Genomic DNA, 57,671 nt, shown 5'->3' with positions numbered 1-57,671 from the left:
GTTTGGAGGTCGATCAGTCGCTTCCGCTTACATGCTTTGGATCAGCCTTTCGAAGCGACTATTTGTCAGCAGTAAGGCATGCTGAGGAAGAGTATATCATGCTGAAAACCGATATGTCTGATAGTACGAAAATCAGCAACAGGCATAGATGTCTTGTTGATGAAAGCTATTGCAGATCAATATATGAAAAACTCCTCACTAAGTTTTCATTTGACCATGAGTTTAATGAAACTCCAATTCCGAATTGCTATTATTCATACTTATATTCGGAAGAAGATATAATTCTTGTTCGTGCATTTTCGGATAATGCACTAGATGTAACGCGGAATTTATCGGAGATCAGGAGTCCATTCCTATGAACCTAAGTTCCATTGTATTTCTGTTTAGTGCCTTCTATCCAACATCCATCGGAATGCTGATAACAACGATTATTGGTATCTCGACATTACGGAATGAAAGTCCACTCTTATCTTCCGTAATATTTGCGCTTCCGTTTGTGATAACCATTGTAGTTTCACCAATCGTCGCGAAGTTGTTAAAGGGATTACCAAGAGATAATATCATAAAAATACAGTATTTAACAAGATCGCTATTGATTGTATCGGTTCTGACAACTCTTTATGTTGTCTTGCAGGAAGAAATATACGTGATATTCCCATATGTATTACTCTTGACGACCTTGTGTTTTGATCAAGTTTTGACGAGTGATGCTCCTTTAATTGCCAAGGATATATATGGCACGCAGTTTAGCTCGGCAACTGCATTTGGTAATTTTCTTGGCCGCGGTTTCCAGAGTGTAACGCCTGTCGTTGCGGCGTATCTGGTAGCTTCGAACCATGGGATGTTTTGGGTTTCACTCATTACCCTGACTGCCTTTCTCGGTCTGGTCTATCCCTTTGTCGTTGCATTGGTGCAAGATGAGTTTGAAAAACCAGCACAAAAGAAAAGCGATGCTACTAACACGTCAAACGGAGCATTGTACGACAGTGACGCATGGGGAAAGTGGTATGTCGTTTTTAGTGTTTTGGTGAACCTATCGCAAGGATCTGTGGCTTTCGTGTTGATCGCAATTGACCCAAATTATTATGGACCCATATATTCCAGTATCCTTTATGGTGCATTTTTTATTGTTCAAATAGCTGTGCTGACTGGATTTTTGCGTATGGAAACCATTAGCAGGCTCCCCACCGGAGTAACGTGGTTTCTTTTTTTCAATGCGATAGGGCTACTCATTCTTTCCATACTAGGGAACTCATGGGCCATCGCAATCGTAGTGGCTGTTATTGGACTTGCGTACGGTGTCTCCATTCCGCTTCTGTCTGAGGTCATATTAGGTCGTTTACGGGGCCCACATTTTAGACAGTATTTGGCGAATGCAAAAAGTGGTGGGAGGCTCGCGTCTATTTTCGCCTTGTGGGCAGCGGGTTTGGCACTGTCAACGGGCATCTCGTCGAGCCATCTACTTATGATTTCAAGTATATTTCTGGCAGGAAGTGCTGCGATCCTGGCAGTATTAGCTAAAAATCTTCAAAAAGCTGATGACATATCAACGGCAGCAGTGTCAGGCGACAACGCTATTTCCGGTGGTTAATGGCCGGTTGCGTTGGGGGTGCATTCTATCATAAGCATGCAACATGCCAATGAGTTCATGTGGTTAGCCATGGAGGAAATTGGATATCAAATTGCTATTCACAGATCACTTTGTCCGAACGGTGTCGTCTTTCCGAACTTAAACAGCTTAAAGTCTCTCTCGGCGACATAGCGCGACCAATGGTTCGTCATTGCTCGACGATCTATCGCGAGATCAAGCGCAACAGCTTTCGGGACACGGAGATACCAGACTTTGACGGCTATCACGCCTGATCCCGGTCGATCGGCCGCTTTTACGCCATTGTGCGCGCCACCTTAATCATGACCTGTTTACGCATGAAGTCACAAGAGTTGCGAATGATGAATTTATGGGGTCCATAACAACAGGCTTTATGCGAAACGCTATGCGTAGTGCAGAAACCATGATGCGGGCTTATTCAAACTAAGGCGGGCATTCAACACGCCGGCCAGTGTCCGTTTGAAGTTCAGATCCACTTGTACGGATTATACTCAGATACCCTTGGTGATAGAAGTAGCCCTCGCCTATTTGGCGCAACACCGTCCCCGATGGAAGATTGATTTGATGACGAAATATAACCGCACCTGGAGCCAGCGGGATCATTGGTAGCTGATCCTGGTCATGATGTTAATGGTGGTTGTGTTTGAGCGCATCAATGGCCAGCACCGTGCCACCGATTAATGCGCCGCCAAACAAAAGGTTTCTGGCTATCGTATTGTTGTCGGTGGATTGAGCTAAGGCACTGTTTAGTGCTGACAGGTTCAAAGTAGCGAGGAATGTCAGTTAATCATCAGCCGCCTGTCAAAATCCTCAAAACATCAATTATCACTAGTGGAAACAGGCATTGTCATTACGGGATATACGATATAATATATCTGGATATACACCAATAGATATACATGAGGACCAATGCCCCTCTATATTCGCGACGATGAAGTTGATGCCCTGGCTATCAAGGTCATGAATATGACCAAAGCACCCAATAAAACGGAAGCTGTGCGTCGTGCGCTGATGCACGAGTTGGCACGTAGCAGCAAAACCGTTCCTCTGAAGGACAGAGTAGACCAAATTACTCTGCGCATAAAAGCCAGAATGGGCCAAAATCAAACAGATTTCGACCCCAAGAAATTTGCTGATGATATGTGGGGCTCGTAATGTTTCTGGATGCATCAGCTATTGTTGCCATTCTGACTGGCGAGGAAGACGGCGGATATTTTCTTGCTAAGATCGAAGCCAGTAAGAAGCCGATTTATGTCTCAGCGCTATCGATTTTTGAAGCTGTCATTACGATCGCGCGCAAAGAATCCGTTTCGCACAATGGCGCAAACTCACCGACGCCGCTTGCCATGATTGAACAATCACAAACCGATGTGACAGAGTTTCTGAGTATCATCGGCGCGAAAGAGCTGCCCATCAACGGATCTCTGCAAAAGGTCGCTATTGCTGCGGCTTCTGAATATGGCCGCTTTGTTGCTCACCCAGCACAGCTTAATTTTGGTGATTGTTTTGCCTATGCCTGTGCCACTGCCAATCATTTGCCGCTCCTCTTTAAAGGCAATGATTTCGTGCACACTGACATTGAGCGCGCCTGAAGCATTCTAAGCATAAGTGATCGAAAAAGAGGTGGCACTAAAATAGTCTTATGCTGTTTAACAACAATCACTTCTTTTTAGTTTCTGTTTATATTCAGTTATACCCCAGACTGTAAGGCCTCTTCGAGCCCCAGCGACGGATACATTGCTGTGATAGCACTGATATCATCCATCAATTCTGTGATAAGCCAGTCACGAACCTGCGCCACAATGGGACGAACAGGCTTGCCCCGCAGACGCACCAGATGACATTTGCGATGCGTTGGTAATAGCCGATTTTGAGCTGGGATTAAAGCGTTTGTCCGAAGCCAATGCGCAACGACATTTAACCAGCCAATCGCCACCCCCTGCCCCAGTAATGCGGCCTGCACAACAATGGCATAGTCAGAGAACAGCATTTCATCGTGAGCTGCCCGACCGCGCGCGGGTAGGAAAAAATCCGGCCAGTTAGGCTGCGCCTCACTCAGATTAATAAGCGTTGTCGCGGGCTGATCCAGAACCGAAGTCGCTTCATCATGCTCTCTTTGATAGGTCGGGCTACAAATCGGCACGAGTATTTCGGGCATAACGAAAGTGGCTTCATGATTATCATCACCACCTTCTACAAATCTCATACCGAGATCAACGTCATTCACTGGGCCAGCCAGCGGCCCCATAATTAATTCGAACCGCAGATCAACGCCGGGAAAAGTCTTCTTAAAAGCCGCCATGCGCGGCATCACCCAATGCGTCGTAAAACCGGTTGAAAGCGAGAGCGTAACCGTTTGAACGCCCTGTTTTCGGTCGCTGATTTCTCTTAATGCCTGTTCAATGCCAGCGAAGCCCCGGTCAATCGCATCATGTAGAATCTTACCGTACTCGGTCAGCGTGACACCGCTCGTCGTCCGAATGAAAAGCTGTACATCCATATGCTCTTCAAGTCGCCCGACCATACGACTGATAGCGGCTGGCGTCACGTTCAGCTCCTGAGCCGCTTTGGAAAAATTTCCATGCCGTGCTGCTGCCTCCAATGTGAAAAGGCCATTCATCGAAGGAAGAGCGCGTCGCAAAATCGTCATTACATTTTGTAACATCGTCTCAAGCTTTTTTCAATTGCGCCCGTCGCAGTTATTTGTTCTCCTACTAATCAAGAAAGGAGAAAATCCTTCATTATCGTCAGGGGAACAAAGCATTTGTAAGCGCTCAGTGCCAAAGCAGTTATGCGCAAAACTAATGTTTAGCTCTTCCATTGAATGCAGCAGATCGAGCCTGACCAATATTTGATCAGTCGATAAAATATTTAGTGGAATCAAATGACTGAAACCAAAAAATCGTCAAGTGTTGGAGTTTCCATCCGTTCAGCGACGAAGACCTATGGAGCTTTCTGCGCACTTGATTCAGTCAGTCTTGATGTTGCGCCCGGTGAATTCGTCTCAATTCTGGGGCCATCCGGTTCCGGTAAAACAACATTTCTTGGCATTCTTGGCGGATTTGTTCAGCCCACATCCGGTTCCATTTGGTTGGGTGATCGCGATATTACATTGGAGCCACCGCACAAACGCGACATTGGCATCGTCTTTCAGAACTATGCCCTGTTTCCACACATGAACGTCGCCGACAATATCACATTTCCATTGCGTGCACGCCGGATGCCAAAATCGGATTGGCCAGAAAAACTGCGCGATGCACTGGCAATGGTTGAACTGACAGGACTTGAAGGCCGCAAGATTGACGAATTGTCAGGTGGCCAACGACAGCGTGTCGCTCTTGCCCGCGCAATGATCTTTGAGCCGCGCCTCATTTTGATGGATGAGCCGCTTTCAGCGCTCGACAAGCAGCTGCGTGAAAACATGCAGATTGAGCTCAAACAGCTGCATCGCAAGCTTGGTGCAACGATTGTTTATGTCACGCATGACCAGCGCGAAGCTCTTACCATGAGTGACCGCGTTGCGATCATGAACAAGGGCAAAATCGTGCAGATCGACACGCCGGAAATGCTGCACGACCGGCCAATAAATTCGTTCGTCGCCAGCTTCATCGGTGAAGCTACGCTTCTGCCCGTCACTAGAAATGGTGACAATAGTGTCAGCCTTGCAGGCACGACGCTGCGCTCAGCTTACCCAATTCCGCAAGGTGAGAAGCTCTATCTCGCCCTCCATTCCGAAAAGCTGACTGTCAACGACCAGCCCGGAAGCGACCATGTAAATCGTCTGCGTGGCACCGTTATTGACGCACTTTATCAGGGCGAAAGCATCCGCGTTTTCATGCAGCTACCCTCTGGCGAAAAATTAAGTTTCCGTCTCCCGACCAATCACGCAGGTCGTGCGCAACTGCGTGCCCCCGGCGAAGAAATCGAAATTGCACTTCACCCGGAAGACACGGTGATTGTGCCACAAACCAACTAACGATCACGCATAAGTATTACGAGGAAAACAGCAATGAAGATCACAGATTTTAAAGTGATGACCTTTGACGTCGTGGGCACTTTGATCGACTTTGAAAGTGGCGTTTTGAATGCAACCCGCAAAGTCGGCGGCGAAAAGGCTGCCAAGCTGAGCGACGATGAAATCTTCGGCCCTTACATTCGTGGTCGCGATAAATTCTACGGTCGTTCCTCGTCGGCAATGAAGGATGTCTACCTTCATATGGCGACCGAACTTGGCATCAACAACGATCAGGCTTCCGCAGACTTGTTCCAGTTCGCCATTCTGCATCACCCCGCTTTCGAGGATTCCATTGAGGCGCTCAAGCGTCTGCGCAAAAACTTCCGTCTCGTCGCCATGACCAATGCCGACCGCACCACATTCTCAGCCTATTCGGAGACGCTCGAAAACCCATTCCATGACAGCGTGACCTGCGATGAAACCGGATATGCAAAACCAAATCCGAATTTCTTTGCTTACAACAAAGGCCGTCAATCAGCGTTTGGCTTCAAACCATCAGAAATCCTGCACGTAGCTCAGAGCCAATACCACGATATCGGCATAGCAAAAGAGCTGGGCTACACAACCTGCTGGATCGAGCGCCGTCAGGGACAAAACGGCTTTGGCGGTACGCCGACACCCAAGGGCGTAACAAAGCCTGACTTCCACTTTTCGACATTGAAGCAGCTTGCAGACGCAATTGACGCTGAACTCCTTTCAGCTTCAGTCGCAAACGCAGCATAGATCGGAGCGTCACCCCACCATGACGACACGCCCACCCTTCGATGACATCAAATCCCTATGGCAAGCAACAGCCGTTGAGCGCCCGCAATTTTCAGCGATTGCAGGCGGAAGCCAATATGATGTCGCGATCATCGGAGGTGGCTATACCGGCCTTTCAACAGCACGATACTTGGCACGCAAAGGCCTGTCAGTGATCGTGCTGGAAGCAAGCCGTATCGGATGGGGCGCGAGTGGACGCAATGGTGGCGTCGTCTCTGCTAAATTCCGGCTGGCATATCGCGATATTGCCAGCCGCTTCGGCATCGATGTCGCCCGGCTTATGCACGATATCAGCATTGAAGCGGTAGAACATGTCGGCGAACTGGTCCGCGATTACGCTATCAAAGATGCAAATTATCACGCCACAGGCTCTCTCCGGTGCGCCCATAATCAGGTCTCGCTTGATGCAATCAAAGCGGAATGCGCCTGGCTGAATGAAGCACTCGGCGACACGGCTTGTTCGATACAATCTGCTGCGCAAGTTGCAGAAGAAACGGGGTCGAATGACTTCGTCGGCGGCATGCTCAACACCCACGGCGGCATTATTCACCCGCTAAATTTTGCCTTGGGATTGGCTCGCGGTGTGCAGGCCGAAGGCATCACAATCTGCGAAAACGCTCCAGTCGTTGGCATCAAGCGCGATTCAAACGGCGTTGTTGCTGAAACGAAGAACGCAACAATCCGCGCCACGTCAGTTGTCATCGCAACAAACTCTTATTCTGATCTGACCAAAGCAACCGCACCAGTGCGAAAGGCAATCATCCCATTCCGCTCGGCAATGATTGCAACGCAACCACTCACTGGTACAGCAGGCGAAAGCCTTCTTAAAAACGGGAGAAGCTATACCGAAACCCGGCGAATGATGCGCTGGTTTCGCAAGTCCGGCGACCGACTTATTTATGGCGGACGCGGCGCGTTTGGAAAAACGGATTCCGAAGCAGCATTTGCCGCCTTGCACAAAGCGATGGTCAAACAGTTTCCTGAACTTCAATCCGTTCAGGTCACACATCGCTGGTCAGGCCTTGTTGCTATGACACTCGATAGTCTTCCCCATGTCGGACGTATCGATGACCGGATTGTCTACGCGCTAGGTTATAACGGAACGGGTGTCGCCATGTCGTCATATATTGGCAAGCATGTGGCTGAGCTTGTGGCTGGCAACAAGGTTGATCTGGGTCTGCTCACGCAACTCCCGCTCAAACAAATCCCTTTTTATGGTCTGCGCGCACCAGCCGTTCGTGTGGTTGCAGGCTGGTATCAGTTTCTCGACGCCATCGGACGTTGAGGGAGATCGAAGCTGTGCGCCGGAGCAGCTGCTTAATCAAGCCGGTAGACAAGAATGGACCCGGAAGGTCCACACAGAGGAGAACGAACATGCGCATACCAACTCTCGCAGTCCTCCTGTCCTCAGCGGCTTTTGTCACTGGTATCAGTCAAGCATCTGCTGAACAGATCACCTTTGTTTCACAAGGCGGCGCCTATCAGGAAGCACAGACCAAAGCTATTCTGGATCCAGTTGCGGAAAAGCTTGGCATCACGATCAATCAGGATAGTTCACCAGATGCATGGCCTGTGATCAAAACGCAGACTGAAACCGGAAAACCGGTTTGGGATGTTATTGATACGCCAGCAAAAGACTGCATTCGCGGCGGCGAGCAAGGCATGATCGAAAAGCTCGATTTCTCCAAGCTGCCGAACGTCAAGGACATGCCAGCTGAATATAAGTCGCCATATTCGGTCGCTTATGAATTTTATTCCAGCGTACTTGCTTATAATAAAGACAAGTTTGGCGATAATGCACCAAAGACATGGGTAGACTTCTGGGACGTTAAGAAATTCCCCGGCACCCGCGCCTTGCGCAATCACCCGTTGGCAACACTTGAAGCCGCTCTGATTGCAGATGGCGTTCCAATGGATAAGCTTTACCCGCTTGATGTCGATCGCGCTTTTAAAAAGCTTGAGGAAATAAAGCCGTTTGTTACCGTCTGGTGGACGTCCGGCGCACAATCGGCGCAGCTTCTGGCCGATGGCGAAGTGGATATGACAATGGCGTGGAACGGTCGCGTTTCCGCTGTGGTGAAAGAAGGTCTGCCGATTGGTTACACCTTCAATCAGGGTTTTCTGCAATATACGTCGCTTTGCATTCTGAAAGGCGCTCCCAATCTTGAAACTGGCGTGAAGTTCATCAACGCAGCGCTGGACCCTGAAATTCAGGCGAACTTCCCAGCCTATATCGATTATGGCCCGGCAAACCCTGCTGCTTATAAGACAGGTAAGATCTCACCTGAACGCGCAACCGAAATGCCAAGTTCACCAGATAATGCAGCCAAACAGGTTCTCGTTTCCGATGAATGGTGGAGTTCGCCAGCAGGTGAAGAAGCTCAGAAGCGTTGGGCTGAATTTATCCAGAAATAACATCAGCAAGCGCGCATGCAGTTCTGGTGTGCGCGTTTTTCGCAGTTGAGCGATACAGCATGTCACGGTGATCTTAATGAGCAGTCTGGCCCTAAATCCAAGTGAACTTTATCGACGCAAAGAAATGCGGCTGATGCTGTTTCTTCTGGCGCCCGCATTGGCAGTCGTCACCGCTCTGCTGATTGTGCCGCTTGGCTGGCTTGCCTGGCAATCCATCTGGCAAGATGGGGGTTTTACCGCCGTTCACTATCAGCGTTTTCTGACCGACAACGTTTATTGGATGACATTTCTGCAAACCTTCAAGATTGCATTTATCGTCACAATAGCGGCTCTATTGCTCGGTTATCCAATTGCTTATCTCGCAGCGACCGTGCCGCATAAATGGAGCATCGTCATTCTGGCGATGGTCATCCTACCGTTCTGGACCAGCGTGCTCGTGCGTGCTTATGCATGGCTGATCCTGTTGCAACGAACAGGGCTGGTCAACTCGGCACTCAAATCAATGGGCTTGATCGATGCGCCGCTACCATTGGTGAATAATGAGTTCGGTACTGTTATCGCTACAATCCATATTCTGTTGCCGTTCATGGTGTTACCGCTTTACGCAACCATGCAGAAAATCCCGCGTGAGCTTTCAATGGCAGGATCAAGCCTCGGCGGCACACCGTTTTATGTTTTCACGCGTGTTTTTCTGCCTCTATCCCTGCCGGGAATGATTGCGGGCATGGTGCTGGTGTTCGTGCTTACACTGGGTTTTTACATCACACCGGAACTGCTTGGCGGCGGGCGGACCTATATGGTTTCCATGCTCGTTTCGCGCAACATCGAGGTCTATCACGAGTGGGGGGCTGCATCATCAATCAGTGTTGTTCTGCTGATTTGTGTGTTCCTGATCTTCCGTTTGACCAGCATGGTGATCCCGTTTGAACGCATTATGGGGACGAAGTAAGATCATGTCAGTTTCCCGCGCAATCCTCATCACTGTCGTATCGCTCATCCTGATCTGGCTGATCATTCCGATCCTCATCATCGTACCGATGTCTTTTTCCGGCGCACGTTTTTTGACGTTTCCTCCGCCAAGCTGGTCATTCCGCTGGTATGAAGCTTATCTGGCCAGCAGTGCATGGATGCAGGCAACCAAAGTTAGCCTGATCGTTGCAATAGCGAGTGCGATTCTTTCCACGATCATCGGCACTGCCGCCGCTTACGCGCTCAATCTGACATCCTCCCGGCTTGTCCGCAGCATGCAGGTGGTCTTGTTACTGCCGCTTGTTGTGCCCATCGTTATCACTGCTGTCGGCGTGTTCTTTGTATTTGCGAAGGTCGGATTGCTGGCAACACTTTCAGGCCTCATCCTCGCCAATGTGATGCTCGGCCTTCCTTATGTAGTCACGTCAGTTTTGGTCGGCTTGCGCAAATTCGATCCAACACAGGAGATGGTTGCACGTAGCCTCGGTATGAACCGTTTTCGGGCCTTCTTTGCGGTCACGTTGCCACAAATCAAACCGAGCGTTATCTCTGGTCTTTTGTTCGCATTCATTTCCGCAATTGATGAGACAGTAGTATCACTGTTTATTTCCGGTGGACAATATCAGACACTGACAAAGCGCATGTTCACAGCACTTCGTGACGAAATTGATCCAACCATTGCGTCGATCAGTTCTCTCCTGACCGCCGTGTCCTTTATCGTCGTCATGCTCGCGGCCCTGAGTAGCGGTCGACAGCGTAAGGAGCATGCAACAGCATGATTGCCGATCATCTCATACTCGGCGGAGGATCTGCGGGTTGCGTTCTGGCGGCTCGTCTGTCGGAAGACCCCAATCGACGCGTGATACTTGTTGAGGCAGGCCGCGACATCAGCGCATCCGACATGCCCGATGCCATTCGCAGCCGTTATCCAGGGCGAGCCTATCTCGACACAAACAATATCTGGGCAAAACTAAAAGCCCGTATGGGTGGCTTTGGTCATAATGGCGATAAGCGAGCCTCACGCCGCTATGAACAGGCGAAAATTCTCGGCGGTGGTTCAGCCATCAATGCGTTGATGGCCAATCGCGGTGCACCCACCGATTATGACGAATGGGAGACGCTCGGCGCGCAAGGGTGGAAATGGGAAAACTGTCTTCCCTATTTTCGTGAAATTGAAGCAGATCGAGATTTTTCCGGGCCTCTGCATGGGCTTGATGGACCGATTTCGATCCGTCGTATCGACAATAAAAGCATATCGCCATTCGTTGATCGGGTGATGCACACAATAGATAAAAATGGCTGGCCGATTGGTGAGGATCAGAATGGCCAATGGCGCGATGGGACCTATCGCGGGGCTATCGCCGTCAGTGATAAGGGGCAGCGGCTGCCCACTTCTGTCGCCTATCTCACCGACGAGGTTCGCAAGCGCCCCAATCTTAAAATCATGACCGGCTTTACAGCCGTAAAGATCACGTTTGACGGAAAAAAAGCTACCGGCGCTATTATCAGAAGCAATACCCAAAACACTGATGATATTAAACTTTACGCGCATGAAGTCATCGTTTCGTCAGGTGCAATACATTCACCAGCGCTGTTGATGCGCTCTGGTATCGGCCCCGGTCAGCACCTTAAAAGCCTTGAAATTCCTGTTATCCATGCCCTTGCAGGCCTAGGCCAAAATCTGATGGAGCATCCTTCCATCGCGGTCGCAGCTTATTTGCCACCAGCGGCACGCAACCGGGATGCACTTGAACACCATGAGCAAGCGATCTGGCGCTACTCATCTGACCTCCCCGGCGCGCCATCCGGTGATATGCATGCCGCAATTCTTGCACGCTCTGGCTGGCATTCGGTCGGCAATCGTATCGGCAGTTTGTTCTTCTGGGTCAACAAATCCTATTCGCGTGGAGCCGTTTCGCTCTCATCACCTGATGAATACGCAGAACCAGATGTCGATTTCCGTATGTTGAGCGATGAACGCGATCTGACGCGTTTGAAGGATGCTGTCCGAAAAGGTGCCACAGTCCTATCTGATCAAAATATGCGCGAGTTTGCTGGTACGGTTTTCCCCTCAAGCTACACGCCTCGCGTGGCAAAAGTTGCCGCGCCCGGAACATGGAATGCATTTCAACGTGGCACTCTCTCAGCCATGCTTGATGCGGCAGGGCCGTTACGAACAGCACTCATTCATACTGCTATTACATCCGGTGTCAGCATTAAATCGCTCTTGGAAGATGATTCAGAACTCACCAGTTTCGTGCGTCAGCATGTTGGCGGTACATGGCACCCTTCAGGCACATGCCGCATGGGCGCGGCAGATGATTCACTTTCCGTCACCGACGCGAGCGGCAAAGTTCACGGCATTGATGGACTTCGTGTTTGTGATGCGTCCCTCATGCCTGCAATACCTTGTGCCAACACAAACATGCCCACCATCATGATCGCTGAGAAAATAGCCGACATGATAAAAAGTAAAATTCATTAATGGAAAATTTTAGAGGTCGACTGAGCTAAGCTTCATACAAACAAAGCCAGTCAAAACCAAACCCATTATTTGATACCCAGTCGGAGTTTCGCGTATCTCGCTCCCGACCGAATCCGTTGGTTGTTCCTATATCGTGTGCGGGTCGATACGATGTGAGACAGTGACCATACATATAAATACGGCTAATTCGCATACATTCTCTGCTTACGCGTTACATAGAGATATCGGTTGAATGCACATAAATATGCGCATATGACTATAGCTCAAAGGAGCACGTCTTATGCCACAGCCGGAACCTGCCCGGACATTCAAGCGCGCAACCAATCTTTCAATCGATAGTGAGCTTCTTTCAGAAGCGCGCCGACATAAGATAAATATTTCACGTGCAGCCGAAAGTGGAATTGCGCAGGCACTCGCTGCTGCGAAGTCATTACTTTGGAAAGAAGGTAATCGTTCAGCGATACAAAGTTCTAATGCTTACGTCGAAGCAAATGGCTTACCTCTTGAACGCTATCGTCAATTCTAATGGCGAGATATGACGTTTACGCAAATCCGGGTGGCGGCTATGTGCTCGACGTACAGGCTGATTTACTAGATGAACTAAAAACACGTATTGTCATCCCCCTCATTATTAAAGATATGGCGCCCATCCCGGCAAAACGGCTCAATCCGAGCTTGGAGATTGAGGGAGACGAGCATGTGTTGGTTACACAGTTTATGTCCGCAATTCCGGTGTCCATATTAAAGAACTCAGTCACAAACCTTTCTGTTTCACATGACGAGATCGTATCCGCGCTCGATATGGCGTTTCACGGGTTTTGAACTCTATTGTTTAGTTACTCAACTGGGTGAAAACATTGATGACCAGTCAAGATTCCTGGTGCTGATCAAGACTACAAATAACCGAGCTTCGTTGTCTTAAACGCGAATATGCAACTTCACTGAAGATCAAATTCTGTGTGACCCTGAATGGCCGTCTAAAAAGTCATTGGCCATAGACCTCACCCGGTATCTGTTCGTCATTATTACTTATCGATGACGATTTCGACCCGGTCTTTTTGGTTCGATTTAATAGTAATTCACGGTAATACTAACGAGTGTAAATGTGACATTTCAGGCACATCTTTAGGATAAAGATTTGAGATGTCTTTCAGTTTCAAACAAGCGAAGAAGCGATCTTACCCGTCGAAGCCCCTGTTTTGACAAGACAAAGATGAGTAATTTAGACATATTTTATCTGTCAGCCTGGAATTCTTCTAAATCACTGCGATTGCGCGATATTTTTTAAACCTTTAAGGCGTGAGCAGGGTTCTGTCTGTTCGCAGATGCCCAAAGTATCTTATCCGGAGTGCGCTTAAGAATGACTTCCCGTTTGTGGGATCTGACAGAACTCTATGAAAGTGAGCAGATTAATCTGCGAGCTTTTGTGCGCCGTATTGTCGGAAACACCGCCACAGCCGAAGATGTCGTTCAACAAGCGTTCCTGAACCTGCTCTCGAGATATGAAGATACAGAGAAAGCGCCCGGTCCAGCTTATGTAAAGAGAACAGCGCGTAATCTGGCACTTAATCATTTGCGCAATACCCGTCGTAGGTCAGATGTCGAGATTGCTGTCGATGAGCCAGAGCGCCTCGCCGATACCAGTCCATCCCCCGAAATGACTGTGCTTTACCGCAGTGAGCTGCATCGTCTTTTACACTCGATTGCGCAGCTTCCGCCCCGCAGGCGCGAAGCCTTTATTCTCAACCGTATCGAAGGCTTGAGCTACGATGAAGTCGCCGAGCGTATGGGCATTTCCCGAAATACGGTTATAACCCAGATCGTGTCAGCCTTAGCTGAACTCGACAGACAGCTTTCGGAATAGTTATCAGCGGAAACATCAGGACGCGCATGAAGGAGTTTGAAACCGATCCGGTTTACATGAAAGCGCTGGAATGGTTTGTCCTTTTGCAGGATAAAACCGTCAACGCGGATGATCGGCATGCGTTTTCAGTCTGGATCGCGTCTGATCCCGCGCATCGATTGGCCTATGAGCGCGCACAAAAACTGTGGCAACGCTTTGATACTGTTAAACCTGAGTATGATCGCCTTCGCCATCCGAAACGCGTTGATCGGCGTGGCGTTGTGCTGGGCGGCCTCGCAGCACTTGTTCTCCTTCCCGGTGCTTTTATCATGTCGCGCCGTGGCTTGTTTGCGACCTATCGAACAGATGTTGGTGAACGCCAAAGTTTCAAACTTGCCGATGGAAGCACAGTCGAACTCGGCAGCTACTCCGCTTTGTCGGTCGATTTTGCGGATGATCGCCGTAATCTCATGCTTCATGAAGGACAGGCATTCTTTCAGGTCGCCTCTGACCACTCGCGTCCCTTTGTGGTCAGTGCGGGTGGCGGCACTATAACCGCGCTCGGAACTGCTTTTGACGTCAAACTGACAGATCAGGCAGTGACTGTGTCTGTTCTCGAGCATGCTGTTTCAGTAGCTTTCGGCCAGATTGACCCGCTGCGGCTAAATGAGGGCTGGCAAATGACTTATGGGGCTGAGGAAGCACCCCTTCCTCAGCGCGCCGATCGGCAGATAGTGGAAGCGTGGCGCAACGACAGGGTTATCTTTGAAGATGTTCCGCTTGAGCGGGTACTCAAAGAGCTTGAACGCTATCGTCGGGGCAGCATCGTCCTCACTGACACAGAAATCGGCAATATACCTGTAACGGCTATTTTCGATACGCGTGACGCTGAAGCGGCGCTTACAACCATCGCTGAAACCCTGCCTATCAGGGTTCTGAACGCCGCCGGCTGGGTCACGGTGATTACGCGGCGATAATAAGCGAAAAAAATCAAAATTTTTACAATTGCGATCATTAGATCGCCTTTCCGAGGTGTCTGGTTCTGTAAGGGGCTGCGTTGCAGCCAAGAAGTAATCGGAAAATCCTGCATTGGCAGGGCGTCAGACATCGGGAAATCAGCCTATGCACGTCGATATTAGGAGCGGAATGCGGAGCCGTCATCACCAGAGTTCTAAGGCTCGTCTTAGAACCGGGTTCTCTCTGCATTTGCTTGCGGCCAGCGCATTGGTTGGCATTACGGTATTTGCGCCGGACGTCGTGTGGGCGCAAACCACTCCAAATGGTCAGGTCCAGCGCACATCATTTGATATTGCGGCACAGCCATTATCCAAAGCGCTGGTTCAATATTCCAACCAAACCGGTGTTCAACTGTTCTTTGATGCAAGCATTGTACGTGGCAAAAACTCTGGCGGTGCGCAAGGTTCGCTGACACGTCCAGAAGCACTGAACCACATTCTTTCCGGCTCTGGTCTCACATATAGTCTGCGTGGCAATACCGTTACGATATCAGCGCAGCAATCTGCCAATGCGGTCGGAGTTGCACCCGATGGCTCCGTGTTGCTTAATACAATTACGGTTGAAGGAAGCGCGGGGCAAAGTGCATTTGGTCCCATTGATGGCTATCTCGCAGTCGGTTCCTCATCTGCAACAAAGATGGACACACCGCTGATTGAAACACCACAATCAGTCACTGTAGTAACAGCTGACCAGGTACGTGATCAGAAAGCAACATCGATCGCTCAGACGCTGAGCTACACCCCGGGTGTATCCGCCCAATCAGGCTCATTCAGCCGCATGGTGGATGATCTGACTATTCGCGGTTTCAATGTTGCATCTGGTAATAGCGGAACTTTGCGCGACGGTATGAAACTGCAATCAAATGTTTATGACGGTGGACAGGAGCCCTATGGCCTGGAACGTGTGGAAGTTCTGCGCGGCGCGTCTTCCGTGCTTTATGGTCAGCTTTCGCCGGGCGGGGTGGTCAATGGCGTTTCTAAGCGCCCGACTGATAAACCATTGCACGAAGTGAATGTCGAATATGGCAGCTATAACCGCAAGCAGGTCTCTGCTGATTTTGGCGGCCCAGTTACCAGTGATAGCAGTCTGACCTATCGTCTGACGGGACTTTTCCGCGACGCGGACAACTGGGTTGATAATACGCCTGATGATAAGTTTTACATCGCACCAGCTCTTACCTGGAAACCGGATGAGGCAACGTCATTCACTGTGCTCGGAAGCTATCAGCGTATCAAAACGGGTTTCGCTACGCCGCTACGCTATGAAGATGTCAGCCAGGGGACAATCCCGCGTGACCGCTTTTTGGGGATTGAAGGCTTCGATAAATATAATGTCGATATGTATACGGTTGGCGGATTGTTCGAACACCAGTTTGAAAACGGCGTGAAGCTGCGCAGCAACAATCGCTATTTCCACTCTGATGTTGAGTGGAACTACATGTTTGGCAATCTGGCACCATCGAGTAACGGGAAGCTTACACGGCTTGCCAGTGAACGCTATGAAACATCCTATGGTGCCACCTCGGATACTTCACTCGAATATGCTTTCAATACAGGTGCGATTGAACACAGGATTATCGGTGGTTTTGATTATTATCGCAGGTCCTACGATTCAAACCGCTACAGAGGCACTGGTTATAGCGTACTTGATCTTGAAACCGGCCAATATACCGGCAGCCCTTCCGTGAGCTATGCGGTTAATCGTGGTCAGAAAGCGATCGGCAACCAATACGGACTTTATCTGCAGGATCAGATCAAATTCGATGAGCATTGGACCTTGTTGCTTGGCGGCCGTCATGACTGGTCAGAAAGCACAACAACAACATATCAGAATGGCAAGGTTACAGACCAGAAGAACAGCGCGTTCACCGGGCGCGCTGGCCTCGTCTATGTGTTTGACAATGGCATCGCACCTTATGTCAGTGTCAGTCAGTCGTTTGATCCGCAGATTGGTGCGGATGTGAATGGCGATGCGCTGGAGCCAAACAAGGGACTGCAATACGAGGCTGGTGTTCGTTATCAGCCCGATGGAACTGACCTTATGCTAAGCGCGGCAGTGTTCGATCTCACGCAAAAGAATGTCGTGACCTACAATGCATTTGGCGACGCATTTCAGCAGGGTAAAGTCCAATCGCGTGGCCTTGAACTGGAAGCGCGGGGACAGGTTGGCGATCTTGGTCTGATTGCCGCCTATACATTTACCGATGCAACGATCGAACAAAGCGCCAAGCCTTACGAAATCGGCGAACAGGTTGCGCTGGTTCCACGCCATAGTTTCTCGATCTGGGCCGATTACGATCTCGACAAGGTCGGTGTTAAGGGCGTCAATGTCGGAGCGGGTCTTCGTTATGTCGGAAAGACCAACCTGCCAGACATGGAACAGGACATTCCAGCCTACACGATGGTCGATGCGATGCTTCGTTTCGATCTGGGCGCTTTCAAGAACGAGCTTGAGGGAACTTCGCTGACGATCAATGCACGTAATCTTTTTGATAAAAAATATTACACCTGCGTTGCTCAGGATGGATGCCGCTATGGCGAACCTCTTACCGTGACCGCTACCGTCGGATATAAATGGTAACCAACAGAAGCATCACGCGTCGAGGCATACTGGGGGCGGCTCTTGCCGCTCCTTTGGCGTTTACGATCCCGTCCGGGCAAGCTGGTCAAACAGGCGGCATGCCGCCTATGTCACGCATCGTCAGCATGGATCTGCTGCTTACTGAATTACTCGTAACGCTTGGTCTGCAGCCAATCGCGACGGCCAACGTGCCTCTTTATCAGCGCCTCGTCGGTGACCCTGCGCTTGATATCACTGTTGCCGATCTTGGGCCGTTAAATGAGCCTAATATTGAATACATGCTCTCACTTAAACCCGATCATATTTTGATGGCCGACTGGCAGGCCTCATCGCTTGAAGTGCTGAGGAAAATTGCTCCGGTAACAGCCTATCCGGTCTTCGCAGGCAAAACGCCTGCGGTTGAACATGTTCAGATACTTCTCCGCCGTCTCGCCATGCAAACAGATCGCCTCGCTGTTGCAGACACCATGATCAACAATTGCGAACGTGGGATTGAAACAGCGTCGCGCGCGCTTTCGGGTTTTGATCGCGCTGTCTATGTGTGCCGGTTCAATCGCGATGGGCGGAATGTGGCGATGTTCGGTGGCAATGGCCTGATCGGTGACATGTTAAAGCGCCTTTCGTTGCGGAATGCATTTGAGGGTCGTGTGAATGCATCGGGCGTTACATCTGTTGCGCTTAACCGCCTTGCAGAGAACTCTGACGCAGTCATTATCCACTTTGACAGAGGTGCAGAAACCGACGCGGCTTTAGACAGGCTCACTCATAATCCTATCTGGAACGCGTTTCCGGCGGTGCAAGCGGGCCGCATTGTGCGTATGCCGGTCATTTATCCCAATGGAGGCGTGCGTTCCGCTGAACGACTGGCGGAGCAAATGTGCGAAGGGCTTTCCAATGTCTGACGCCACAACACCCGCGATGATCCAAAAAGATCAGCCCCGCAATATAAGCGTTGCCCTTGGAGCTGCTCTGATTGGCCTGGGGCTGTGTCTTTTTATGCTTAACCTACACCAAAGCGATATATGGCCTGCCAGTACCAGAGCGATATTTGCGCCTGATACAACCAGTCTTACGGATATGCTCGTTTATTATAGTTATCTCCCACGCGTGAGCGTAGCAGTTCTGGCAGGAATTTTATTAGGTCTCTGCACAACGCTTTTGCAGCAGGTACTTTCCAACCCGCTTGCCGAGCCCGGCACTTTGGGTATCTTTTCTGCATCACGCGTTGCTGTTGCTGTCACTGTTCTCTGGTTCCCTGCGGCAGCGAATTCCGGCTTTATTCTTCCCTCTCTTATTGGCAGCGGCATTACGCTGACAGTCATTTTATTCCTCACGAAAACCCTGCAATTCGCTCCGCTCAGAATCGTGCTTTACGGCATGGTGCTTTCGCTCTGTTTTGAAGCCGTGACTACGATGCTGTTGATTGCGCATTTTGAAGATCTGGGTGAACTCATCGTCTGGCAATCAGGGTCACTATCTCAGAACAACTGGAACGGAACGCAGTTGCTTCTTATTGCAACTCTGGCGCTTAGTTTAGTCGCATTTATGTTATTGCGACCTCTGACAGCAATGGGCGTCAACGAGACCGTGGCAACCAGTCTCGGCTCAAAACCTGTACTCGTGCGCACTGTGACGCTGGTCGCTGCCGTAACAGGTGCTGCGATTGTCATATCTACCTGCGGCGTCATTGCCTTTATCGGCCTTGGGGGCGCTGCAATAGCCCGCTTTGCCGGAGCAAGGCGATTGAAAGACCAGTTGATTGCAGCTCCGCTGATTGCGGGGGGCTTATTGCTGACAACCGATCAATTGTTACTGTTTCTCCTGCCAGCTTTGGATGTTCCGGCCGGAAGCCTAACGGCTATTCTTGGTGCGCCACTTCTCCTGATTATCCTGCGAAAAGCCCGGTCGCTGGGGACGCAGACCGCCTCGCTAACTGACGGAGCATCCTACAAACGCCAGACGCCGTTCTTTCTCCTCTTGCTCCTGTTTGCATTGATGGCTTTGACGCTCTTTGTCCTTGTGATGACGCGTTCTGAGGGGGGCTGGCATCTTCTTATCGCCAGCGAATGGGCAAGTTATTTTGAATGGCGGGCTCCGCGTATAATAGCTGCCGCGGCGACAGGAGCGATGCTCGCAATAGCGGGATGTCTTATGCAAAGGATGACCGGCAATCCGATGGCAAGCCCAGAATTGCTGGGCATATCATCCGGAGCCGCCCTTCTTATGATCCCAATTGTTCTCTTTCTGCCTCCGCTTGGACGAACGCAGAGCATTTTGATTGCAGCCTTGGGTAGCATTTTTTTCCTCTCTCTCTCATTGCGCTTGACAGCACGGTCAGGCTTTGCGCCGGAAAGACTGTTGATGACTGGTATTGCGGTCACCGCACTATCAGGTTCTTTTATGTCGATTGTCATTTTTCTGGGCGATATGAGGCTAACCCGGCTAATGGGGTGGATGTCCGGGTCGCTTTATTCCGTTCGCATGTCCGATGCTGTAATCGCATCAGTAATCTGTGTCACTGGCCTGTGCGTTGCATTGTTGCTCCAGCGATGGATGGCGATTTTACCATTAGGGCAGCAAGTTTCCCGCTCGCTCGGGTTGAGTTTAAGGCGGGCCCGCCTGCTCGTCATTCTTCTGACCGGGCTACTGACAGGGACTTCCGTTCTCATTGTCGGGCCAGTCAGTTTCATCGGTTTGCTGGCACCTCATCTCGCTCGACTAACCGGAAATCAGCGCCCCATACCATTTCTGATCGGTTCATCGCTGATCGGGGCGTTAATTCTCGTACTCGCTGACTGGATCGGCAGATATATCGCGTTTCCATGGGAAATACCGGCCGGGTTGATCGCTACCTTTATTGGCGGCTTATTTTTCTGCGTGGCGGTAGCGCGGCGATGATCAGAATTTTCGGAGATCACTTTACAGGGCCACTCGAAGAACTGGCTGCCAATTTCTTCCTGATCAGCGAAGCGACAACGGATTTTGAACCCGCACTTCAGATCTTTAATCAGGATCGCTTAGACAAGATTCTGAAAAGTTTCGCTAAACGCTATGAAGAGCCTGAGCCCCGCGCTGTGGCTTCGCAATGGTCTAAACTCTATTTCTCCCGGCTTATTCTGCCAGCAGCTGCGGCCGCCATTTTATTTGACTGGCAACTAAGGCTCGATCTTTCAAATATCTGCATCGCTCTGGATGACGAAGGCGGCAATATGCGCTTTGGTTTGCCGTCTAAGGGCATTCAAAACGCGGCGAATAACTCCAGAGAACGCTTTTCATTTCTTGCCGACGATCATCTGAGACCAGTCATTTCAGTTCTGTCTGATGTCAGTGGGCTGCCACGCAAGGTGCTTTGGAGCAATGCTGGAAACATACTTGAAAATGTGGTTGAGCGCAGCGCTGCGTTGCTGAGACCAGAGCATCAGGGCGTCCGCGACGGACAAAACTATCTTGCAACACGCCGCTTTGAGGACGGTTCGCTCAATCCATTATTTGAACCCGTTCGATACGTTGATAACGATGGTAAAGTACAACGTAGGCGCCGCATCTGCTGCTTACGATATTTCATCCCTTCATTGTCAATCTGCAAAACCTGTCCTTTAGAAAAAGCCTAGAGCGCAACCTAGGCATATTTGTTCGCGAGTCTCTGACCTAGATAGCCGGTCAAGAACCGGCAGTTCTCTCAAGCACCGTCCGTGACACCGGACTGGAGTTCAGCAAATTTCGTAGCCATAGTCGGATTATCACGCGTCAGTCGCTTAACAGTCAGGTCCTCAGATCGCTTCATCAATACGCTTCATTGCTTCTTCAAAACCGTCTGAGGCCAGAAGACAGTTTCTCCCGAACGCTGATTTGAAATCGTCAAGCTTGCTTTCGAAATTGGTAATGTCGACGTTTTGTACTTTCACCAATGCTAGTTCAGTTTTGTACCTCCCTGAGTTCATTGCCGCATTTCGTAAAAGCATAATGATTGGGATAATAAATTGCGGCCCCACCACCTACATCTTTGGGTAACGATGCGAAACGTCTACAATTCTTGTGTTGTAGAGTTCGCTCTCCGGTTCCAGTAGTGAGACGGTATTGCCAAATTGTTTGAGGCAGGCCGCAGGAACGCTTTGAGCTTTCGCTCATGCGGTCATTTCAGCGGTGTAGTTATGTCAAATGCAAATGCATCATTACGTGCATGGCGGTGGGCACGAGCTGTGTGTTTATGGCGACGCGAACGGTAAATCAGGTTAATCGGATCGTGAGCAGCAAGGAACCTTTGTGCATGTCGCGCTGCCTTGGACCGCCCAAATATCTTTTCCCGTTTTCGTGTTGGCCTATGCGAAACTTCGATGGCGTTATTCAGGCCTTTATGGGCCCGGTGATCCGCAACTGGTGAAAGGTTCTGTATCGGCTTAATGTAACTGTGCAGCTTATCCGTCACAACCACACATGGTCGACCGAATTGCTTCACCAGTATGGGGAAAAACCGTTTGGCAGCCTTAGTGTTACGACAAGTTTTGAACCAGAATACCAAGAACATCGCCGTCTGCATCAATTGTCCGCCAAAGCCAGAACTTCTTTCCGCTGATCATGATGACGACCTCATCGATGTGCGCTTTGTCATTTGGCTGTAGTCGGCCCTTGCGGATACAGTCGTCCAAATGGCGGCCGAAGCGATTAATCCATACGCAAACGGTCTCCCGGCTGCCAAGCACACCACGCTCAGCATTAAGATCTTCCACATCGCCCGTGCTTAAAGCAAATCGGTGATAGGTCCAGACAACGTAGGCAATAATTAAACCGGAAAACGAACCTCCTTCGCCCGGGGAATGGACCTGGGTGATTTCATGCGATATCGATACCGGAAACGCCAGGCTCAAACAAACTGGTAATACCTCTCCGCACAGCGTAAAGTCACTTATGCGTCTTTCAACGCTCTCTTCCGGCCTGGAATTGCTCAAACGCAATTTGCAGTTTCGCACCGATCCTCGCGAGGGGGTCTGGTGGGATCCAGTTGGGGCCAGTCATATTCAGTCGATCCGTTAGTAGCTGTGAACCAACGCCTGCAGCAAGATCCGCAAGGAGTTTGCCCTGACTTGTCCCACGAAGCACACCTGCGCCACCGCACCCTACCGATACGAACATCCCTGGATAGGCCTCACCAAAATAGAAGCCGCCATTATGTGTAACTGCAGTAAATCCACCCCATACGAATTCAAATTCATGGTTTTGAATATGCGGGAACCGGTTTCGATATAAAGCTGTCAACATGGCCCGCGCTTTTTCTGGCGCAAGCTCTTGCTCATAAGAATCTCCGCTCCGAATAAGCAGTCTGCGGTTCGTCTTCCGCATCGTTGTGCCCATTCGATGCGCGGGCAATATCCCCCATTTAGCTTGCGCACCCAAACGTGCCAGTTCATTGTCATCAAGTTCAGGCGTAAACGCACCATAGGTTAGAATACCGATCATTCGATTGCGCACAATCCCAAGTTCGCGTGCGTGAAGGTTGTTTGTGATAAACACACGATCGGCAACAAAATCACCCCGGCTCGTCTGAATGTGAAAAGGCGAACTCTTAGATACCGACTGAACAACAATATTCTCAACCAAATGCACCGATAGCGGAAGGTTATCCGCAAGCCCTCTATGCAGGGATGCTGGCTGAACCAAAACTTTGGTCAGTGACCCGAACCCATATCGATAGTAGTCACTTCCGATGATAGCAGACAATTCAGCTTGAGAATATTCCCGTGGATCCATACCCCATTTGCGGTAGGTGGCAACTGTCGCTCTGGCACTTTCCTCAACACGCCGGGTCGCCGCGGCGGTGATCGCCAAGGGGTTTTCATCCCAATCGCATTCAATCGCATAACGGTTGACGTGTGTTTTCAGCTCATCCAAACCGGCCTGAACAATGTTCATCTGCCTTGTGGCCCAGCCGGCTGTAAACTCTTCAGCGTTGGCGCTGGGTTCGCCCGGATTAATTAGCAAATAGCCCGAGTTTCGACCTGATGCCCCCTCCCCGATTGTTGAAGCTTCCAGAAGTAGTACCGGCTCATCGGGATATAATTCAGCCAAACGTCTCGCAGCGGCAAGGCCAGTGTAACCGGCGCCTACAACAATGCTTCTATATCGTCTGGAGGTTGGAAGATCTGTTTTTGTTACTCTTGGCGGCAAGAGTGCATCCCACCCCGATCTTGACTTATATTTAGGGGCCATTTGCATAGCTTTCTCCATCCTCCACCGACAGATAGCGAACATGGGTAACAAAACACCGGGTTCAGTTGGTGTTTCATAGAACTTGGATTGGGTCGCGTGTCACAATTTAGGTGCACAAGCACCAAGTCACCCCCATCCGTCTCCGGTAATTGTTTTTGTGCGCCCCCATCATTTTAACGGGTCTGTAATGAGATGTAACGCTTATTGAAAATACTTTCAATAATAATTTATCGTTCTATTTTTCGATAAGCTGATGCAATGCAAAATGTGAAGAAAGAGAAATTGTCTATTTTAAAACAATTATTTAAACAAATATTTTAAGTGTTCAATTTAGGTCATTCTCAATGAGATAACATTAACGCACAAACGCATGTATGAATCCGTCCATACGATTTTCAGATTTAATCCGCCACATCAGGTTGCTATGGTTTATCCTGGCGACATTGCCCCATAAAGGCGTAATCAGCAGCCAAAGGCGTCGCATAACTTATCAAGATTTTATTCGTCAGCCAGTTTCTTACTCTGACACATTTCCGGGCGTTGGATCAAGGCGGCTAAGGGGGCCAAGCTGAGCCTCGAGAAGAGAATAGCACCCCTCGATAGCATCCTCTCTTGAGACAGCTGTTGGGTCGAGGCACCACTCCAGCCAAAGCCCATCAAATAGCGCAATAAAATTTATGGCCAGCCGTTTCGTGTTAATCTCGTAATTACGTTGTGCAGCGAGTGCAGCTATATCCAACTGAAGCGCTTCGCGATACGCCTGCCAAAGCTTTCTGTGTTGGGTTTTCAGTGCTTCATTCTTATCGATCTCACCCCAAAGCGATAACCATATGTGAAGGTTATCCTTTGAAAAATGCTTCTCTGAAAATTGTGCCTGAATGAGTGTGCTTAACCGCTGCTCTGGACTGCTGGAATCATCGTCACGGCTTTTCTGGGCTTCTATTATCTGATGGTGAACATCATCATAAAGCGAAACTTGGTACACTTCAGAAAGAATTTCATCTTTGCCCGAGAAGTGATGTGAAACGAGACCAATAGATACTTTTGCTTCCTTGCGTATATTATCCGTCGTTAATGCGGTAATCCCGCCGCGAGCAAGGCAACGAGTAGCAGCTTCGACTAACATACGCTTACGTACAGCTGGTAATTCACGAGTAAATCGTGGGCCTTGTTTTCTAATCTGCTCAGCCATTCGTACGCCTCACGTGTTTTAGATTTTGCTGAACGATTCCGTCCGCAAATCGTAATTTACCATCTTATGACAGATAGTTTCGTTCCAGTCAGCGTTGCACTGGCGATGGATCGGGCAGCATTACCACACAGGGTTGGGGGCTTGGTGCGAACGCCACCTGGTATGGCACCTCCGGCTTCTATCTCGACACACAGGCACAAGCCAACTGGTATGACAGTGACCTTGGTGTCGATGCAACCAACCCAACGCTTGCCAATGGCAACAAAGGCTTTGGCTATGCACTCAGCCTTGAAGCAGGGCAGCGCTTTGATCTCGACCCGTATTGGTCGCTGACACCACAAGCACAGCTTACATGGTCATCCGTTGATTTCGATACATTTACCGATACCTATGGTGCGCGTATCTCCAATCGAAACGGTGACAGTCTGAATGCCCGTATCGGCCTTGCTGCCAACTATGCCAATAGCTGGAAAGACAAAGGCGGCCTGATGGTCAATACCTCACTCTATGGCATTGCCAATCTCTATCAGGAACTCATGGGTGACGCCCGCATGAATTACGCAGGAACCCATATGGCAACCAACAGTGATGACACATGGGGCGGTATCGGTGCAGGCGGCACCTATGCATGGGCAAACAACAAATATGCTCTGTGTGGCGAAGGCTCAATCAACACATCGCTCACCCATTTCTCTGACAGCTATGCAATCAAAGGCAATGTCGGATTCAAAGTGAACTGGTGAGGAACAACGCATAAACCAAACAAACAATGCTCCCGGATCAAATTCGGGAGCTATTGCCGTATTTGTTGCAGCCATTTCTCGATGCAGTGAGCTATCAGCAGATTGCAACAAATCATGCCATATGAACCCATCCGCCGTTTTTATTGGATGAACGCACACAGGCATCGATGAACGATACACCTCTTACCCCGTCATCAACGGTTGGATAGATAACCGCGCTATCAACCTTCGCATTGTCACGTCGCGCCTGAATTGCATTTGCAGCTTCTGTATAGATCGTTGCAAAAGCTTCAAGATAACCTTCAGGATGACCACCCGGAATACGGGTTACACGCGTCGCAGCCTCTCCAGCACCTGCACCGCCACGCGTGATCAGGCGCTTTGGCTCACCAAATGGCGTGAACCAGAGACGGTTCGGATCTTCCTGCGCCCATTCAATGCCGCCCTTAGTGCCATAGACCGCTGGCGGCCTTAAGAGGATTTAATGAAAACCGTAACTCATCCAGGCACGGCGCCCTTTGGTGTCGCCATTGCTTTGGGCTTTCTAACGTTACTTGGGCCAACATCAATCGATATGTATCTGCCTTCGTTGCCCGTAATGGCAAACGAGTTAGGCACTGACTATACAACCATGCAATTCACTTTGACCGTGTTCTTATTGGCTATGGGTGGTGGGCAGCTCATATTTGGGCCCATTATAGATGCCCTCGGGCGCAGAGGCCCCCTGCTCACTGCAATCATAATATTTGTTTTCACATCTGTATGGTCTGCTTGGGCATCAACACATGAAAGCTTGATAATCGCGCGCTTTTTTCAGGGGCTGGCTGCATCCTTGGCAATCGTAACGGCCATGAGCAGTGTTCGGGATGTCGCAGAGGGCGCTCGTGCGACACAGATTTTCGCACTTCTAATGACCGTTCAGGGTCTCGGTCCAGTTTTTGCGCCAGCAACTGGTGGACTTATTGGCGAAGCATTTGGCTGGCGCGCTATTTTTCTAACCTTAGCCGCACTTGGCATTCTGGTATTGATCAGTAGTTTGATAATGTTGCCTGAATCGCTTCCAGCTGAAAAACGAACAAAACTAGAGTTCGGCGTGATTTTTCGTACATATACTGAGCTCCTATCCGACCCGAAATTTCTGGTTCCAGCGACTGCATTGACTCTGACTTTCGTCTTTCTGTTTGTATATATTGGAGGCTCTGCGTTTGCGTATCAGGAACACTATGGCTTATCGCCATCTCATTTCGGGTTAGTATTTCGCGGAACTGGTTTCGCTGTTCTGCTCGGTGCCATGCTCAGTGCACGTTTCGCTATTCACATGGCTGTTCAAAAATTGGCGCTAATTGGTTCATTGGCAATTTTCATTGGAACAAGTATGGCCCTCACCTCATCCATGACACCCATGGGTTTTTATGGGATTGTCATTGGAATGTTCGTATCGTTGGCGGGCTTAGGAATAGCCGAGAGCACTTTGATGTCCATGGCCCTCGCTACGCGAAATAAAGCGTTGGGTTCAAGTGCAGCTATATTGGGCGCGCTGCCGCTTATGCTCGGTGCCGCCGCTACGCCACTCGCTGCATATTTGGTTCAGCAAAGCTCGATCTGGTGGCTTCTATGCATGGTTTTAGTAGCGGTAACGTGCCTCTTGTTCTGCATCATGACGGTAAAATTAGCAGGCGCTCCCAATCGGTGATTGGAGGCGCTCTGCATCATTATACTTGTGCTACACCGTCGCGTGACCTTTGCAGCCTCAAAGAGGCGCCTTCAATATAATTCTTTCCTCAGTGTTATGTTGAATTCGTTCCCATGAATATAGAAGTGGTAAAGGCTTAGCATTACGCCAATTCTTTGATAAATCAGCATAATGCTGATTAAGCGGCACACCAGACTGGCCGGGATTATTGACGAAGAGACTATTGTCCCAGTCGCCAACATCGATGACCATTCGGACAGATGGACCTGCAACAACCGAGAAGTCGTGCAATCGGTATGTTGCATAGTTGAGTGTTGAACTACTGCCGCCAAGCGCTACGGGCTTCAGTGACCAATCATTGTCTGTCAACGCCTGCAAGGGATGGCGGAGTTCAAGCTTATGAATGGTACCCCATGCCCATTGCGTAGCATCCGCCCCCATCAACGAGGCGCACTCAGCCCAGGCATCGGTGAGGCTTTGCTGAATGGCCGCGGTATGCTTGGACGATGCTGGCGTATTTTCCAGCCATGACACAATGCTCGGTGAATCAAATGGCATAAGCAGCGGTATCACATCTGCGACAGCGCCCTCGGCTTTTGCAACAAGCGGTCCCAGATACTTGTTCAACCAGATTTCAAAAAGCGCCGCCGGTGCAGATTTTGCCGACAGGTCCGCATCCCAATCGCGAAGAAGCAGTTGAGCCGGATCATCACTATGCGGAAACAGTCGCTTGAGGCTTTTTAGTGCCCGCGCGGCAATGGGTGAAAAAGTGGAGGCTTGCAGGCGCGCGCAGTCTTCAAGCGATATTGGCGCTTTGCGCGACAGCGCTTGATGCAAGGTGTCGTGACGACTGCTATCCAGCCATTCATAACCAATGGCCGGATAGGTGGCTGTCCACGCATCAGGCATATTCATGGCGTTGGCGGTCGCGATAAAGCCGCGTTCTGGATTAATTTCAACAGGGCCAGACTGCGGAGCCAGATAGCCATTCCACTCATAACGCCCATCACCGGGGACAGGTAAAATTCCGTCCCAGTTCTCGCGAACAGGTGTGGCGCCTGAAGGCTTCCATGCAATGGTGTTTGTTGTATCTGCATAGATGTGATTGACCGACGGGCATCCCCAGCCATCCAGCGCGCTGGTATAATCGGCATAGTTTTTAGCCCGCATGACGGCAAGGCTCGCCATATAGGGTGCCATGCCCGCATCCATCCAGACTGTACGCAGACCAAAGGCGCGATTGTTCGCTTCATCCTCATAGAGCACAGGACCATGCCGCGTGAATTTCAGTTCGACGGTTTGATCCGGATGCCCTTTAACAGGGATGTTTTCAGTAATCGTTTTGAACCGCTCCCAATTGCCTTGATAGGCATATTGGTCGTGGTTGTTTTCATCAGTCTGATAAACGTAGATATCTTCCTGATCGGCTCCAAAGATGGTGAGGCCAAAGGCAGTGGTGCCGTTATGCCCCATGGAAATTCCGGGAACCATAGGCTCGCCTGCACCGATCACATCAAGGCCAGGCATGGTCAGATGAACGACGTAGCGGATTGATGGCAAACCATGGGTCCGATGCGGATCGAGTGCCAGTATCGGTCGCCCGGTCGTGGTCTTTTCAGCTGCGATTGCCCAATTATTGGACCCCTCTTCAAAAGAGGCGCGTGCGATGTCACCGGACGTCGAAACAACCGTCCAGAGACCTGCTTCATCAAGTGTTGCAATCAAGCGTTCTTTGGAGAATGTGGCAGGACTGACTGCAAGCTGGAAGTCACGCAAAACTCTGTCAGTCATGATGTCGGGATCAAAGCCATCAACCGGTCTTGGCACCACACCATGCGACAATTCCTTGCGCAACTGATCGAGCTTTGCGCCAAGTTCCACACCTGCTTTCGCCATGACTTTTGAGCGCAAAAGTTCGGATGATGCATTGCGCGTTAGCGAATGGGTGCGCACGCGTACGACATCTTCGGCACACCACCGATCAGGCTTGTGACCGAGCAGCGCAAACTCTGGCGGAAGTTCCTGCTCGCCTGCTTCACAGGCATCGATATAGGCATTGATGCCTTGAGCAAAGGCCGTGCATATCTGTTCAGAATCCGGTCCGTAAGCCTTCCATTCCGGTGCCATATCTCCGCGATATAGCAGCAGGCGCGCGGCCCTATCCTGCTCAAGATAGCCGGGGCCAAAATCGCGCGCCAGCAGACCAAGCCCGCGCTTGCGCGCTATATCGATCTGCCAGAGCCGATCGCGCGCGGCGTTAAAACCCTGTGCGAAAAACAGATCATGCAGATTTTCCGCCCTGATATGGGCGACGCCCCATTGATCCACATTGATCGTGACTTCGCTCAGCAAACCCGAAATGCGGGTTGCTGTTGATCTTGTAGCATCGGCCATGGCCGCACCTCTGGCTGTTATTCCAGTGAGAGAAACAGACCCGCATGAAGGCGAGCACGTTCGACCAGACTGTCTTCGAAAATATGCTCGCCCAACGTATGCAGGCCTTCGCCACGCACCCCGATGGAATCGATTGTCGGGACACCAAGCGCGCCGGTAAAATTGCCGTCTGAGCCGCCGCCCGAACTTTGCACTGACATGGTGAAGCCGATCTCTTTTGCAATATTATTCGCAAAGTTGAAGAGCTTCATATCCTGCGGCTGACCCGGCTCCCAAACAGGACGCGTGACGCCGCGGGTGACGATCAGCTCAACCCCGTCTTTGTCTCCGCCAAGTGCCATGATACGCGCAACGCCGTCTTCCAGATCTTTCTGCGTTTTGGCCATGCTCAGCGCTTCAGCATTACAACTTGAAGAAACACAATTAACCCATTGGCCCGCATGAATAACACCAACCGAAAAGGTGCAATCTTCTGTGGTGAGTGCTTCGATCTCGATAATTTTTTCGGCCATACGACGGATTGCCGAGCGGCCCTCTTTGAGCAACCAACCGGCGTGGCTTGGCTTGCCGACAGTCTCAAGATTGTATCGCGCGATTGCATAACGACCGACAACCGCACCGCCATCACGCAATGCTGGCTCCGGCACCAGAACATATTTGTTCTTGAGTGCTTCCTGCTCAATCAAATCACGGGTCGAAGGTGTGCCAACTTCTTCATCCGGCGTCAGAAGAAATGTAACGGGAAGCTTTGTTACAAGCCCGCTGCGGGCGATCTCACGCATGGCTTCAAGCGCCACGAAGTTGCCGCCCTTCATATCCTGAATACCGGGGCCGTAAAGTTTACCGTCCTCGCGGCGATAGGGATTGATGTTGATCACTCCGAGCGGATGAACCGTATCAAGATGACCTGACACCAGAATACCCGGCTTGCCCTGATCCTTGTGCGGGAAACGAGCGCGCAGGGAGCCGCCGAACCCCATGCGGCCCGGAATGAATTCAATCGTTGCACCTGCCGCGGCAAAATCATAGGCGGCAACCTCGACCATGCGGTTCACGGCGCTTGCATCGAAAGTCGGGCTTTCCGTTTCAATCCAGGGGCGCAGACGCGCGATCATCTCATCGAGGTTAAATGGCAATTCATGCATGCTCATGCTGCTAAGTCCTTGTTTACTGGCAGGCGGGTTTCCACGATCCGGGCATAGATCGACGCTCCGATTGGCAGCGTTTCAGGCTCAAGCACGAAAGCAGGATTATGCAGCGCAGCTTTACCGCCATGCATCACATTAATGTACGCACCCGGCACACGCGCCAACATGTCGGCAAAATCTTCACTGCCCATAAAGGCCGGACAGTCATCGCTGACGTTGTCTTCACCCAGCACATCGCGCGCTGCAGCCATATAAGCGTCGGAAAGATCATGGTCATTGCGCAGGACGTCAAAGACGTTGCGAAGATCAACATCGACCGTGATGCCGTAACCTGCAGCAACACCTGCACAGATTTCACGGATACGGCTTTCCGCAAGATCGCAGACACGCTGCTCGAAATAGCGGATGGTACCAGTGATCGTTGCCACTTCGGGCACGATATTATAGGCGCTGCCGGTATGAAACTGCGTACAGGATACAACGCAGGCATCCGTTGCCGGAATGTTGCGCGACACAATGGTCTGCAACTGGCCAACCAGATCGGCACCAATGACCAGCACATCGCGGGCATTGTGCGGCTGGGCGGCATGGCTTCCCTTGCCGGTCAGTTTAATGTCAAAGAAGCTTGCGCCAGCCATTGCCGCACCCTTGCGGATAAGTGCTTTGCCAAGTGTGCCCATGGGCTGGTTGTGCATTCCATAGATTTCGTCACAAGGGAAACGTTCGAACAGTCCTTCGGCGATCATGCCGCGTGCTCCACCAAGACCTTCTTCGGCGGGCTGGAAAACAAAGACTGCAGTCCCTTCGAAATTGCGCGTCTCAGCAAGATATTGAGCCGCACCAAGCAGCATGGTTGTATGACCATCATGCCCGCAAGCATGCATCCGGCCGGGATTTTGCGACGTGTAAGACACGCCCGAAATCTCGTCGATCGGCAGCGCATCCATATCTGCACGCAGACCCACACGCCGATTGCCTGGATTTCGACCTTTCAAAATGCCAACGACACCAGTTTTGGCAATGCTAGTATGCACCTCGTCAAAGCCCCATTTTTCTAAGAGTTCTGCTACAACGCCTGAAGCATGTTGTTCCTCAAAGCCAATTTGCGGATGACGATGCAGATCTTCAAAAACCGCGCGCATCTCGCCGGCTTTCTCCTCAATAAACGGTATGATGGGCATGATTTCATTCCTGTCTGAAATACTAAAGATAATTCAAGCGGCCGGACGTCCCGCCGCAAAATCCCAGAAGCGACCAGGCGCCGCCTCTATCAAAGAGCGCGTATATTCATGCGAAGGCTTGCCAAGCACGTCGGAAGCATTGCCCTGCTCGACAACCTGTCCGCGTTTCATCACCAGTACTTCGTCGCAAATCTGCGCGGCCACACGCAGATCGTGGGTGATAAAAATGATGGCGATGCCAGTATCGCGCTGCAATTCGGCGAGAAGTTCGAGAACCTGCGCCTGTACCGAAACATCAAGCGCCGACACAGCCTCGTCGGCCACCAGAATATCTGGTCGAAGCGCCACCGCACGCGCAATAGCAATACGCTGCCGCTGGCCACCGGAAAATTGGTGCGGATAACGCTTGAGTGAATCTTCGGGCAGCGAAACGATCTTCAGAAGACGCTTTGCTTCAGCGACAGCTTCGTCATAGGGAACACCATAATTGACCGGGCCTTCCGTCAGGCTCTGCTCAATTGTCCAACGCGGGTTCAATGAGCGGAACGGGTCCTGAAACACAACCTGAAGCTTCTTACGGAACGGCTTCATTTCACGTTTTCCAAGATGCGCAATGTCCCGCCCATCTACGACGATTTCACCCTCAGTCGGTTCGATCAGACGCATGATCGAGCGCGCAACAGTGGTTTTTCCGGAACCAGATTCGCCGACAATTCCAAGTGTTCTTCCGGGCTGAAGCTCGAAATTCACTTCATACGAGGCTTTAACGCCGGGCTTGGTGCTGAACAGCCCGCCGGTTTTATAGGTCATACCAAGGTCACGAACGCGGATGACCGATGCATGTCCCTGTGGTTCACGCGCCAGTCGCGGAATGAGGCTTGGCACCGAGCCAAGCAGGTCTTTGGTATATTGCTGCTGTGGCGATGTCAGAACGTCACGGATGGTCCCGCGTTCCACGATCTCACCGCTGCGCATGACACAGACGCGATCAGCAATTTCGGCAACTACGCCCATATCATGTGTGATGAACAGCACCGCTGTTCCATGCTTTTCCTGCAATTCCGCAATAAGCGACAGGATTTGTTTTTGTGTGGTGACATCGAGAGCAGTGGTTGGCTCATCGGCAATCAGAACCACCGGCTCCAGAATGAGCGCCATAGCAATCATGATGCGTTGACGCTGTCCGCCTGAAAGCTGGTGCGGATAGCTCTGATAAATCCGCTCTACATCGGGCAGATGTACCTGCTCCATGATGTTGATGACTTTGGCACGCTTGGCCTCTGACGAAAGGCTGGTATGGACATCCAGAACTTCAGTGATCTGCTCACCCACCCGCATAACAGGATTAAGCGCCGTCATCGGTTCCTGAAAGATCATGGAGATACGTGTTGCACGCATCTTTTTCATGTCCGCTGCCGACAGCTTGAGCAAATCGGTGCCGTCGAGCCTGATCGCCCCTTCTTTGACCAGAAGTGCATCTTTTGGCAAGAGTCCCATCGCGGTGAGCGACGTTACCGACTTGCCTGAACCGGATTCGCCCACGAGACAAACGGTTTCGCCCTTGCGAATGTCAAAGCTGACGCTGCGAAGAACTGGCGTGCCACCCGGGAGTGCAACGATAAGGTTCTCAACGTCTAAAACAACAGGCTCATTTGTGAAATCACGATTGCGCAGTTCCATATCAGCCCTCCCGCTTTTTCAGACGTGGGTCGAGTGTATCGCGCGCTGCGTCACCCAATAGATTGATCGACAAAACGCAGAGTGTTAGCAACAGACCCGGCCAGAGAACAATCGATGGCTTGATGCGGAAGAACTGACGGCCTTCGGCCATGATGTTGCCCCAGGTCGGGATTTCCGTGCTGATACCAGCACCGAGAAACGACAGGATTGCTTCGGTCAGGATTGCCGACGCGATGATGTATGTTCCCTGCACAATCAGCGGTGCCATGGTGTTGGGTAGCAGATGCCGGAAAAGAATTTTCGGCGTACTAGAACCAAGTGCTAAGGCTGCTTCAACATACGGTTCCTCACGCGCGGTCAGAATGACAGAGCGGACCAGACGCACGACGCGGGGAATTTCCGGAATGGTGATCGCAATGATGACAGAACCAATCGATGGGCCGTTGAGAGCGACCAGAGCAATCGCGATCAGGATCGATGGCATCGCCATCAAAGCATCCATCATACGCATGATGATGGCATCTGCAGTACGGAAGAAACCGGCAATAAGGCCGATGATCACGCCAACACCAATAGATGCGGCGGCTGCCAGAAGTCCGATCAGCAGCGAAATACGCCCACCGAGGATCATGCGCGAAAACAGATCACGACCATAATTGTCCGTTCCAAGCAGATATTCATCCGATGGCGGCTTAAGCCGCATCATGGGGTTCATGGCGAGCGGATCGTGGGGAGCAATCCACGGGGAGATGAGGGTGAGAAGAAGGATTGCACCAAGAAGAATGGCGGCAATCATCGGCCCGATACCAACGCGTGCAACGTGCGGCAGCGAGAACATGCGGAGCATCCAGTGCATACCCGCTGATGTTTTTTCTGAGCGCATCAATAACGAATCCTTGGGTCGAACAGTGTATAGGAAAGGTCGATCAGCAGATTGACGAACACATAAAGCGCACTCGTCAGCAGGATCATCGCCTGAATAACCGGATAATCGCGCGCAAGAACTGCATCGACCGTCAGGCGCCCGATGCCCGGAATATTGAAGATGCTCTCCGTTACGACCACGCCGGAAATCAGCAAAGCAAAGCCGGTGCCAATGATTGTCACAACCGGCACGGCCGCATTTTTCAATGCATGGACAAACAGCAGACGGCGATCACTCACGCCTTTGGCGCGCGCGGTGCGAATATAATCTTCGCCAAGCACATCAAGCATTGCCGCACGGGTCATACGGGCAATCAGCGCGATGTAGATCGAAGCAAGTGTAAGAGCTGGCAGAATTGCGCGCTCCAGAAAGCCACCCAAGCCTGATGAAATCGGCTTGAAACCCTGTACCGGAAGCCAGCCAAGATTGACCGAGAAAATCAACAGCAGCACATAGCCGACCAGAAAGACCGGAACGGAAAAGCCAAGAACTGAAAAGCTCATCACCAGATAGTCGGCCCATGACCGGTGGCGCCATGCAGCAACCACACCCATTGGAATAGCGACGAGCACTGCAATGATAATGGTCAGCACAGCGATAGAGATTGTGGGGCCAATACGTTGCGAAACCATATCAATAACCGGCACCCCTGAAATCAGCGAAACGCCGAGATCACCCTGCATAATCTTACCCATCCAGGTGAAATACTGGGTGAGGATTGGCTCATTAAGGCCCATCGCTTCGCGGATGCGTTCAAGCTGTTCAGTGGTGGCGGCATCGCCAGCCAGAATTGCTGCCGGATCACCCGGCGTCAGTCTCAGGAGGAGGAACACAAACACCGATACCAGCAACAACACCGGCACGAGTGCAAAGATACGTTTTAACAGATAGACAGCCATATGCACGTCCCGCGAGAGGCGGAACCGGATAACCGGCTCCGCATTGAACTGGGAGCTACCGCACAAATGCGGTAGCTGCGGGCGGATTATTCTTCCGTCTTTTTCACATTCCAGAAGACCGGAACAGGCGAACCAAGCATATCGACGACATTGGTTCTGCGACCCTGCGGCGGGTTATACTCACCCAGTGGAATGTAGAGAACATTTTCCAGTGTCTGCGCCTGTATCTTCTCTACCGCAGCTTTCTGCTCTTCAGGCGTCTTGGCCGCGATATATTCCTTCTTGAGAGCCTCGATCTTTTCATCTTCCGGCCAGCCAAACCAGGCTTGCTCACCACGGCCATTGAGCATGACTGAGTTCAATGGTGTCGCAATTTCCGGAATCTGCCAGTTTGTAAAGAACATATTCCAGCCGCCCTTTGCAGGCTCATCTTTCGATGCGCGACGGCCAACAAGGGTTTGCCAGTCCATGGGCTGCATATCGACGGTGAAACCGGCTGCACGCAATTGTTGGGCTGCAACAACGGGCTGTGGTGACAGACTGGAAACGTCGGTTGGCTGCATCAGGACAACCGGCTTGCCATCATAGCCAGCCTTCTTGAGAAGCTCCTTTGCTTCTTCGATATTGCCTTTTGCTACGAGGCTTTCAGAGCCGACATCTGTGGCGTTCGGGGTGCCGCAACCAAAAATCGCACCGCAAACCTTGTAGTAGTTTGGATCAGCCATCAGAGCTGCCAGCACTGGCTCCTGCGACATGGCAAGGAACGCTGCGCGACGAATATCCGGGTTATCAAAAGGCGGATGCTTGAAATTGAGGCGGCCCATGGTCTGATAACCAAGCGGATCGCGCTGTTCCAGAACGACTGTATCATCGCCTTCAAAAAGCGGCACAAGATCAACCGGAACCTGCTCGATATAATCAATTTCACCACTTGTCAGCGCATTCGCGGCCGTCTGAGCATCGGTCATCGTGACCCAACGCACCTTATCGACGTTGACAACTTTACCGCCCGCCATCCAGCTGGCTGGTTCGCTGCGCGGTACGTAATCTTCGTTCTTTATGTAGGTCACGCCGACGCCGGGCTGGAACTCGGCGGGTACGAACTTGAACGGCCCCGAACCAATATGTTCGGTAATCGCTGTGTCAGCAGGCGTTGCCGCGATACGCGCTGGCATAATGAATGGCGGCAATGCAGACTGCTTGGCAATCGTATCGAGGAACGGTGCGAATGGCTCCTTGAGCGTCCAGACGATTGTTTTATCGTCGTTTGCTTTAAGGGAATCTGTGATGTCCATAATCAACTGGCCGCCGGTATCACGCTTGGCCCAGCGTTCAAGTGACGCGACAACGTCGGCAGCCGTTACCGGCGCACCATCATGGAATTTGAGACCATCGCGTAGCGTGAAAGTATAGGTCTTGCCGTCATCAGAGACGGTCCACTCTGCCATTTGCGGCTGAGGCTTGAAGTTTTCATCAACGGCAATCAGCACGTCATAAATCATATAGGCATGATCGCGGGTAATGTGCGCGGTGGTGATCACCGGATCGAGCATCCGCAGATCCGAGTGCATAACAGCAGTCAGCGTTGTTTCTGCTGCGGCATGTCCAGCACTCAACGCAATCAGCGAAGCGGCAATGCCATATTTGAACTTGCGGAGGATAGTCCCAGTCTGTGGTGGTTTAAAAAACGTCATATACTTGGTTCCTCTGAAGGTTGTTATTATTGTTTTATTTGAACTGTTCTCCGAGTGGCTCCAGCCGAATGCCGGAACGCAAATTCTTCCATGATAGTTTTGCAGGACTGAGCGGCATTGCTCCCGGAGCAGTGCAAACGAGAAGCTTTTCGGCAATCGGCGCGAAGTCTGCCCTGAAATGCACCGAACTTTTATTGACCAGAATAGCTTCCTGTTCAGGCTCAATGCCGACCATGCGATAAAGCGCACGATCCGCCATCTGCGCGAGATTTGTGGTTACAACGACCCGTGTTCCACCGAGCCGCAGACAGGCCGATGGCCCCATATCAAGCCACGTCCCGCCATAATAAGGGCCCGTTGCGTGCGCCTTACCGTCAGACAGCTTTTCGACGGTAAACTTAGCCTTATATGGCTCGTCACCTGCAATGCCGGACTTGCCGCCGAGTGCAATTTCGACTTCCGCACCTTCTCCTGCCAGATGTGCAATCTTCGCTGCTTCCGCGTCATGCATACAGCCAATCGAGGCTCGCTTTGCACCACTGGCAACAAGCGCACGTAGCATGCCAGTCGTGTCGGAGCTGCCACCGGCACCGGGGTTATCCTGCGTATCAGCAATGACGATTGGACGGCTTGCATCGCGGGAAAGCTCTATCGCCTTCTCAACGCCTTCTTTTGGCAAATATGCTGTCCCTGCGAATGCAGGTTCTGCCGCAGCCAATGCTTCCAGTATCTGATCGGCATAGGCTTCAACTGCTTGTTTGTCCCAGCCATACGTAAACACCGATGGGCCACATTCGGCAAAATCAGCCGCCGGGAAACCCATAAACAACGAAGCCGTTTCAACTCCTTCCGGCAGATCAATGGTCATGCCGTAAAGGCCTTTGGCGGGCTGTTCGTCCGTGCATTGCCAAGCAATCGGAATGAGATAATCACCTTGTCGCATTGCCCTATGCCAGCCGTGAGGCTTGTCCATCAACGCCTGCAGTGCTTCGGCTGCACGATAGCCAGTTTCGGCCATATCAATATGCGGATAGGTGCGGAAGCCAACCATGACATCCGCGTGGTCAAACATGCGCCTTGTGATATTGCCATGCAGGTCGAGCGCTACGGATAGCGGCTCACCTGGGCGCACCGCACGGACGCGCTCAAGCAGTTCGCCTTCGCCATCATCGATGTGCTCGGCAACCATGGCGCCATGCAGATCAATAAAGATACCATCAAGCGGTCCACAGTCTTTCAACCCTGCAACGATTTCAGAAACAATTGTCTCATAGGCTTCCTTGGTAACAGGTGCGGACGGAATAGCGCCGGCCCATAAGATCGGCACGACTTCCCAATTCGCTTCCCGCGCAAATTTCAGCGCGCCGGCGATACCAAGATTAACATTCTGTGCATTTTTGAAAATCGCGTCGCCACGCGATAGCGGGATATATCCGCCGCCCTGAACAAACGCTTCTAACGTCCCGGGACTGACCGCAAAAGTGTTTGTTTCATGCAAAAAGCCAGCTACAGCCACGCGTTTTGACACGAGCGTACTCCCATATTCCTGGTTTGCCCCCTCGGGCTATTGCGTGTATCTGTCAGCGATACATCTATATTGATTTTTTATGATAGGGACCAACTTTGACGCTTGTCAATCATTGAATCTGGATTAAAGCTTTTTCTTATGAACACATTTCGGGACTTGCGCGGCATTTCAACTTTTGATCCGGACGAAGCGGAAGCGTTTCAGGACGACCCGCTATTTTTGCGCTCCGTCGCGAGAACAGTCGCGGTCATGTCTGCTTTTCAAACTGCGAGACATCCTTTGTCTCTTAGTCAGGTTGCAACTGCGGCGGGCATCGACAGAAGTGCCGCACAGCGCATTATTCATACGCTTCTTGCGCTGAACATGCTTGCTCGTGACCCTGACGATCGCGGTTATTTGCCGGGGCTGCGTGTACTTGACATGACCCATGATCTTTTGCGCCTCAACCCGATGTTACAGCGTGCTAATCCAGTCATGCTGGAGCTGCGTCGCCGCGTAAGCGAGCGCGTTGACCTCTCTCTCTTTGACGATGTTCGCGTTATTTACGCATTGCGCATGCCGTCAAAGCATGAGGTCTTTAGTGCAACCATTGTTGGTAATGCGGTGCCTACCTATTGCACGGCGGGCGGAGTAGCAATTCTCTCGCGACTGCCAGATGACACAATTGCAGATATTGTGAACCGCTCGGACATGACACCATTTACACCGCATACCGTGCGGGATTTGGAAGGTGTGATGGACTATGTTCGTGCCACACGCGAACGGGGACACTCTCTGCTGTGCAGGCAGTTGCTCAGCCATGAGGTTGTCATTGGTGCGCCTATCATGGACTGGAAGGGCGCGCCGGTCGGAGCTATTCACGTGGCCGGGAGCTTACAGGAATGGACACCTGAAAAATTTAGCGAAAGCTTTGGACCACTGATTCAGAACGCAGCCCAAACTATTTCTGAACCAAAGAGAAGCTAGTCACAGATACATCCTTGCTGTTCAACGAAACTACCAACCCTGATCCCAATTCGGTTGGCCGCAAAAGCGGTCTGCGAGATAATCGACAAGCGCACGCACTTTAAGCGCGAGATGCCTCGCCGGAGGGTAAACCGCATGAATCCCAAGCGGCTTATCTTCATATGTCTTTAAAAGCTGCCGCACGCGGCCCTCGCGAATGAACGGGCCAGCAATAAAGCTTGGAACATGGGCAATTCCAAGCCCGGCTATTGCTGCTTGAAGACAAGCTTCGCCATTTGAAAATTGCAGCTTTCCAGCAATATTGACTGCACGGGGCTCGCCTTCGGGGGACGGCGCAAAGCGCCAGACAAATGGTTCGCGAAAATTGGTATCAATGATGCAATTATGCGAAATCAGATCACGGGGTTCCTGTGGCGATCCGTGCTTGTCGATGTAGGACTCTGACGCCACCAAAACCAAACGCGTATCGCAAATTCGTCGCGCAATCAGGCTGCTATCGAGTGGCTTGCCGATACGCACACCAATGTCAAAATTTTCATCGACGAGGCTGGCGATCCGGTCGGAAAAGCTGACATCGATCTGAATATCAGGGAAAGACTGCGCGAAATCGAGAAGAACCGGCGTCAGACGCAATGTGCCAAAGGACATGGGAGCGGTTAGCCGGATGCGCCCTGTCGGAGCGCCGGAAGCGTTGCGGACTGAGGCGTCGAGCGTATCGAAATCCTGTAGTAAGCCTTTCATGCGCTCGTAATAGGCAAAGCCTACTTCTGTCGGTGACAATGCGCGCGTCGTCCGTCTGATTAACTGAACACCAAGATCAGCCTCAAGCTTCGATACAAGTTTGGATGCCTGACCGCTGCTTGTTTCTAATCGTTGGGCGGCTGCGGAAAAGCTGCCCGTATCAAGCACCGCGACGAACATGCGCTCACAATCGAGCCGATCCATAATTACTTCCAATTCAGCTATTTTTCGAGCTTGTAAGCGTGAAAATAGCTGAATTTGGAAATTATCCAAGATGCAGAATTTGCTTTAGAAAACTGACTGCAAGAGTGGCGCCCTCGGCAGAGATTGTGTGCCCCATGCCCGGCAGAATATGGCACGTCGAGTTAACGCCGATTTCGCTGAGTTGCTCATGGGCGTGTTGAGATTCACTTGGCGGAATGACGGGATCAGCACCACCATGTATAAGCAGCGTAGCTGTTGAAAGTGACGGCGTAAAAGGCTTAGGCGATGCGAGCCGCCCGGAAAATGCGACAACAGCACCCAATGGCCAGCGGCCTGTCACCAGTGTATCGAGCGCCATAATCGATCCTTGGGAAAAGCCCACAAGTGCTACACGTTGCGGCTTATCAACAAAGCCCCTTGCCGTCATGATCGTCTGCAATGTTTCGTCAAAAGCCTGACGGGCGTCCACAATCCGCTGCGCGCGGTTTTCTGGCGTTACACCGCTCACGCTAAACCATTGTCGGCCTGCACCACCCTGATCAAAGTGATAGGGCGCATCTGGTGCAGCAAAAGAGGCACCCGGCAATGCCTGTGACCAATACTCTCCGAGCGGCGCCAGATCGGCACCGCGGCTTCCAACGCCATGCAGAAAGATAATCAGCGAATCCATGACGTTATCTTTTAAATTTTGACAGGAGCGAGGCCTGGAAGATCTGGCCCGACGGGCACGATGCCTGTTGGGTTGAGCGCCTTGATGGAATAATAGCCACGCTTGATATGGTCGATATTGACAGTCTCACGGATGCCGGGAATTTCCAGAACGCGCATCAGCCATGCTTGCAGCGCCGGATAGTCAGCGATACGGCGTAAGTTACACTTGAACAGGCTGAAATAGGCCGCATCAAACCGCACGAGTGTGACAAACAGCCTGATATCGGTCTCAGTGAGATGGTCACCAAACAGAAACGGGCCTTTACCTGTGAGCTTTACTTCCAATTCATTGAGCGTTGTGAAGACATCGTGAAAGGCTTCGTCATAGGCGATTTGCGTGGTGGCAAAGCCTGCCCGATAAACACCGTTGTTGAGACGCGGATAGATATATTCATTCAGAGCATCGATATCAGCACGCAGAGCTTCCGGATAAAGGTCGATAGTGTTGCGTGCCAGATCGCCAAAGCCGGAATTGAGCATACGCAGAATATCGGCGGATTCATTGTTGACGATGGTGTTCTTCTGCTTGTCCCACAACACTGGAACCGTCGCGCGACCGGTAAAATGCGGATCAGCCTTGGTGTAGATCTCATGCATATAGGTGGCATTGTTCAGGCTGTCGCGGTCGGAGCCAGGATAGTCGCCAAATCGCCAGCCCTGATCTGTCAGCGCGGGCTCGACAACGGAAAGGGAGATGACGTCTTCCAGACCTTTGAGCTTGCGGCCAATCAGTGTGCGCGAAGCCCATGGACAGATGTAGGCGACATATAAATGGTAACGGCCCGCTTCGGCCTTAAAACCTGCTTCGCCAGTCGGACCGGCGCTGCCATCGGGCGTGACCCAATTGCGAAAGCCAGAAATCTGACGAACAAAGCCGCCTTTTTCATCTTTGGCCTGAACTGGCTGCCAGTCTTCTGTCCATTTTCCGTCTACCAGCATGGTATCTATCCCTAAAAACCGTTTGGAACCACGGGGCGGTGCCCCGTGGTGATGTCACTTATTTGCCTGGCTTAAGTGCGTATGCGCCATTGCCGCCCAGTGCGACAGCCGCAAGGCCAGCAATCCAGAGTGCGATGAATTCCCAACCGCCATTTGGGTTGGTGAAGAAGAAGCCTGCTGCACCATGAACGGTATAGATAGCGCCGAGAAGGATAGGGATAAGGGCTACTGCTGCAATACGTGGGAAAATGCCAAGGATCAGCGCGACTGCGCCAATCAGTTCCCAGAGAATGGTGACATAAGCAAACCAGCCAGGAAGACCGAGCGATCCGAAGAAAGCAGCCGTGCCAGCAGGCGTGAAAACGAAAATTTTCAGTCCGGCATGGGCCAGAAAGAGAATGCCAAGTGCAAGACGCAGAAGGAAGATTGCATAAGGAGCGGTACGATTGTCGATCACGATAGCCTCATTTCAGAATGTGAAGTTGAGGTGCACTATGTCTAAAAATCGTTGCCTTGATTAGCGGGGGGTGACGAAGCTTACTTCTTCCAAAATGGAAACAATAGAACCAAATTGTATCATCCGCACCGACCTTATGCTGTTTCGCTTCATCCGCGCGACTGACCCTCTATCCAATAGCCAATCGCCTCGATGCGGTTTTTATCAAAGCCAAGTGCGTCTCGAAAATGCTTGCGGCTCTGTGACACCATCTGCGCTTCACCGGCGATATAAATATAGCCGTTTCCGGCTGGTAATGTCGTAATTTCGGCAGCAATAGTCGCCAATTTTGTGTGTGCTTTCCCTGTCTTTTCAGTATCCAGAATGTACCATGTAAGGTCAAGGTCAGCCTGTGTCTGGAGCGATTGCTTGTCGGCATCCGACAGTAACTCAACATGAAAATATGCCTTAATCCCTTGCGGTAATTCCTCTGCTACGCGTGCAACAGCGGGTAAACCGGTAATGTCGGTTATCATCAGCACCCAGTTTGTTTGCTTCGGCAAGCGAAAGCGACCCGCAGGATTACAAACGCCGACACGATCGCCCGGACGGGCTGACTTGGCCCATTCTGTTGCCAAGCCGCTGGCATGTGCCACAATATCAACTGTCATCTCGTGACGAGAACCATCCCAGCGGCGAACCGTATAAGGCCGATCCGGGCATGGCTCTGCTCCCTCAGGCCATCGCCATTTCCCGTTCTCGTCACGAACTTGCAGTGACAGAGGCGTTTCGGCATTTGGCTTAAAACTCAGCCTGACCCATTCGTCAGGACATCGGCTTGGAACAAAGCGATCCCCGTCATGTATCTTGAAAACAAACCTTGTCATTGATGGCGTGATCTCCTGCAAAGAGACAACATCAGCCCAGAAACAATCATAGGCGTAAGGTACGGGATCAGTCTCGGTTTCTTTTGTGGTTTGAATTGCAGCGCGCGCGTTCAATGATCTAATCCTTTGTTATTCTTGCAGCGCTAGCCAGCCGCGTTGCAAAACGTTGAAAACCATAGGGTATGGATGAAACACTCAGCGCAGATGTCGCCCACACTTCGACCGGGTCTTCCAGCGCTACATAAGAACCGCGCTGGACAGAGCCGAGAGTTTGAAATAACGGTTGTGTTTCCAGCGAAGCGCGCGCGGTCTCTCCAAACCACAAGATAAGAATATCTGCGTCGATGCTGTCGAGATTTTCGAGACTGACGCCAGTTGAAAACTCGTCCGGATATTCTTTGCCAAGTGCTTCCACCCCTGATGAAAGCTCTAACCCCATGAGACGGAGGGCCGCGACACGAGGATCGGACGGAAGATAAACGACGAGATTGCCAGAGCCCGGGAAAAATGTGCCAAAAGTGAATGTCTTGCCTGCAAGCTCCAGGTGGGACTTTCCGAGTGCTACAAGATAATCATCCGCACCCTTAACAAGCTTTTCCGCTTCACCTTGTTTACCGAGCGCTTCACCAATGATCGTCGTCTGTTCACGCCAACCTGCCCGCCATGGGCCAGAACGGTAAGCTATTGTGGGTGCGATAGACGAAAGCCGTTGGTAGGATATTGCATTGAGACCGGAATATACCCCGAGGATTAGATCCGGCTTGAGCGCGGCGATGGCTTCATAATCCATGCCGAAGTTAAGGAGCGTTGGTGTTGCTGACAACTTTCCCTCGTTCCACGGGAAAATACCGCTCGGGAACGTCGTATATCGTGGCATCGCGATTGGAGTAACACCAAGGGCCAGAACAGAGTCCTCTCCGCTCCAGCCGATAGTGATAATGCGTTTCGGAGATTTCTCGATCACCGTCGATCCGAGCGCATGTTTGACCACAACTGGAAAAACACCATCCGCGAAAGCGGAGCTATAAGCTCCGCATCCCATCAGTATCAGACATATCAGTCGTATGAGCTTCATCATGCCAAAGTCAGGTTGAGCCTGATGCAGCAAGCTGCATCAGGCACCAAATCAGAACGTATGCTTGAGGTTCAGCCTGAACTCGCGCGGTGCGCCCATCCAGTTGTTCAGCCCCACCGTCGGATCGATTGACGTATAATAACGCTTGTCAAAGAGATTGTTGACGTTGAACTGGATAGCCGTTTTGTCGCTAATATCGTATTTAGCCAACACATCGGCGACTGCGAATGCGCCCTGCTCCAGATCGACCGTTGCAGTCTTGGAATAGATCTTACTCTGCGCACGCACACCACCGCCAAGCGTCAGCTTGTCTTCAAGCAAAGAATACGACGTGTAAAGCTTGAATACGTTTTCAGGAGACTGGGTCGTGTTGAAGCGCTGACCATCCATGCTTCCTTCCGTATATTTGGAAACCGCATAGGTGTAACCGGCCATGATATTCCAGTGTTGAGTAATTGCACCGCGCAGCTCCAGCTCAATGCCCTTGCTCTCGACACCGTCAACACCTTCATAGCAACTGCTCGATAGCGGATTACAATAGGAAATCCCGATAATCCTTTGCCCCACATTGTCGCGCATCGTGCGGAACACTGCGGCAGTAGCAGAAAGCTGTCCGTTGAAGAGGTCCGCCTTGACGCCAGCTTCGAGGTTCGTTCCCTCAATTGGCTTCAGCAGGTCACCGTTGCGCCCATAATAGTTCTGCGGCTTGAAAATGCCGGTGTAACTTGCATAGGCAGTCAGGTCGGATGTGACATCATAAACAAGACCAACATAAGGAACGAAGTTTGCATTCGCACTGTAATCAGAACTGCTTGTCGCGCCATCGGTGTAGGAGGTCTGTTCCTTGTCCCACTTCCACCATGATATGCGGCCACCGGCAATTAGCTTAAGATCGTCCGTAAGGCTAAATCGTGCCGAAGCATATCCGCCAATCTGATCTGTCTTTTCATCACTCCCACTCGTCAAAGCGATATCTTCAGGTGCAGGCTCTGCACCCGGATCCCAGGTGGTCGGATCCATGATAGATGACGCATAGTTTGAGACACCAACCCAGAGGTTTGTTCTTGAGCCATTAACACCAAAGACAAAGTCGTGATCTCTGCCGAAGATTTCGATCGGACCCGATGCATTGACGTCGAACGAATAAACATCATTCGCGTAAGGGAAGCGACCTGGATAGAACCAGAGATCGTCACCGAACCACCAGGTATAACCACCGCGCATGTCAGCTCTTGACCACGCACCGCGCCCGTCGAAACTTAGCTTCCAGCCGTTATCAAAGCGATGTTCCAGATCAAGAAACAAGGTATTCTGACGACGATACAAATAGTCCCAGTCATTGCCAAGGAATGTCGACGGGCTGAACTCATCATAAAAAGAACCATCTGGACGCGCTGGCAAGCCGCCCCAGTCAAACCCGTCGATTTTTTGGTTCTGATAACTGTAGCCGATATTTAACGTGGTATCTTCTGTCAGATCGGCATCAATAGTGGCGTAAAACATGCCATCACGGTTGGAGTAATAATCTTTGTAGCTATCACCACCTCCGAATGCTCCGACGATACGGGCACGGACGGTTTTTGCTTCATTGAGCGGTTTGGAGTAGTCAACCACCGCACGTCCATTGCCCCATGAAGAGGCGCGTGTTGTGACTGTCAGCTTCTCCTCATCGAGAGGACGCTTGCGCACGAGATTGATCGCACCGGCAGGATTACCAGCACCAGTCGTCAGACCAGCCGCACCCTTAATGACCTCAACCCGGTCATACATATCCAGATCGTCCTGGCCATCGCTGTCACGGGCAAAATAGTGAACGTTGTTTGAAACGCCATCATATTGGATATTGTCGATTTCCAGACCGCGCGACCAGTATTCATGGCGCACACTGGACGCACCGATTTTTGTGGTGACGCCGGGCGTGTCGGCCATGGCTTGATCGAGTGTCTGATAGTCTTTGTCATCAATCATTTTGCGCGTGACAACGGAAACTGACTGCGGCGTCTCGCGTATCGACATTGGCAGTTTCGTTGCCGTCGACATTGAGCCGGTCGTATAAGAATTTGTGCCTTCGGTCGTCGACCCATTGCCGCCCGCAACCGTAATCGTATTGAGAACAGTCGTGCCCTCTGGCACCGCGCCGGTGCTGGATGATGACGGCTGCGAGATAACAACGGATGATGCATCTGTGAACGAATAGGTAAGACCAGTTCCCCGCAGCAATTGCGCAATCGCCTGCTCTCTGGTCGCGGCCTTCTGGACGCCGGGCGATTTCTTTCCCTGAACGATAGACGCTTCATAGGAAATCTGTGTGCCGGACTGGCTGCCAAAATTTGATAATGCACGGCTTAACGATCCAGCCTGAACCGAATATGTCGTTTGAGCATAGGCATTTATGCTGGTCGGAACGACAATGATTGGTGTCGTTGTCGCTAAAAGTCCAAGAACGAGCAGTCTATGGCTCGTATTGCTAAAATTTCTGATCCGAGACTTTTGCCCCATCGCCAAACCGCTCCGCTATTCACATATCATGGGTTAAATCGCGGGTATTCCGCGGCCCTCAATGTGTATTACGGATAGCGACAGAAAATTTTCCAATTTTTCTCAAGTTTTTTAAACGGAGGAGATCACCGTCAAAAATGGGGCAACTTGACGTAGTTTCGCACCGAAAGGACGCACGACCGCTTCCAGTGCCCGAACTGGATCATTAAGGTCAAAAACGCCGCTGACGATTTTCGATCCAAGAGAACGATCTGCGATAATAACTTTACCGGACTGCCAGCGCGCGATTTTAGCAACGAGCGCGGCTACTGTTTCTTTCTCCGCGACAATCATCCCTTTGCGCCAGGCAGCGACCTGCGCATTCTCCAGATTTCCTCTGTTCAGAGTGGAATTGTTCGGATCAAATTGAAGCCATTCGCCAGCGCCGAGCTGCTTTATTCCATCAGCAGGAAAGCCGGGGGCTGTAATATCAATAAGTCCCTGATCAACGGACACTGAGATGACATCCGCATCATTGGAAAAATCGAATGCCGCAGCTTGTGTTTTGGCCTTAAAAGAGGCGCTTTCCACCATGAATGGTCGCGCATTATCCGGCACCACCTCAAAATAAGCCATTCCGGCCAAAAGACTGATGCCACGCAACTTTTCTGTATAATCAACCCCGATTGCACTGTCGGGTCCGAGTGTTACGACGCTTCCATCTGAAAGTGGAACGGTCTTTATTTCACCAACTGAAGTCAGATGATCAGCCTGCGCTTTTAAGATCAGGCCCGGCAAAGTTAATGATCCTATCCCGCCCACAGTCAGCGCTACGAGGCCACCCGCCATAAAACTACGCCGATTAGGGCCGGTTTTCGCGCGCTGACGATCCGTTAGTATCTTTCCAGTCATGCCGTGTAGGGTTGCTACCCGTCGCCAGGCATCTTCATGCGCTGGGCTACGGCTGATCCAGCTGCGGACGATATCAACGGAAACAGGATTGGCAGCATCGTTTTGCAGACGGATAACCAAATCCGCTGCCTCACGAAACAATCTGCGCTCTTCCGATACTTCGTTCATTCATCATCCAAAATGGGGCCTATTTACAATCACCCATGCAAATACATCCCTATACGGAGCCAATTGGTTCGAGAAGATGTTTTTGTGATCTGGTTAAAACCCGTTGAGCCGATCTTCCAGATGCTCGTAAGCATCCCTGATCAAAACCCACGTTCGTGTCGTTGACATTTCAAGCCGTTTGGCAACTTCTGTAACCGTCAAACCACCCATACGGTGGAGTTCGAAGGCTTCTCTTACCCTGCCCGGCAACTCCGCAAGCGCCTCATCGACAAGCCGGAGCTTCTGGCGATCATAGACAATGGTTTCCGCTGAAGGCGTAGGATCAGCAATTGCCATGAAATCGTCATCTGACAGATGCACGCGAACCAGTACACGCTCATGGCGCACCTGATCGACACTCAAGTTTGCCGCAATGCGATACAGGTAAGCCTTCGGATTATGCCTTGGCGCTCCGTCAGAAGGCTGCGACGCAAGTACCTTTACGAATGTGTCTTGTGTAAGATCGGCCGCGGTTTCCGAGTCCACGCCTTTTCGACGCAACGAGTGCGCAATTCCCTTTGCGTGGCGCCGAAACAACTCCTGAATATCCCAACTCAATCAGAAAACCTTTCTGATACCAGCAGGGAAAATTGACATTTACTGGCCAAAGTTGCCTGTAATTGGGCGCATGCGCTCCAAATGCTCATCAGCCTGGCTAGAACAATCACGACACATTTTCCAAATAAACAAGACTCTCGTAGTCATGTTTAATCTCATACAAAGTCAACTTACAAGCATTTTGATAAGGTGATTGTCTGCGCGTTCAGCAAGCGCTGGAAAAACTGTGAAAAGGTCTGAGCAACTTCAAACTTAAACTGGATCTTTCTTCAGCGAAAGAACAACGGAATCAACCAATTGCTCAATGGACTTCCCCTTCAAAAGTGGAGGGCTTCTGTTAGAAAAAACTGACAGGAGACTTAGAATTGAAGCAACGAGCATTTACAGAAGAATTTAAATGCGAAGCCGTTCGGATTTTAACGACGAGTGGTCGCAGCATTTTATCGGTCGCGGCCGACCTAGGCATTGGCGAGTCAACGCTTGACCGCTGGCGTAGCATTTTTGCTGAGCAAGATTTGCTCTCTGGTCCGCATGAGGACATGAGCCAGGAACTTGCCCGGCTTCGTAAAGAAAACAAGCTTCTACGACAGGAACGATATTTATTAAAAAGCGACGGCCTTCTTCGCTCGGGAGACAAGTCGATGAAGTTTGCGTTCATCGACACGGAGAAGGCCCACATGTCTCTGTCGCGGCTGTGTACTTTTGCAGGCGTCAGCATCAGCGGTTATTATGCATGGAAGCATCGGCGCCCCAGTCGCCGTCAGCTTGACGACATGATTATCCTGGCCCATATTCGCAATCAGTTTGCGCTATCACGTGAAACCTATGGCAGCCCTCGAATGCATGTTGAACTGAATGAAGAAGGTATTCGAGTAGGACGTCACCGCACGGCGCGACTGAGTGCCAAGAAAATGATTTGAAAGCCCGGCAGAAAACGCGCTTCAAACGCACGACCGACAGGAATCATGGCGAGCCTGTCGCTCCCAATCTTCTGGATCAGGACTTTACGTGTGACAGACCAGATCAGAAATGGGGTGTCGACATCAGTTATGTATGGACTGCGGAGGATTGGCTGTATTTGGCAATCGTTGTCGATCTTTATTCTCGTCGCATTATCGGCTGGGAAGCGCGGGATCGGATGAAGAAGGATTTGGCTATCTGTGCTTCGAAGAAGGCCATTGCAATCCGGCAACCAAAGCCGGGTTTGATCCAGCATTCGGACAGGGGAAGCCAATATGCCAGTTATGAGTATCGCAAACTCTTCAAAGCGCACAGCATGCTTCCATCCATGAGCGGCAAAGGAAATTGTTACGATAATTCGATGGTGGAAACCGTCTTCAAAACGATCAAGTCAGAACTGATATGGCGAACTGTGTTCTACACACGTAAGGATGCAATCAAAGCCATTGGCGAATACATTGACGGCTTCTATAATCCTGTGCGCAGACATTCTGCACTCGGGTATAAATCACCGATCCAGTTCGAGATGATAAAACGTAAATTAGTGACAGAACCTCTCCACTAAATCAGGGCAAGTCCATCTGGTGCGGTTGTCAAAATGTAGAAAGCCTTGAGTGCAGGCGAGAAGGCTAAAGCTCCAGCGACTTCCGCGTCGATTTGGGCGGTTGTGATCTTGCTGACGGGCCAGCGCTTGCGCTTTTTGCACTGCAGGCCGATGGGATAGAGCGCTCCGTTCCGAGCGACGATATCGACCCCGCTCTGGCGCTGGCCGGCCCGTCCATGACGGACGAGAGCTGGATCCCGCCATGCCGACTGGAATATGTTGGCACACAATTCTTCGAACTGTTCCCAAGATCGGGGTGGGGCGTAGTCGGCATGGACGTGTCGGTGCAATGGCGTGCCTTCCTACGTACTCGAAAGCCCTTGGTCACTGAGCGAGGCCGTGATGTCGGCGATCGAGCGAAACAGCACAAGGGGATCATCTTTGCTGGGGACAAAACCGCGGCGCTGCCAGAACTGCATTGCCTCTTCATCGACTGCGTTGACCATCAGAGCACGACCGCCGATCAGAGTGGACGCCTGTACGCAGCGTTGAAGGGCATGCTTCACGAGACCAGTGCCAATCCCGTGCCCAGCCCAGCCCGTATCAGTAGCCAGTTGACCGAGAAGCAGGCAAGGAACTGGATTGGGTGGCTGCCCGGTTCGAACTGAGCGCGGCAGGATCGCAGGGACCACGGCCGTTGGCGCCAGACCATAATAGCCGATAACACGCCCGGCTTCGTGAACCACGAGAACCGCCGTGAAGCCCTTTTGCTGATTTGAGAGCGCACGCGTCCTCAGCCAATGGTCGAGCGTGGGCTTGCCACAAGAGAACTGCGATACGTCGTGTGCTTCAGTAAGCGGTTCAGGAGCCGATACTGACACAACTCACCGCTTTGCGACGTATTCGGGTTCCCAAGGCGCGGTCCGCCTGGACAACTCCACGATTTCCGGAACCGGCACCGCGGGGCGGGACAGCACATCCATGAAATCGGCGAACCCTTCGGGACTCATGCGGATCAACCCTTGCTCCATCACGACCTCCTCGGCGGCGCGCACGGCAGCATCCCGCACGAAATCAGTGCGTGAGCGGCCGCGCAATGTGGCCGCGCGATCAATCATCGCGACGTCAGCCTCCGGCAGGCGCATCGAGATCGGATATTCCTTACGTTCGACGGTGGTGGCCATGATGATCTCCTTATCCCGAAGATAATGAATTGTAGCGCGAAATGCAATACGTATTTATCGTATTCATCCGTAACCGGCGCTGTCTTGATGAAAGAGCACTAAGTAGGCGGACGCTTAGGAGAATATATGGATCAGGAGCAAATTTGGCGGGAATGTCGTAGGTTTGCACTTTTTGGATTGCCCCTGCCCGCACATCACGGTCATTAAGGATTGTATGTGGTTGCGTGGTTCGTTACCCTCGATTTGAACCTATTTTAGCTAAGGCACTGTTATAACTTATAAAATGAGATTTTATGGATTTTGGGATTTTTTTAGAAGACAAAAACAATCAGCCAACTATTTGAATTGATTGAGAATTATTCGTTTTATTTGGTTGCGGGGGCAGGATTTGAACCTGCGGCCTTCAGGTTATGAGCCTGACGGCCGATTCCTACGCCACAGTATCCGGCAGCATCCGAACATTCGCTGCGATACTACGCTCACGAATGGCTTTTACGGATAGTGTCGCCGTTTCTACGCTGCACCACGCGGCGATTTCCGCAAAATGATTCCGGAAGGGGTCGTAAGCTGCACGATCGGCTGGCTCTCGTATCCAAGGCGCAGAGGCGCAGTCAAGCCGCCCGTGGAATTGCAGCAACCTCATCTGTGGGAAATTCGCGCCGCATGCCGCAATCCCGTTGCGTCCTCACCAGCGATCTGCCCCCTCCTCGCCCGCGCGAATTTCCGCGCGATACCAAGGAGAAAGACATGTCACAATCCGGCGCAACGCTCGTTCAATTGCTCAAAACACGCGAGGCAGCAGAGTTGCTGGGGCTGTCCAGCAGGGCGCTCGAAAAGCATCGTACCTACGGTACAGGTCCCGTCTACAGGAAGCTCGGCGGCAGGGTGGTCTACGATGTCGTGGATCTGAGAACCTGGGGCAACAAAGGGCGACGCGCTTCTACGTCCGATTTCGGTACGGACACAGTCTAGCCGGCCAAAGCCATGACAGAAAAGCGATAACACTTGGCATAAAATAACAACCCGTGGTTCGGCAGGCATAACTCTGAACCACGGAACAGTCCCCTGCCCTTAACCGCCTACACAAATGGATTGGGGAATACCTGAAACGTTGCCAGGTTGATCCGGTCGCTATCAGCCACGAAGTCACGTAGCCGAACGGATATCCGTCTCGGTGAAATCGTTGCCCTTGAACAGCAGTGGTTCACCGAAATCCTTGGCGAGAGCGTAGGCAAAGCAGTCGCCGAAATTCAGCCCGGCTTTGTGCCGGCCCTTCCCGAAATCGAGGAATGCCTGGCGCGCCAGATGACCTTGTTCAACTGTTACAGGTTCGATATCGATCGCGGCACGGCGGAAGAAGGCATCGGCCTGCCTCATGCCTTCCGGCCCAAGTTGCTTCTCGATCACCATGGACAGTTCCAGATAGTTCGCCACGCTGATCCGGCTGGCTGCGGAATCGTGGATCAGTCGCGTGAAGGCAGCCGCCTCCGGTTCGCCGTAGAGGATCGCCACCATGGCGGATGTGTCGATAATCATTTCGGCAGGCCATCCTCGTCATAGAGAAGCTCGGCGTGATCGGCGTAAGGCCGTTTCAGGTGAACGGCGGCCCTATCAGCAATCGCCAGAAGCTCTTCGACGGAGGCCCTACCCCTCTGTTTTTCGATTTGCGCATACCGCTCCCGCAGCGCGTCGGTCACGACACGGCTCATGCTCTGCCCGGTCGCATGGGCAATCGCCTGGGCAAGGCGATGCGCTTCGGGATCTTTCACGTTGAGGCTCATGTGGAGGCGCTCCGCTTCTACCTAATCAACCAATCTTCTACCATTCTACCCTGTCGTGGCGCAACGATCAAGTCAGGAAGCCAATCAAGAGCAGCGCCTTCTGGACAGATTTTTTGTCCGGAAAGGGGCCGATTCCAGACGATCTGGTTTGGCGAATGCCAAGTGGCAAACTGCCATTCAGAATCTAGCGCATCAGGCAGAATTTGCCTGATGCGCCTCCGACCCATGATTGCCGTTGTGAAATTAGAGGAGGATCTTTACGAACTGCGATTGTAGGCTGCGCCGACCTGCCTCTTCTCTTGTCCGGAGGCCATGGCGGTCAATCAGCTGCGAAGCGAGTGTTGGGCGTAACGGACATTGATAGCTTCGAGCAGTACTTAGCATCGGGATCGCCATGTCGTTTTCAAACCTACTGAGGGATAATCGCGAAGACGTAGCGCTAGTGATCGGCAACGGGGTTCACCGCTATGGCCCGCAACGCGCAAACTCGTGGGAAGCCCTTCTGCTTGAGCTCGCGCGTCGAAACGGCGTCGCTATCGACGAGATACCGACGGGAGCATCCGCGACCGAATTATTCGATGTCATCGAGCTCCACGCGCGCAGTCACAGCGGCAAGATCGCTAGAGATTTCTGCAATCTTATGCGCGATTGGCGACCGCTTCGTCATCACCGAGGCATAGTGGACTGGGCTATCCGCCATTCCGTTCCGGTCCTAACAACGAACTTCGACGACGTCCTCAGCGAGGCAGCAGATGCTCGTCTGATGCGGCCCAATGTAAAGGGCTTTACCGACTGGTATCCATGGGACAGCCGTTACGCATTGGAACTACACGACAATCCCTGCGACGGATTCGGCATCTGGCACATTAACGGAATGGCACATTATGCTCGCAGCATCCGGCTCGGGCTAACCCACTATATGGGTTCAGTGCAACGCACACGCGATTGGCTTCACCGCGGCGAGGAGCGCCTGTTCGAAGCCAAGGATCGCATTCGTTGGGCGGGACGGCGTACGTGGGTGCATCTCATATTCAACAAGCCGCTTTTAATCTTCGGTCTTGGTCTTCGTGAAAACGAGGTATTTCTTCGTTGGCTGCTTATCGAGCGGGCGCGTTACTTTGCGAAATTCGAGGGGCGCCGGAAACCGGCTTGGTATGCGTATACCAACAATGTCGATGATCTGACGCAGCAAGGCCGACATTTTTTTCTCGAACAAATCGGCATCCAGTGCATTGAGGCGTCAAACTATGACACGATTTATGCTAATCCAGAATGGGAGATGTGACCATCTTATAACAATCCATGCTCACGAGTCATTTTTACGATGGGCGAACGGGCAATATCGGAATTATGACGCATTGAGTTAGGCCCCTCAAAATCTTCAAATCTACTCTCTTGACGACCTTTTCAGGCAGTCTGTACCATGTACCCTTGTAAGATGTCCTGAACAACGTTTACAATCCAAAGCATAACATATGCAGAGCTAAGGGGGGCGCTGTGCAGAGTTTCCGTATCCGGCGGGCGCGTCTTGGCTGAAACCGAGGTGGCGGTACCGCAACAGAAAACTTGGCCGTCGATCGACAACGCTGCGCCCAAGGAGCAAGGTGGGCCGATCGCAAGACAGGGGTTTTCCTACCAGGACGAGATCGCGGTCGGGTTTTTACTCGACATGATCGAGTACGCGGATCTGGCCAAAATTCATTTTGAGACCCACGACGATCTTATACTCGTTCGTATCCAGGGCGCGGACTCGGCCCAGACCATCGCCGAGTTCGTGCAGGTCAAAGCCGGTGAGCCCGATAAACTCTGGTCCGTCGCCGATATATGCCAGCGCAAGAAGAAGGATGCTATCGGCACCTCGATCTTCGAGACCTCTCTCGGGCGCGATGAGCACGACGAGATCGCTGCCTTCCGCTTAGTGACCCTTCGCCCTGTCGTTTCCGATCTGACCCCGCTCACCTATGCCTTTGAGTCAGACGGACGAAAGCCCGGCTGCGAGGCCATGATGGCATTGGAGACGGCTCTGAACGTCAAGTTCCCGGGGCTGAGATCCCCCAAAAACAATGGCTCTGGCTACTGGCTGGAGAATTGTGTCTGGGACGTTCGTCATGATCTGAAGACCGTCCAGAAGGCAAATACTGTTCGGCTCTTCACGCTCGCGGAGAAAGCGGGGCAGCCGCTTTTGCTGGAGCAGATCGATGTGCTCCTCACCGAGATGCGAGTCTGGGTGAAGGCGGCAGGCGACGCCAAGTGGATGCCCGACAAGGCCAAGAAGATCGTTACGCGTGCGGAAGCCGTTGGCTGGTGGCAGCAACGTATGGCGAAGTTTGCGCAGGGCACCAATGCCCCGTCTGGCGGGATGCTCGCCGAGAAGATGAAGTCAGCCGATCTTCCGGAATCGCTCATCGCCATGGCCGTCGATCTTCGCCTCGGCTACGCCGCTAAGGTTCGAACCGCCACCTATATGGAGCCCGACTTCATGGAGGCGTTGCAAGAGCAGGTGAAGTCCACGGCGCAATCGCTCAGCGCGGACCTAGCGGCCGGACTGCTAGATCTGGGAGGCCCCCAGTTCCACGCTCGCTGCCTGACGGAGATGAACGCACTCAACGACACCCGTCCCAGCGGCGCGAAAGATCAGGCCGCCTTCCTCAAGGGCTGCCTCTATGACATCGCGGATCGGTGTTTGTTGCGTTTCGACAGGATGGCCTCATGAAGTCGCTCGCCCGCCTTGGAGGCCGGCCAGCGAGCCTTCCACTTGCGGCCGACGACATCTTAGAGTTTCACGCCGCGAGATTGCTGCTGCTGATGCACATCTGTGGCACCTCCGGACGGATCGATGGCCTAACGAAGATGGCCAAGCTCGACTTCTTCACCCGGTATCCCGACTTCTTCGGGGCAGCGCGCGCCGCGATCGACAACACTGCGGCGGCCTCTGATCGTGAAGACGACGCCGTGGAGTCTTCCATGGTGCGCCACCACTATGGACCTTGGGACAAGCGGTACTATCAGGTGCTCGGCGTACTGGAAGCTAAGCAGCTGATTACTGTCATCAAGCACAAGCGGTCTTACCAGATCGCCCTGTCGCCCCTTGGTAAGGAACGCGCGAAGGCGCTCTCCGCTCGGCCGTCGTTCCAAGATCTGATTTCTCGCCAGCGCGAGGTGAAGAAGGTGTTCGGATCGAAATCCGGGACCTTCCTCAAGGATCTCATCTATCGCCTGTTCGACAAGGAAGTCGGCAAGCGTACACTCGGTCAGGTCATCACTCCATGAGCGGTATCTTTCTCTCTATCACTTCCATCGATCGACGTCTGGCGACCGGGAATGTCGAGACTCTAGAGTTCCGGACCGGCGTTAACGTCTTTGTGGGGCCGCCCAATACGGGCAAGACCAAATGGCTTCAGACGCTCGACTTCCTCCTCGGCGATACCGGTGCCAATCCCTATGAAGCCGCCGATTCAGAGGGACTAGCGGAAAAATACGACGCGGCCGGGGCCTGGTTACAGATCGGTGACGACGCCTTCCGCATTGAGCGTCGTTGGAATGAGCCCGGAGCCAAGGGCAAGGTCTTCATCGATGATGAGGGCATGCTCGCACGGGATTTCCAGCATTGGATAATGGAGAAGCTCGCCATTCCTTTGGTAAACTTCCCCAAGGGCAATCCGATGTCCGGCCAGACTTGGCCCGAACTCAGCTTCAGAAGCCTGCTTCGCCATATCCATCGCCAGCAGCGATTCTGGAGCGGCTTAGTCGATCTCCAGCCCGACGCCGAGTTCCATGCCGGTCTGTTGTCTTTCCTAGGGTTGGCCGACCGCGTCTACAGTGAAGACTACGGCAATCTGGTAAAGCTGCGCCTTGAAGCCATGAACCTGAAAGCACGGCGGGAGCAGTACGGCCAGACCCTGAACGACCTAGCGATCGACCTGCTCGACGCCGACGACGCCAGCCTCGGCGTCAACGACACGACCATTCTCGCCGCTCAACAGCGTGGACTTGCCCTGATTTAATGGAGAGGTTCTGTCACTAGTTTACGTTTTATCATCTCGAACTGGATCGGTGATTTATACCCGAGTGCAGAATGTCTGCGCACAGGATTATAGAAGCCGTCAATGTAT

55 protein-coding genes, 1 tRNA gene and 2 pseudogenes (1 of these 58 running past the window's edge) are annotated in these 57,671 nt (G+C 51.8%); 29 read left to right on the top strand and 29 right to left on the bottom strand.

Going from position 1 to position 57,671, the window contains the following annotated elements; translation table 11 throughout:
- The 5 genes from ACOZHT_RS23165 to ACOZHT_RS23145 all read left to right on the top strand — a co-directional run.
- Positions 1–359, top strand: partial view of a YcaO-like family protein gene (locus tag ACOZHT_RS23165; RefSeq protein WP_421566785.1) — the end only. Its footprint begins 565 nt before the window's first position; the window shows 359 of its 924 coding nt (coding positions 566–924); its start codon lies beyond the left edge, outside the window; the stop codon is at positions 357–359.
- Positions 356–1,591 (top strand): hypothetical protein, encoded by a 1,236-nt coding sequence (locus ACOZHT_RS23160; RefSeq protein WP_421566784.1) that lies wholly within the window; start codon positions 356–358, stop codon positions 1,589–1,591. The genes ACOZHT_RS23165 and ACOZHT_RS23160 overlap by 4 nt, the downstream gene beginning before the upstream one ends.
- Before the next feature lie 59 nt (positions 1,592–1,650).
- Complete coding sequence (locus ACOZHT_RS23155; protein WP_421566783.1) at positions 1,651–1,863, top strand: helix-turn-helix domain-containing protein; 213 nt, start codon at positions 1,651–1,653, stop codon at positions 1,861–1,863.
- Positions 1,864–2,518: 655 nt separating this feature from the next.
- Positions 2,519–2,764, top strand: coding sequence for a type II toxin-antitoxin system VapB family antitoxin (locus ACOZHT_RS23150; protein ID WP_310014277.1), 246 nt, complete (start codon positions 2,519–2,521; stop codon positions 2,762–2,764).
- Positions 2,764–3,201 (top strand): type II toxin-antitoxin system VapC family toxin, encoded by a 438-nt coding sequence (locus ACOZHT_RS23145; RefSeq protein WP_339513960.1) that lies wholly within the window; start codon positions 2,764–2,766, stop codon positions 3,199–3,201. The genes ACOZHT_RS23150 and ACOZHT_RS23145 overlap by 1 nt, the downstream gene beginning before the upstream one ends.
- 98 nt (positions 3,202–3,299) lie before the next feature.
- On the opposite strand, the gene ACOZHT_RS23140 is transcribed toward ACOZHT_RS23145, so the two are convergent.
- A complete protein-coding gene (locus ACOZHT_RS23140) occupies positions 3,300–4,259 on the bottom strand; it encodes a LysR family transcriptional regulator (RefSeq protein WP_421566782.1) in 960 nt (319 codons plus the stop codon).
- 234 nt (positions 4,260–4,493) lie between these two features.
- On the opposite strand from ACOZHT_RS23140, the gene ACOZHT_RS23135 reads away from it, so the two are divergent.
- The 15 genes from ACOZHT_RS23135 (at position 4,494) to fhuF (ending at position 21,306) form a co-directional block, all read left to right on the top strand.
- A complete protein-coding gene (locus ACOZHT_RS23135) occupies positions 4,494–5,585 on the top strand; it encodes an ABC transporter ATP-binding protein (RefSeq protein ID WP_421566781.1) in 1,092 nt (363 codons plus the stop codon).
- A gap of 33 nt (positions 5,586–5,618) precedes the next feature.
- Positions 5,619–6,347 (top strand): HAD-IA family hydrolase, encoded by a 729-nt coding sequence (locus ACOZHT_RS23130; RefSeq protein WP_421566780.1) that lies wholly within the window; start codon positions 5,619–5,621, stop codon positions 6,345–6,347.
- 19 nt (positions 6,348–6,366) lie between these two features.
- Entirely contained in the window at positions 6,367–7,671 is a 1,305-nt protein-coding gene (locus ACOZHT_RS23125) for an NAD(P)/FAD-dependent oxidoreductase (RefSeq protein ID WP_421566779.1), read from the top strand.
- Between the two features lie 89 nt (positions 7,672–7,760).
- Positions 7,761–8,801, top strand: coding sequence for an ABC transporter substrate-binding protein (locus ACOZHT_RS23120; RefSeq protein ID WP_421566778.1), 1,041 nt, complete (start codon positions 7,761–7,763; stop codon positions 8,799–8,801).
- A gap of 76 nt (positions 8,802–8,877) precedes the next feature.
- Entirely contained in the window at positions 8,878–9,750 is an 873-nt protein-coding gene (locus ACOZHT_RS23115; protein ID WP_421566777.1) for an ABC transporter permease, read from the top strand.
- Positions 9,751–9,754: 4 nt separating this feature from the next.
- Positions 9,755–10,549, top strand: a complete 795-nt coding sequence (locus ACOZHT_RS23110; protein ID WP_310014292.1) for an ABC transporter permease — start codon at positions 9,755–9,757, stop codon at positions 10,547–10,549.
- Positions 10,546–12,255, top strand: a complete 1,710-nt coding sequence (locus tag ACOZHT_RS23105) for a GMC family oxidoreductase (protein ID WP_421566776.1) — start codon at positions 10,546–10,548, stop codon at positions 12,253–12,255. The genes ACOZHT_RS23110 and ACOZHT_RS23105 overlap by 4 nt, the downstream gene beginning before the upstream one ends.
- Before the next feature lie 280 nt (positions 12,256–12,535).
- Positions 12,536–12,781: a type II toxin-antitoxin system CcdA family antitoxin gene (locus ACOZHT_RS23100; protein ID WP_421566775.1), complete on the top strand. Its 246-nt coding sequence runs from the start codon at positions 12,536–12,538 to the stop codon at positions 12,779–12,781.
- The gene (locus tag ACOZHT_RS23095; protein ID WP_421566774.1) at positions 12,781–13,077 is read left to right on the top strand and encodes a CcdB family protein; all 297 of its coding nucleotides are present in this window, start codon (positions 12,781–12,783) and stop codon (positions 13,075–13,077) included. The genes ACOZHT_RS23100 and ACOZHT_RS23095 overlap by 1 nt, the downstream gene beginning before the upstream one ends.
- A 538-nt stretch (positions 13,078–13,615) precedes the next feature.
- Entirely contained in the window at positions 13,616–14,119 is a 504-nt protein-coding gene (locus ACOZHT_RS23090) for an RNA polymerase sigma factor (RefSeq protein WP_421566773.1), read from the top strand.
- A 26-nt stretch (positions 14,120–14,145) separates the two neighbouring features.
- On the top strand, positions 14,146–15,075 hold the full coding sequence (locus ACOZHT_RS23085; protein ID WP_421566772.1) for a FecR family protein: 930 nt from the start codon (positions 14,146–14,148) through the stop codon (positions 15,073–15,075).
- Between the two features lie 145 nt (positions 15,076–15,220).
- Positions 15,221–17,695, top strand: coding sequence for a TonB-dependent siderophore receptor (locus ACOZHT_RS23080; RefSeq protein ID WP_421566771.1), 2,475 nt, complete (start codon positions 15,221–15,223; stop codon positions 17,693–17,695).
- Positions 17,689–18,597 (top strand): ABC transporter substrate-binding protein, encoded by a 909-nt coding sequence (locus tag ACOZHT_RS23075; RefSeq protein ID WP_339513934.1) that lies wholly within the window; start codon positions 17,689–17,691, stop codon positions 18,595–18,597. The genes ACOZHT_RS23080 and ACOZHT_RS23075 overlap by 7 nt, the downstream gene beginning before the upstream one ends.
- Entirely contained in the window at positions 18,590–20,593 is a 2,004-nt protein-coding gene (gene fhuB / locus ACOZHT_RS23070; RefSeq protein ID WP_421566770.1) for a Fe(3+)-hydroxamate ABC transporter permease FhuB, read from the top strand. Before ACOZHT_RS23075 ends, fhuB begins: the two co-directional genes overlap by 8 nt.
- Positions 20,590–21,306, top strand: a complete 717-nt coding sequence (fhuF, locus tag ACOZHT_RS23065; RefSeq protein ID WP_339513930.1) for a siderophore-iron reductase FhuF — start codon at positions 20,590–20,592, stop codon at positions 21,304–21,306. The genes fhuB and fhuF overlap by 4 nt, the downstream gene beginning before the upstream one ends.
- Positions 21,307–21,465: 159 nt before the next feature.
- Here fhuF and ACOZHT_RS23060 read toward each other — a convergent pair whose 3' ends face one another.
- The 4 genes and pseudogenes from ACOZHT_RS23060 to ACOZHT_RS23045 all read right to left on the bottom strand — a co-directional run bounded on the left by ACOZHT_RS23060 (position 21,466) and on the right by ACOZHT_RS23045 (position 25,091).
- On the bottom strand, positions 21,466–21,636 hold the full coding sequence (locus ACOZHT_RS23060; protein ID WP_421566769.1) for a DUF2130 domain-containing protein: 171 nt from the start codon (positions 21,634–21,636) through the stop codon (positions 21,466–21,468).
- Between the two features lie 183 nt (positions 21,637–21,819).
- A pseudogene (locus tag ACOZHT_RS23055) lies at positions 21,820–22,529 on the bottom strand (IS6 family transposase).
- 80 nt (positions 22,530–22,609) lie between these two features.
- Positions 22,610–23,917 carry an NAD(P)/FAD-dependent oxidoreductase gene (locus ACOZHT_RS23050; RefSeq protein WP_421566768.1) on the bottom strand — a complete coding sequence of 436 codons (1,308 nt, stop codon included), beginning with the start codon at positions 23,915–23,917 and terminating at the stop codon, positions 22,610–22,612.
- Positions 23,918–24,416: 499 nt separating this feature from the next.
- Entirely contained in the window at positions 24,417–25,091 is a 675-nt protein-coding gene (locus ACOZHT_RS23045; protein ID WP_421566767.1) for a TetR family transcriptional regulator C-terminal domain-containing protein, read from the bottom strand.
- Between the two features lie 119 nt (positions 25,092–25,210).
- Between ACOZHT_RS23045 and ACOZHT_RS23040 the strand changes: the two genes are divergently transcribed.
- Complete coding sequence (locus tag ACOZHT_RS23040; RefSeq protein WP_421566799.1) at positions 25,211–25,834, top strand: autotransporter outer membrane beta-barrel domain-containing protein; 624 nt, start codon at positions 25,211–25,213, stop codon at positions 25,832–25,834.
- Positions 25,835–25,946: 112 nt separating this feature from the next.
- On the opposite strand, the pseudogene ACOZHT_RS23035 reads toward ACOZHT_RS23040, so the two are convergent.
- Positions 25,947–26,294: pseudogene (locus ACOZHT_RS23035) on the bottom strand (gfo/Idh/MocA family oxidoreductase); the annotation flags it as partial.
- A gap of 24 nt (positions 26,295–26,318) precedes the next feature.
- Here ACOZHT_RS23035 and ACOZHT_RS23030 point away from each other — a divergent pair.
- Positions 26,319–27,527, top strand: a complete 1,209-nt coding sequence (locus ACOZHT_RS23030; RefSeq protein WP_421566766.1) for a multidrug effflux MFS transporter — start codon at positions 26,319–26,321, stop codon at positions 27,525–27,527.
- A 57-nt stretch (positions 27,528–27,584) separates the two neighbouring features.
- Here ACOZHT_RS23030 and ACOZHT_RS23025 read toward each other — a convergent pair whose 3' ends face one another.
- From ACOZHT_RS23025 to ACOZHT_RS22990, 8 genes are all read right to left on the bottom strand, one after another.
- Positions 27,585–29,921 carry a penicillin acylase family protein gene (locus ACOZHT_RS23025; protein WP_421566765.1) on the bottom strand — a complete coding sequence of 779 codons (2,337 nt, stop codon included), beginning with the start codon at positions 29,919–29,921 and terminating at the stop codon, positions 27,585–27,587.
- Between the two features lie 17 nt (positions 29,922–29,938).
- The gene (locus ACOZHT_RS23020; protein WP_421566764.1) at positions 29,939–31,072 is read right to left on the bottom strand and encodes a M20/M25/M40 family metallo-hydrolase; all 1,134 of its coding nucleotides are present in this window, start codon (positions 31,070–31,072) and stop codon (positions 29,939–29,941) included.
- Positions 31,069–32,250, bottom strand: a complete 1,182-nt coding sequence (locus ACOZHT_RS23015; RefSeq protein ID WP_421566763.1) for a M20 aminoacylase family protein — start codon at positions 32,248–32,250, stop codon at positions 31,069–31,071. Before ACOZHT_RS23015 ends, ACOZHT_RS23020 begins: the two co-directional genes overlap by 4 nt.
- Before the next feature lie 33 nt (positions 32,251–32,283).
- Positions 32,284–33,930, bottom strand: coding sequence for an ABC transporter ATP-binding protein (locus ACOZHT_RS23010; protein WP_421566762.1), 1,647 nt, complete (start codon positions 33,928–33,930; stop codon positions 32,284–32,286).
- 1 nt (position 33,931) lies between these two features.
- Positions 33,932–34,777, bottom strand: a complete 846-nt coding sequence (locus tag ACOZHT_RS23005; RefSeq protein WP_339513988.1) for an ABC transporter permease — start codon at positions 34,775–34,777, stop codon at positions 33,932–33,934.
- Positions 34,778–34,812: 35 nt separating this feature from the next.
- Entirely contained in the window at positions 34,813–35,754 is a 942-nt protein-coding gene (locus tag ACOZHT_RS23000) for an ABC transporter permease (protein ID WP_339513878.1), read from the bottom strand.
- A gap of 86 nt (positions 35,755–35,840) precedes the next feature.
- Positions 35,841–37,448, bottom strand: a complete 1,608-nt coding sequence (locus tag ACOZHT_RS22995; RefSeq protein WP_421566761.1) for an ABC transporter substrate-binding protein — start codon at positions 37,446–37,448, stop codon at positions 35,841–35,843.
- Positions 37,449–37,482: 34 nt separating this feature from the next.
- Positions 37,483–38,976 carry a M81 family metallopeptidase gene (locus tag ACOZHT_RS22990; RefSeq protein ID WP_421566760.1) on the bottom strand — a complete coding sequence of 498 codons (1,494 nt, stop codon included), beginning with the start codon at positions 38,974–38,976 and terminating at the stop codon, positions 37,483–37,485.
- A gap of 138 nt (positions 38,977–39,114) precedes the next feature.
- Between ACOZHT_RS22990 and ACOZHT_RS22985 the strand changes: the two genes are divergently transcribed.
- Positions 39,115–39,942, top strand: a complete 828-nt coding sequence (locus ACOZHT_RS22985; protein WP_421566759.1) for an IclR family transcriptional regulator — start codon at positions 39,115–39,117, stop codon at positions 39,940–39,942.
- A gap of 30 nt (positions 39,943–39,972) precedes the next feature.
- On the opposite strand, the gene ACOZHT_RS22980 is transcribed toward ACOZHT_RS22985, so the two are convergent.
- The 9 genes from ACOZHT_RS22980 to ACOZHT_RS22940 form a co-directional block, all read right to left on the bottom strand.
- Complete coding sequence (locus ACOZHT_RS22980) at positions 39,973–40,887, bottom strand: LysR family transcriptional regulator (RefSeq protein WP_421566758.1); 915 nt, start codon at positions 40,885–40,887, stop codon at positions 39,973–39,975.
- Between the two features lie 61 nt (positions 40,888–40,948).
- Positions 40,949–41,557 carry an alpha/beta hydrolase gene (locus ACOZHT_RS22975; protein WP_421566757.1) on the bottom strand — a complete coding sequence of 203 codons (609 nt, stop codon included), beginning with the start codon at positions 41,555–41,557 and terminating at the stop codon, positions 40,949–40,951.
- A gap of 11 nt (positions 41,558–41,568) precedes the next feature.
- Positions 41,569–42,537 carry a glutathione S-transferase family protein gene (locus tag ACOZHT_RS22970; RefSeq protein ID WP_421566756.1) on the bottom strand — a complete coding sequence of 323 codons (969 nt, stop codon included), beginning with the start codon at positions 42,535–42,537 and terminating at the stop codon, positions 41,569–41,571.
- Between the two features lie 58 nt (positions 42,538–42,595).
- Entirely contained in the window at positions 42,596–42,994 is a 399-nt protein-coding gene (locus tag ACOZHT_RS22965) for a DoxX family protein (RefSeq protein ID WP_421566755.1), read from the bottom strand.
- Positions 42,995–43,143: 149 nt separating this feature from the next.
- Positions 43,144–43,974, bottom strand: a complete 831-nt coding sequence (locus ACOZHT_RS22960; protein WP_421566754.1) for a siderophore-interacting protein — start codon at positions 43,972–43,974, stop codon at positions 43,144–43,146.
- A 4-nt stretch (positions 43,975–43,978) separates the two neighbouring features.
- On the bottom strand, positions 43,979–44,938 hold the full coding sequence (locus tag ACOZHT_RS22955; protein ID WP_421566753.1) for an iron-siderophore ABC transporter substrate-binding protein: 960 nt from the start codon (positions 44,936–44,938) through the stop codon (positions 43,979–43,981).
- Between the two features lie 48 nt (positions 44,939–44,986).
- Positions 44,987–47,434 (bottom strand): TonB-dependent siderophore receptor, encoded by a 2,448-nt coding sequence (locus ACOZHT_RS22950; RefSeq protein ID WP_421566752.1) that lies wholly within the window; start codon positions 47,432–47,434, stop codon positions 44,987–44,989.
- 111 nt (positions 47,435–47,545) lie between these two features.
- A complete protein-coding gene (locus ACOZHT_RS22945; protein ID WP_421566751.1) occupies positions 47,546–48,493 on the bottom strand; it encodes a FecR family protein in 948 nt (315 codons plus the stop codon).
- A gap of 93 nt (positions 48,494–48,586) precedes the next feature.
- On the bottom strand, positions 48,587–49,069 hold the full coding sequence (locus ACOZHT_RS22940; RefSeq protein ID WP_421566798.1) for an RNA polymerase sigma factor: 483 nt from the start codon (positions 49,067–49,069) through the stop codon (positions 48,587–48,589).
- 368 nt (positions 49,070–49,437) lie between these two features.
- Between ACOZHT_RS22940 and ACOZHT_RS22935 the strand changes: the two genes are divergently transcribed.
- Positions 49,438–50,615, top strand: a protein-coding gene (locus tag ACOZHT_RS22935; protein ID WP_421566797.1) for an IS3 family transposase whose coding sequence is annotated in 2 segments (ribosomal slippage) — positions 49,438–49,989 and positions 49,992–50,615 — 1,176 coding nt in all. Because the reading frame shifts where the segments join, the coding sequence is not laid out codon by codon here.
- Here the strand turns inward: ACOZHT_RS22935 and ACOZHT_RS22930 are convergent.
- The 4 genes from ACOZHT_RS22930 to ACOZHT_RS22915 all read right to left on the bottom strand — a co-directional run bounded on the left by ACOZHT_RS22930 (position 50,612) and on the right by ACOZHT_RS22915 (position 52,218).
- On the bottom strand, positions 50,612–50,944 hold the full coding sequence (locus ACOZHT_RS22930; RefSeq protein ID WP_421566750.1) for a restriction endonuclease: 333 nt from the start codon (positions 50,942–50,944) through the stop codon (positions 50,612–50,614). The genes ACOZHT_RS22935 and ACOZHT_RS22930 overlap by 4 nt on opposite strands.
- Before the next feature lie 12 nt (positions 50,945–50,956).
- Positions 50,957–51,475, bottom strand: a complete 519-nt coding sequence (locus tag ACOZHT_RS22925) for a GNAT family N-acetyltransferase (protein ID WP_421566749.1) — start codon at positions 51,473–51,475, stop codon at positions 50,957–50,959.
- 3 nt (positions 51,476–51,478) lie between these two features.
- Positions 51,479–51,778: a DUF1778 domain-containing protein gene (locus tag ACOZHT_RS22920; RefSeq protein ID WP_310014393.1), complete on the bottom strand. Its 300-nt coding sequence runs from the start codon at positions 51,776–51,778 to the stop codon at positions 51,479–51,481.
- 370 nt (positions 51,779–52,148) lie between these two features.
- Positions 52,149–52,218 (bottom strand) — tRNA-Leu (locus tag ACOZHT_RS22915).
- A 307-nt stretch (positions 52,219–52,525) separates the two neighbouring features.
- On the opposite strand from ACOZHT_RS22915, the gene ACOZHT_RS22910 reads away from it, so the two are divergent.
- Positions 52,526–52,750, top strand: a complete 225-nt coding sequence (locus tag ACOZHT_RS22910; RefSeq protein ID WP_421566748.1) for a helix-turn-helix transcriptional regulator — start codon at positions 52,526–52,528, stop codon at positions 52,748–52,750.
- Between the two features lie 174 nt (positions 52,751–52,924).
- Here the strand turns inward: ACOZHT_RS22910 and ACOZHT_RS22905 are convergent, their stop codons facing one another.
- Together ACOZHT_RS22905 and ACOZHT_RS22900 are read right to left on the bottom strand one after the other, a co-directional pair.
- Entirely contained in the window at positions 52,925–53,314 is a 390-nt protein-coding gene (locus ACOZHT_RS22905) for a type II toxin-antitoxin system VapC family toxin (protein ID WP_215778336.1), read from the bottom strand.
- Complete coding sequence (locus ACOZHT_RS22900) at positions 53,311–53,559, bottom strand: type II toxin-antitoxin system VapB family antitoxin (RefSeq protein WP_112340033.1); 249 nt, start codon at positions 53,557–53,559, stop codon at positions 53,311–53,313. The genes ACOZHT_RS22905 and ACOZHT_RS22900 overlap by 4 nt, the downstream gene beginning before the upstream one ends.
- 394 nt (positions 53,560–53,953) lie before the next feature.
- Between ACOZHT_RS22900 and ACOZHT_RS22895 the strand changes: the two genes are divergently transcribed.
- From ACOZHT_RS22895 to ACOZHT_RS22880, 4 genes are all read left to right on the top strand, one after another.
- Positions 53,954–54,844, top strand: a complete 891-nt coding sequence (locus tag ACOZHT_RS22895) for a hypothetical protein (RefSeq protein ID WP_421566747.1) — start codon at positions 53,954–53,956, stop codon at positions 54,842–54,844.
- A gap of 243 nt (positions 54,845–55,087) precedes the next feature.
- Positions 55,088–56,272 (top strand): dsDNA nuclease domain-containing protein, encoded by a 1,185-nt coding sequence (locus tag ACOZHT_RS22890; RefSeq protein WP_421566746.1) that lies wholly within the window; start codon positions 55,088–55,090, stop codon positions 56,270–56,272.
- Complete coding sequence (locus ACOZHT_RS22885) at positions 56,269–56,829, top strand: hypothetical protein (protein ID WP_421566745.1); 561 nt, start codon at positions 56,269–56,271, stop codon at positions 56,827–56,829. The genes ACOZHT_RS22890 and ACOZHT_RS22885 overlap by 4 nt, the downstream gene beginning before the upstream one ends.
- Positions 56,826–57,563: a hypothetical protein gene (locus tag ACOZHT_RS22880; RefSeq protein WP_421566744.1), complete on the top strand. Its 738-nt coding sequence runs from the start codon at positions 56,826–56,828 to the stop codon at positions 57,561–57,563. Before ACOZHT_RS22885 ends, ACOZHT_RS22880 begins: the two co-directional genes overlap by 4 nt.
- Positions 57,564–57,671 lie beyond the last annotated feature (108 nt).

The organism is Ochrobactrum sp. EDr1-4, assembly GCF_049199085.1.
GTDB lineage: Bacteria > Pseudomonadota > Alphaproteobacteria > Rhizobiales > Rhizobiaceae > Brucella.
Note: the sequence above shows the minus strand (reverse complement) of the source record. Positions and strands in the feature narration are given on the sequence as shown.

What these genes read in the sequence shown, in the direction of transcription:
- ACOZHT_RS23150 (WP_310014277.1), top strand. Translation starts at nt 2,519, where the DNA reads ATGCCCCTCTATATTCGCGACGATGAAGTTGATGCCCTGGCTATCAAG.
- ACOZHT_RS23075 (WP_339513934.1), top strand. Translation starts at nt 17,689, where the DNA reads ATGGTAACCAACAGAAGCATCACGCGTCGAGGCATACTGGGGGCGGCT.
- ACOZHT_RS22885 (WP_421566745.1), top strand. Translation starts at nt 56,269, where the DNA reads ATGAAGTCGCTCGCCCGCCTTGGAGGCCGGCCAGCGAGCCTTCCACTT.
- ACOZHT_RS23085 (WP_421566772.1), top strand. Translation starts at nt 14,146, where the DNA reads ATGAAGGAGTTTGAAACCGATCCGGTTTACATGAAAGCGCTGGAATGG.
- ACOZHT_RS23095 (WP_421566774.1), top strand. Translation starts at nt 12,781, where the DNA reads ATGGCGAGATATGACGTTTACGCAAATCCGGGTGGCGGCTATGTGCTC.
- ACOZHT_RS23050 (WP_421566768.1), bottom strand. Translation starts at nt 23,917, where the DNA reads ATGGAGAAAGCTATGCAAATGGCCCCTAAATATAAGTCAAGATCGGGG.
- ACOZHT_RS23105 (WP_421566776.1), top strand. Translation starts at nt 10,546, where the DNA reads ATGATTGCCGATCATCTCATACTCGGCGGAGGATCTGCGGGTTGCGTT.
- ACOZHT_RS23140 (WP_421566782.1), bottom strand. Translation starts at nt 4,259, where the DNA reads ATGACGATTTTGCGACGCGCTCTTCCTTCGATGAATGGCCTTTTCACA.
- ACOZHT_RS23045 (WP_421566767.1), bottom strand. Translation starts at nt 25,091, where the DNA reads ATGGCTGAGCAGATTAGAAAACAAGGCCCACGATTTACTCGTGAATTA.
- ACOZHT_RS22950 (WP_421566752.1), bottom strand. Translation starts at nt 47,434, where the DNA reads ATGGGGCAAAAGTCTCGGATCAGAAATTTTAGCAATACGAGCCATAGA.
- ACOZHT_RS23090 (WP_421566773.1), top strand. Translation starts at nt 13,616, where the DNA reads ATGACTTCCCGTTTGTGGGATCTGACAGAACTCTATGAAAGTGAGCAG.
- ACOZHT_RS22970 (WP_421566756.1), bottom strand. Translation starts at nt 42,537, where the DNA reads ATGCTGGTAGACGGAAAATGGACAGAAGACTGGCAGCCAGTTCAGGCC.
- fhuF (WP_339513930.1), top strand. Translation starts at nt 20,590, where the DNA reads ATGATCAGAATTTTCGGAGATCACTTTACAGGGCCACTCGAAGAACTG.
- ACOZHT_RS23120 (WP_421566778.1), top strand. Translation starts at nt 7,761, where the DNA reads ATGCGCATACCAACTCTCGCAGTCCTCCTGTCCTCAGCGGCTTTTGTC.
- ACOZHT_RS22995 (WP_421566761.1), bottom strand. Translation starts at nt 37,448, where the DNA reads ATGACGTTTTTTAAACCACCACAGACTGGGACTATCCTCCGCAAGTTC.
- ACOZHT_RS22955 (WP_421566753.1), bottom strand. Translation starts at nt 44,938, where the DNA reads ATGATGAAGCTCATACGACTGATATGTCTGATACTGATGGGATGCGGA.
- ACOZHT_RS23080 (WP_421566771.1), top strand. Translation starts at nt 15,221, where the DNA reads ATGCACGTCGATATTAGGAGCGGAATGCGGAGCCGTCATCACCAGAGT.
- ACOZHT_RS23025 (WP_421566765.1), bottom strand. Translation starts at nt 29,921, where the DNA reads ATGGCCGATGCTACAAGATCAACAGCAACCCGCATTTCGGGTTTGCTG.
- ACOZHT_RS23110 (WP_310014292.1), top strand. Translation starts at nt 9,755, where the DNA reads ATGTCAGTTTCCCGCGCAATCCTCATCACTGTCGTATCGCTCATCCTG.
- ACOZHT_RS23005 (WP_339513988.1), bottom strand. Translation starts at nt 34,777, where the DNA reads ATGCTCCGCATGTTCTCGCTGCCGCACGTTGCACGCGTTGGTATCGGG.
- ACOZHT_RS23060 (WP_421566769.1), bottom strand. Translation starts at nt 21,636, where the DNA reads ATGAACTCAGGGAGGTACAAAACTGAACTAGCATTGGTGAAAGTACAA.
- ACOZHT_RS22910 (WP_421566748.1), top strand. Translation starts at nt 52,526, where the DNA reads ATGTCACAATCCGGCGCAACGCTCGTTCAATTGCTCAAAACACGCGAG.
- ACOZHT_RS22895 (WP_421566747.1), top strand. Translation starts at nt 53,954, where the DNA reads ATGTCGTTTTCAAACCTACTGAGGGATAATCGCGAAGACGTAGCGCTA.
- ACOZHT_RS22880 (WP_421566744.1), top strand. Translation starts at nt 56,826, where the DNA reads ATGAGCGGTATCTTTCTCTCTATCACTTCCATCGATCGACGTCTGGCG.
- ACOZHT_RS22975 (WP_421566757.1), bottom strand. Translation starts at nt 41,557, where the DNA reads ATGGATTCGCTGATTATCTTTCTGCATGGCGTTGGAAGCCGCGGTGCC.
- fhuB (WP_421566770.1), top strand. Translation starts at nt 18,590, where the DNA reads ATGTCTGACGCCACAACACCCGCGATGATCCAAAAAGATCAGCCCCGC.
- ACOZHT_RS23145 (WP_339513960.1), top strand. Translation starts at nt 2,764, where the DNA reads ATGTTTCTGGATGCATCAGCTATTGTTGCCATTCTGACTGGCGAGGAA.
- ACOZHT_RS23115 (WP_421566777.1), top strand. Translation starts at nt 8,878, where the DNA reads ATGAGCAGTCTGGCCCTAAATCCAAGTGAACTTTATCGACGCAAAGAA.
- ACOZHT_RS22920 (WP_310014393.1), bottom strand. Translation starts at nt 51,778, where the DNA reads ATGGCCACCACCGTCGAACGTAAGGAATATCCGATCTCGATGCGCCTG.
- ACOZHT_RS23135 (WP_421566781.1), top strand. Translation starts at nt 4,494, where the DNA reads ATGACTGAAACCAAAAAATCGTCAAGTGTTGGAGTTTCCATCCGTTCA.
- ACOZHT_RS23010 (WP_421566762.1), bottom strand. Translation starts at nt 33,930, where the DNA reads ATGGAACTGCGCAATCGTGATTTCACAAATGAGCCTGTTGTTTTAGAC.
- ACOZHT_RS22905 (WP_215778336.1), bottom strand. Translation starts at nt 53,314, where the DNA reads ATGATTATCGACACATCCGCCATGGTGGCGATCCTCTACGGCGAACCG.
- ACOZHT_RS23000 (WP_339513878.1), bottom strand. Translation starts at nt 35,754, where the DNA reads ATGGCTGTCTATCTGTTAAAACGTATCTTTGCACTCGTGCCGGTGTTG.
- ACOZHT_RS23100 (WP_421566775.1), top strand. Translation starts at nt 12,536, where the DNA reads ATGCCACAGCCGGAACCTGCCCGGACATTCAAGCGCGCAACCAATCTT.
- ACOZHT_RS23130 (WP_421566780.1), top strand. Translation starts at nt 5,619, where the DNA reads ATGAAGATCACAGATTTTAAAGTGATGACCTTTGACGTCGTGGGCACT.
- ACOZHT_RS23030 (WP_421566766.1), top strand. Translation starts at nt 26,319, where the DNA reads ATGAAAACCGTAACTCATCCAGGCACGGCGCCCTTTGGTGTCGCCATT.
- ACOZHT_RS22945 (WP_421566751.1), bottom strand. Translation starts at nt 48,493, where the DNA reads ATGAACGAAGTATCGGAAGAGCGCAGATTGTTTCGTGAGGCAGCGGAT.
- ACOZHT_RS22985 (WP_421566759.1), top strand. Translation starts at nt 39,115, where the DNA reads ATGAACACATTTCGGGACTTGCGCGGCATTTCAACTTTTGATCCGGAC.
- ACOZHT_RS23125 (WP_421566779.1), top strand. Translation starts at nt 6,367, where the DNA reads ATGACGACACGCCCACCCTTCGATGACATCAAATCCCTATGGCAAGCA.
- ACOZHT_RS23020 (WP_421566764.1), bottom strand. Translation starts at nt 31,072, where the DNA reads ATGAGCATGCATGAATTGCCATTTAACCTCGATGAGATGATCGCGCGT.
- ACOZHT_RS23015 (WP_421566763.1), bottom strand. Translation starts at nt 32,250, where the DNA reads ATGCCCATCATACCGTTTATTGAGGAGAAAGCCGGCGAGATGCGCGCG.
- ACOZHT_RS23160 (WP_421566784.1), top strand. Translation starts at nt 356, where the DNA reads ATGAACCTAAGTTCCATTGTATTTCTGTTTAGTGCCTTCTATCCAACA.
- ACOZHT_RS22980 (WP_421566758.1), bottom strand. Translation starts at nt 40,887, where the DNA reads ATGGATCGGCTCGATTGTGAGCGCATGTTCGTCGCGGTGCTTGATACG.
- ACOZHT_RS22900 (WP_112340033.1), bottom strand. Translation starts at nt 53,559, where the DNA reads ATGAGCCTCAACGTGAAAGATCCCGAAGCGCATCGCCTTGCCCAGGCG.